Raw genomic sequence first — 56,508 nt, forward strand, 5'->3', positions numbered from 1 at the left:
CGGGGCCCTTGTCCCCGGCGATGCTCCGCGGCGCGATGACCGCGCTGTACCGGCGCATCCCGTTCGACCCGGCCCACCGCGCGCACTTCAACGAATCCTTCGCGGCGATGGCGCGCGCTGACGCGGCGGTGCTCGTGCATTGCGCCGCGGGCAAGGACCGCACCGGGATTTTCGCGTCGCTCGTGCTCGGTTTGCTCGGCGCGAACCGCGACGACATACACGACGACTATGCACGCAGCGCCGCCGAGCCGCGGCTCAAGGAACGGCTGAGAGAGCGCATCGGCAAGCTCGCCGAATTCAAGGGCCGGGAGATCGACCCCGACGCGATCGACGTCGTGATCGGCGTCGATCCCGCGTATCTCGACGCCGCGTGGGACGAGATCGAACGCCGCTGCGGCTCGCTCGACCGCTACCTCGCGCTCGTCGGCGTGGGGGCGGACACCGCGGAGGCGATCCGGCGCAGGTTCATCGGATGATTCACTGGCGATCCCGTCCGGCCCGCCTTCCGGTCGACATGGTGCGCTGCGGCAGTGACGCGGGCGGAAACGCCCACCGACTGACCCTTTGCGACTGGACAGCCTGACTCATGAACCCGAAGTCGAACCTGCTCGCGGACGTCGCCGTCGTCCATCTCGGCACCGGCATGGCGCCCGCGCTCGTGACCAAGTTCCTCGTCGAGCTCGGCGCGACCGCGACGCGCGTCGAGCCGCCCGAAGGCGATCCCTTCGGCGCGGTGTACCCCGCCTACGACGTCTGGTTGCGCGGAGCGCCGCGCGATGCCGAAGCGCGGCATTCGCCGGAGCGGCTTGCGATGCTGCTCGCCGAGGCCGACCTATGCGTGATCGGCGGCGAGGACTACCCGGGCGTCACGCGGCGACACGACCCAGCGGCCCTCGCCGCGCAGTATCCGCGTCTCGTCGTGCTCGATCTCGAGGCGGCGCCCGCGGCGAGCGAGTTTGCCGGACGGCCCGCCGCCGAAGTGCTCGTACAGGCACGCTCCGGTCTCGTGCACGAGCAATACCTCGACCGCCCGGTGCTGATGGCTTTTGCGCCGGCGAACTACGGGGCGGCGATGCGCGGCCTCGCGGGCGTGCTCGCGGCGCTGTACGAGCGCGAGGCCAGCGGGCGCGGGCAGGTCGTCGCCACGTCGCTCCTCGAAGGCGCGATGACCTGGGCGTGCGGCGGCTGGTGCGAAGTCGAAAAACCGACGCCCTACACCGAGTTCGCGGTGCCGAAGAGCCCGGTCCCGCTGATCTTCCGCTGCGCCGACGGCAAGTTCATCCACCTCGTGATCGGCGCTCATGGTTCGAAGTACCGGATGTACCAGGCGCTCGAAATCGACGACCCGAGCGTCGGACCCGACGACAGCGGCATCCCGAAGCCGACCGCCGACGTGCGCAACTTCTACGGCGACATCGACGTGCTCGCGGCCCACGTCGCGAAGAAGACCAGCGCCGAGCTGCTCGCGCGGATCTGGGAGCGCGGGCTGCCGGCCGAACCCGTGTGGCCGCCGGGGCGCTGCTGGGACGAGCCGCAGGTGCGGCACAACGGCGTCATCGTCGCCGACGCGGACGGCACGCGTCACGTCGGCAACCCCTTGCGCGTCGAAACGAGCCCGGCCCGCGGTCGCGCGTCGCCGAAGTCCGGCGCCCGCCCGCTCGAAGGCGTGCGCGTCGTCGATTTCGGCGCCTTCGTCGCGGGGCCGTTCGCATCTGCGGTGCTCGCGGACCTCGGCGCCGACGTCGTGAAGGTCGAGACGCTTGCCGGCGATCCGCACCGGACGGTGTTCCGCTTCTACACGTCGGTCAACCGCGGCAAGCGCTCGATCGCGATCGACCTCAAGACGCCCGAAGGCCGGCGGGTCGCGCACGAGCTGTGCGCCGGCGCCGATGTTGTCATGAGCAACTTCCGCCCCGGCGTCACGGCACGGCTCGGCCTCGATGTCGACAGCCTGCGCGCGCTCAATCCGCACATCGTCGTGCTCGAAAGCCCGGCGTACGGCGCCGACGGGCCGCTCGCCGAGCGCGCCGGCTTCGACATGGTGATGCAGGCGTACTGCGGCCACGAGTGGCGCGCGGGCGGCGAAGGCCGGGAGCCGATGTGGAACCGCACGTCGATGGTCGACTTCGCGGCCGGTTTCCTCGGCGCGGCGGGAATTCTCGCCGCGCTCTACCACCGGGCGCGGACCGGCGACAGCGCGTTCGTCGTGTCGCCGCTCGTCAATGCCGGGATCTCGCTGCTGGCGGAGCTGGTGCAGCGCGGCGACGGCCGTTTCGAAGGCGCGCCGCCGCTCAACCGATGGCAGACCGGATTTCATCCGGCGGAAGCGCTGTACCGCGCCGCCGACGGCTGGATCGCGATCGCGGTGCGCGGACGGGAGGCGGCAGTCGGGTTTGCCGGCGCACTGGGCCTGACCGGATGGCTCGACGAGGATCCGGCACGCTGGCGCGACGCAGAGGTGGATGCAATCGCGGCGGCTGTCGCGCGCTTGTCGATCGGCGATGCGCTGGCGCGGCTGGACGCGGCCGGCGTATGGGCCGAACGATGCCGGCAGGACATGGCGCGCGAGGTGCTGCACGACCCGGCACTGCACGCGGCGAACGTCGTGCAGATCTCCACGCATCCGACCTTCGGCGAAGTGCGCGAGCTCGGCCCGATGCTGCGGTTCTCCCGCTCGCAAGCCGGGCACCGCCGCCACGCACCGTTGATCGGTGAGGCGTCCGCCGAAGTGCTCGCCGAGTTGGGACGTTCCCCGCAGGACATCGCCGCGCTCGTCGAACTCGAGGTCGTGCGCGCACGAACCCAATAACCGCCGAAACGAGGAAGGAGACACGAATGAAGGCCGTCGTTTGCCACGGATTCGGGCCGCCCGAAACTCTCACTGTCGAGGATCTGCCGAGACCGCTGCCGGGACCCGGTCAGGTGCTGGTCGGGACGCACGCGATCGGCGTGAACTTCACCGACGTGCTGGCGATCGAGGGGCGGTCGCAGCTCAAGCGCCATTTCCCGATGATTCCGGGCGTCGAGGGTGCGGGAGTGGTGCTGCAGGTGGGCGCCGGCGTGACGCGGCTGCGGCCGGGCCAGCGCGTGCTCGGCACGAAGACGCATGGCACCTATGCGGAAGAAGTGCTGTTCGAAGACGACGAGCTGGCGCCGATTCCGGATGCGATGGACATGCTCGACGCGGGCGCGTTCTATGTCGCCGCGAACACCGTGCGCTATTCGCTGCAGGATCGCGCGCGGCTCGCGGCGGGCGAGATCCTGCTGGTGCTCGGTGCGGGGGGCGGCGCGGGCATCGCGGCGGTGCAGCTCGCCAAGGCGCTCGGTGCGCGCGTCGTCGCGGCCGCGTCCTCCGACGACAAGCTCGCGCTCGCGAAGGAGCACGGCGCGGACGCGCTGGTGCGCTACCCGCGCGGGCCGCTCGACGTGCCGGCACAAAAAGCCTTCGCCGCGGAACTGCTCGCGAACGCGAGGCGCGCGGACGCGACGCCGATGTCCGTCGGCGAGGTCAGCAGCGTGCATCCGGATGCCGGCTACCACGTCGTCTTCGACGGCGTCGGGGGCAGCTACGCCGAACCGGCGTTGCGCGCGCTTGGCTGGGAAGGGCGCTACGTGTCGGTCGGTTTCGCGGCCGGCGTGCCGAACCTGCCGCTCGGTCCGCTGCTGTTCAAGAACGCCGACATCATCGGCATCCAGTTTTCCGGCGACGAGGTGCGGCTGCCCGGGCGCATCCCCGACGCGATGAAGCGCCTGTTCGACTGGTACCTGGCCGGCTGTCTGCGGCCGACGATCAGCGAAGTCCTGCCGCTCGCGCAGGCCCCGGCGGCGCTGCGCTCGATGGCCGAGCGGCGGGCGACGGGACGGATCGTGCTGACCACCTCCGCGTACCGGGCGACACCGTCCGGCGCGACGACTTGAACCGATACCTTCCGCCGCCGGCCACGGTGCCGAACGGACGGCAGGACCTCATGGAGAGACGAGAGATGCCCGAACAAGAGTTCGAAAAAATGCCGCTGACGCCGTACGACGAATATCCGGTGCACTCCACGCCGTACCCGATGAGCTACGTGCCGTCGAGCGACTACTCGTGGGACGACGGCTACTACTTCGCCGTGTACAGCATCGAGCACGGGATCTTCATGCTCAACGGCATGCGGATCGCGCCGAACAGCAACGTGCTCGGGGCGCACAGCTCGATCAACGTGCGCGGCGTCCAGCGCACGCTGCGCCTGAGCCGCGTGTGGCGGGACGACTTCAGCACGGCGGTCGGGCCGCTGCGCTACGAGTTCCTCGAACCCTTGAAGAAGCTGCGGCTCGTGCTCGAGCCGAACGAGTCGGGCATGAGCTACGACATCGTCTGGACCGGCCTCGCGCGGCCGCATCTTTCGGCCCACCATCGCGCGGTCCGGAACGGCCGCTTCACGACCGACCAGAGCCGTTACAACCAGGTCGGCGTCGCGACCGGCTGGATCGAGATCGACGGCAAGCGCTACGACATGAACGAGTCGCCGTGGGGCGCGGTGCGGGATCGCTCGTGGGGCCTGTACGAGAGCCGCCCGCCGTTGTCCGGCGCGGCGCACTGGCTGCCCCCGGCACCGCCGCCGGAGATCCCGCGCGCGCTGCGCTTTTCGTGCTTCCTCGAAAGCGAGGGGTGCTCGTCGTATTTCCACTTCCACGAAGGCCCGAACGGCGAGAACGTCGTGCTCAACGACGCGTTCGGCACGCCTTTCGAAGGCTGGGTCAATTTCGGCTGGGACGGCGAGCAGCTGAAGCTCGTCGCGCATCGCCACGAACTGAAGTTCGCGCCGGGCACGCGCTCGCTCACCGGGGGCGAGCTCGTCCTGACCGACGAGAACGGCGGCGAATGGCGGCATACCTTCGACGTGCCGCTGCCACCGCACGTGCTCGGGCAGGTCGGCTATCACGTCGGCGCGTGGACGGACGGCGGCACGATCCACACCTACCATGGCCCGGCGAACCCGGCGATGGAGTGGGACGAGTTCGATTTCTCGGTGCAGCCGTGCGACCACACCTTCCCGGGCTCGGGAGAGACGCGGAAGGTGTTCGGCGTCGAGCACCTCGCCCGCTTCACGACCACGACCCCCGATGGCCGCGTGCTGAAGGGCCGCGCGCAGATCGAGGTGTTCCTCAACGGCAGCTATCCGCGCTACGGCTTCCAGGATCAGGCGCCGGCCGGGGGCCTCAGCGGGCGGGGTGTCGCGTGATGGCCGCCGCGCTGCGCGACCGGTGCAACCGGCAGGTGCGGCTGAAATCGCGTCCCGCCGGAATCCCGCAGGCGGAGCACTTCGAGATCGTCGACACGCCGGTGGTCGCACCGGGCGAGGGCCAGGTGCTGATCCGCAACGTCTTTCTGTCGGTCGAGCCCGCGATGCGTGGCTGGGTCAGTAGCGAGGCGAACTACTCGGAGCCCGTCCCGCTCGGCGGCGTGATGCGCAGTTTCGCGGTCGGGCGTGTCGTCGAATCGCGTCATCCGGACTTCGCGCCCGGTGACTGGGTCATCGGGCTCTTCGGCTGGCAGGACTACGCGGTCGTCGACGGCGCCGCGGTGCAGCGTCGCATCGCGGATACCACCATCCCGGTGTCGTCCGCGCTCGGCGTGCTCGGGCTGAACGGGCTCACGGCTTATCTCGCGTTGCTCGACATCGGACAGCCGAAGGCCGGCGAAACCGTCGTCGTCTCGACGGCGGCGGGTGCGGTCGGTTCGTGCGTCGGGCAGATCGCGAAGATCAAGGGCTGCCGGACCGTCGGCATCGCCGGCGGCGCGGAGAAGGTCCGGCTGTGCCGCGACGCATTCGGCTACGACGTGGCGATCGATTACCGCGCCGGCGACCTCGACGCGAAGCTCGCCGAAACGTGCCCGAACGGCGTCGACGTGTATTTCGACAATACCGGCGGCGAGATCAGCGACGCGGTGCTGAAGCGCCTCGCGGTCGGCGCGCGCGTCGTCGTCTGCGGCACCGCGTCGATCGCGAACTGGAATCCGGTGCCGCTCGGGCCGCGGGTCGAGCGCACGCTGCTCGTCAAACGCGCGCGGATGCAGGGCTTCGTGATCTTCGACCATGCCGACCGCTACGACGAGGCGCGGACGGCGCTGGCCGAATGGATCAAGCAGGGGCGCCTCCGCTATCGCGAGGACATTCTCGACGGCATCGAGCAGGCGCCGGATGCGATCGCCGGCCTGTACCGCGGCGACAACCTCGGCAAGCGCTTGATCAGGATCGCCGGGGACGACGCGGTCTGAGCGCGCTTCGCGCGGACCGCGAAACATCGACAGAAAAGGGGGAGCGGAATGGCAGGGATCGAGACACACGCGAGATGCCGGATTCAGGAAGGCCGGCTCGAAGCGTTCAAGCGGCATGCAAGTCGAATCGTCGACGCGGCGCGCGAGGCGGGCGACGTGCTGCGGTGCGACTGGTTCATCAGCGAGGAGCGCGGCGAGGCAGTCGCGATGACGGTGTATCGCGACGAAGACGCGCTCCTCGCACACCGGGAGCGGGCGGAGGAGGCCTGGCGGGGAGTGCGGTCGACGTCTTCGGCCGGCGTGTTCGAGGTGTTCGGCGAATTGTCGGGCCGGGCGCGCGCGGTGCTCGCGGACGAGAATCCGCGCATGTTCAGGTTCGTCCGCGGCCTGAAGGACGGTCAGCCGCAGCCGGTGGTCGGCGCGCGCAAGCCGGACGGGATCGAGATCTATACCCGCTTCGACATCCGCGACGGCGAGCTGGAGGCGTTCAAGGCGTGCGGGGCGGAGCTCCTCGCGGTCGTGCGCGACAGCGATCCCGGCACATTGCGCTACGACTGGTTCTGCGACGAGGCGCAGTTGCAGTGCGTTGTGATGGATACGTATGCCGATACGCAGGGCATGTTCGCGCATATGCGCAACGCCCACGACGCCCACGAAAAGGTGCTCGCGCACGCGTCGATGATCACCGAGTTCCTCGGCGAACTACCCGCCGACGCGGCCGCCGCAGTCGCAAAGTACGACCCCTTCGTGGTGAGTCGGCATGCCGGATTCCGGCTGGAGCCGGAAGCGGCCTGATCCGACGGCGGACGACTTCGTGAGCGTTCCAACGTCGAGCGACTTCGCACGCCGGCGGGCGTTCGGGGTCGCATTCGCGACAGGACGGCTCGCGCACGACCGGCCACCATGCCTCGAGGCGAGAAAGGACGCGACGGAAAAGCGCGTCCGTCTGTTGCCCCTTTTTCCCGTCAGCACCGGACATCGGCGCCTAGGAGTCTGCGCGGCAGAACTCCAGAGAGTGGGTTTTAGCAGAAGGATCGGCGAAGCGAGAGGTGCGGGAAGAGACTGCGGCCGTGGTTGAGTTGCTTTGCGACGGTGCTGCGCCCGTGCCGGACGGGAAGGGGGACAGGTTTGCGCCCCTTTCCCGTCATGCCGTCCTCAATGCGCTCATCCTGCGCAGGTTCAGCGCCATACAGACGAGCTTCCACTCCGCTCTGACGCGCTCCAGGCCCCGCAGGCTGAACTGCCGGAATCCCAACACGTTCTTGATCCAGCCGTTGGGCGGTTCGGCGATCCATTTCCGTTTTCGGTAGGCCGTCTTGCCCGCCTCGCTGTCGAGCTTTTCGGCCATCTGCGCGGTGTGCGGATTGCGTTCACGGTCGAAACCGAGTCGGCGCTTGCCTTCCCGGCCCAGCGCTACCACCAGTTCGGTCCCGCAGCCGTCGAGCTCCCGGAACGTCTGCCCCGAGCGGTAGCCGGTGTCGGCCAGCGCCTGGCGCGGGCGCTGCGCGAGGGTGTCGCGCACGAGCTGCAACATCCCCGGCAGTAGCCCGGCGTCGCTGGCGTTGTTGGTCAGTTCGGCCGCCACGATGATGTGGGCGGTCTCGTCGACCGCCGTCTGGGCGTTGTAGCTCGGATCGAACCCGCCGCCGGCGCGCTTCATGATGCGGCTGTCTGGATCCGTGAAGTTCTCCTGTGCCTTGTCCTCGGGCACCCCGAAGTCGCGCTTGTAGCGCCCACCCTTCGGTTTGCCGTCACCGCCGCGCGGACGGCGGTCGTCATCGTCGCTGCGCCCGCGCGCCTGATCGGCCTCGCGCTGGCGCTGCTCGAGCCGCGCCCGGGCTTCGGCAATCGCCGTCAGCCGCGCCTCGCGCCGCGCAATCTCGGCCGGCACATCCAGCTCGGGCTCGTTCCTCTCGGCGTCGTCGGCGGCCTTGGCCCGATTGAGCAGCGCCTCGATCTGCCGTTTCAATTCGGCCTCCGCCTTCACCATGTGGCCGTAACTCATCGCCTTGTGGCGACTGGCGTTCGCCTTGACCTTGGTGCCGTCGATGGCTACCGTCCCGAGCTTCACCAGCCCCATCTCGCGAGCCAGTCGCACCACCTGCACGAACAACTCGCTCAGCTCCTTCAAGTGGACAGCGCGAAAGTCGCTGAGCGTGCGGTGGGCCGGGAAGTTGCCCGCCGCCAGCACCCGCAACGCCACATCCTCGTGCAGCTTGCGCGCGATCTTGCGCGAGCTGAACACGCCCGTGGCGTACGCATACAGCAGCACCTTGACCATCATGGCCGGATGAAACGGCTGGTTGCGCGGTCCGCCCCCGGCATACCGGGCGTGGAACGCGCTCAGGTCCAATCCGTCGACCGCGTCGCTAATGAAGTACGCCAGGTGGCCTTCGGGTAGCCACTCCTGCAGCGCCTGGGGCAGCAGCATCTGCTGCTGAGGGCAATAGGGCAGATAGCTCGTCATCTCAACAGTCTACCGGCCCCGACACGCCAGGGAGGGCTTACCTCACCGACGCTTGGCTTCTGCCGCGCAGACTCCTAGCCTTCTCGCGCCGCCCGCTTGCCGTACGCTTCAATATCGTATTGATAGAAAAAATTATTGAAGAATCCATGAAACCGGGTAGTTCAAAGCGCGAGTGCGCCGACCTAGAATGCGTTCAAGAGTCTGCCGGGTAGTGAGGATGCAGACCGACATACAAATACAAGGTCCGTAGGACCACAGACCAAGCGGAGAGAGACAAATGGTCAAGTTGTTCATCGTGGGCGCAGTCTGCGCCGGGCTCGGCTTGCTCGAATTTATCGACGCGGGCGGAACGAGATCCTCGACGGCGTTCTCGGGCCCGCAGGGATGCCGGGCGGGCGGGGCGCACTGTGAGGGCTTGGTCATTGCCGGAGACGTGTCGGTTCACCGCGTCTTCGCGGCGGCTTCAGGACACTGAGCGCCGAACCTCCCAACGGATCGTTTCCGCCGGGCGGGATCGATCCGGGCAGGCGTCGCCTGTCAACCTTTCTTCCGGCGGTGCGCACCGTCGCGGCGTCGTGCCCGCGTAGGAACGCACCCGTGCGCAGTTTGGCGCACGCGGATTTCAAGGGTCGCCGGGGTTGAGGCTTTCGCGGGACCCCCTGCCGTCATCCAATGACCGCATAAAGGGCTGACCGCCTGCCGCTCTCGCGTGGGCGTCTCCGCGGTCGGCCGCAACCGCGTATCGAGGCGCGGCAATGGTTCCGGCTGGCTCTGCGCTGTGGAAGCCTCGTGCTGCAGAGACGTCGCCGCGTCCGGAAGACGTCCGACGTGTCGTCAGAACAGCGTCCGGTCGTTCGGAAGCGGTTCACCTTTCATCTGCAGCACGTCCCAGTGCTCGATCATCCGGTTGTGTTCGTCGATGCGGAAGATGTCGGTATTCGTCGCCTTTGCGCCCGCATTGCGGTCGATGCCGGCCATGAAGATGCTGTAGTGGATGCAGATCAGATCGCCTTCGGCGCCCATGCGGTGGATGTCGACAGGGTAGGGCCCGCCGGTGAGCTCGATGTATTTGGGGATCTCGGTCTCCACGATCTCGCGAATGCGCGCGTATCCGCCGGGCATGTCCGGGTTGTGCTGGACGTAGGACTCGTCGTAAAAGACGGGCACGAGATCCGCGTTGCCCTTGCCCCACATTTCGAGCAACACGTCGGTCATGATGCGCTTCATCTCGCGTCGTCGTTCGGGGGGCGTCGGCAGCGAAGGATCGCCGCCGCCTTCGAAGCGGTCCACGCCGCGCGCGTCGTCGCGCGGGATGTGTTGACGCGAGTTCCAATGCTCGACGATTCGCCCCGACGCGTCGAAACGGAAGATGTCGGTTCCCGCGACCGCCGACCCTTCCGTGTAGCGCACTTGCGCGAACACGAGGTCGCCATCGGCGACCACGCGGTACAAGCGATGTGGCGTCGGTCCGCGCCCTTGAATGCGTGAGCGCAGCGCGTCGAGCCCCGACTCCAGGACCGGTACATCGGCCAGTGGCGCGCAGTGCGGCATGTAATCGGGGGACACCAGATCGTCGAGCGGGCGCGCATCGCCGACGGCGAGCACATTGCGATAGAGGTTGAGTACGCGTGCCTTGTGTTCGGCCTCGGTCCGCATCTTCCGTCTCCTTTGCAATGGTTTTTAGCTGGGAATAGTCGTACGATACACTACGTTATGTTATCGTGCGATGGTCGTTTCGTTTGTACGAAGCGCACCACCCAGAGAGGAGACAACGTGAGCTACCCTTACGACGCATCGCTCTTCAGCGAGGAGCACGAAGCCTTTCGCAACACCTTCCGGCGCTTTCTGAAAGAGGAGGTCGAGCCGAACGTCGACCGCTGGACCGAAGCGCACCACATTCCGCCGGAGTTCTGGATCAGGGCCGCCAAGGCCGGCGTCCTCGGCATGGACATTCCCGAAGCGTACGGCGGCCCGGGCGGCGACTTCCTGTATCGGCTTGTGGTGGCGCAGGAGATCGGCTACAGCGTCGCCGGCGCGACGATCGGACCGGCGTTCATCGGTGACGGCTGCGGCGAGATTCTGTGCCGTGCCGGCACCGAAGAGCAGAGGCGCAAATGGATGCCGGGAGTCGTCAAGGGCGAAGTCCGCGTGGGCCTCGCGATCACCGAGCCGGATAGTGGCAGCGACGTGGCGGCGACCCGCACCACCGCGGTGCGCGATGGCGACGAGTACGTGATCAACGGCTCGAAGACATTCATCTCGAACTTCCTGGACGCCGCGATCTTCATGGTCGGCTGCAAGACGAACCCGGAACTCGGTGCGAAGGGCGTCTCGGTGATCATCGTCGAAGCGGATCGCCCGGGTTTCCGTCGCGGCCGTGCGCTGAAGAAGATGGGCTGCAACGCGTCGGACACGGGCGAGCTCTTCTTCGACAACGTACGCGTGCCGGTTACGAACCTGATGGGCAACGAAGGCGATGGCATGAAGATCATGCTCGGCGGCGTGAACATGGACCGCATCATGTGGCCGATCATCGGTCACGCGGCGGCGACCCGCGCCTATCACGAGACCGTCGAATTCGTGAAGAACCGTAAGGCCTTTGGCCAGCCGATCATCGATTTCCAGAACACGCGCTTCAAGCTCGCCGAAATCAAGACTGAGCTGACGATCGCGCAGGCCTTCCTCGACAAGATGATCCGCGACTACAAGGCGACCGGCGAGCTCGACGTGCTTCAGTGCGCGATGGCGAAGATGTGGTACACGGAGATGGAAGGCCGCATCATCGACCAGTGCGTGCAACTGCACGGCGGTTCGGGCTACATGGACGAGTACATCGTCTCGAGGCTCTACACGGCCGCGCGCCTGCACCGCATCTTCGCGGGCACCGCTGAGATCATGCGCGTGCTCGTCGGGCGTTCGATCTGAGCGATCCGCCAGGGTCCGTGCCCGTCGCCTTCGGATGAAGTCGACGGGCACGAAATCCGAACATGTTCCGGACGGGGCCGCTTCACGCCCCGTTTTCATTCGTCAGAGCACCTTTTCGAGCAGTTCATCCGAGCCAATGTCCTCCATCACGTCCCAATGCTCGACCGCTTTGCCGTCCGCATTGAGGCGGAACATGTCGAAGGTGTTGATGCGATTGACGAGGGGGTGCTTGGGCGTCGTGTCGTAGAGCCGATGGCACACGAGAAAGTCTCCGTCCGCCAGCGTGCGCTGCGGCTGCATCGTCATCTTGATGCCGTCTCCCTTCATCCTCGCCAACAGGTCGACCAGTCCGCTCAAGCCATCGCCGCCCTTCGGGCTGTGCTGCTTGTATTCGGGCGTGCGGCTCACGAAAAAGCTTTCGAGTTGCTGCTCGTTGAAGCCTTCGAGATCCAGCGTCTCGAAGCGTGTGCGATGCTTTTGCGCGTAATCGACACTGCGATCGACCTGCGCGCCGTCGAAAGTGCCGTTGGTGTTCTTGCGGTTCTTTTCGTCTACGACGTGGCTGCCCCAATGCTCGACGATCCGATCGTCCTGGAGCCGAAAGAGCTCGGCGCGGGCGACGTCGAGATTGCCCCCCAGCTTTTCCTCCACGAGCAGGAAAATGAAGTCGCCTTCGCCGAGGACATGGTGAATGACGATCTGATGCTCCGGATAGTCACGCAGCCGTCCCTTCACGTACTCGGCCAAGCCCGCCTTGTTGAAGCCCGTCGTGTACTGGTGCTCGACGTAGTCGTCGGCGAGATATTGCGCGATCGCGTCGTCGCAGCGGCGCGAGTAGAGGGAGGGATAGTAGGCTTCGACGATCTTTCGGTGAGCTTCATTCATTCTGGAGTTTCTCCTCGATGATCAAGGGGCGGTCCGCCGCGTCGCCGGCGCGGTGGGATTGCTTCGACTCCCCGCGGGGCGATGCGGATCGGGCGATGACGGCGCCCGAAGGGACGGGCGTCGCGTTGTCCAATGGCCGGATGTCCGCGCCCCGGCAACTCGATAGAAAGGTTCCGGAGGCGCGGCCGGCGTCTTCACTCCGCGAAGCGGTGAGTCCGCTCCAGCGCTCGTGCGAAATCCTCCATGAACTCCTGGACGACCGTGCGCGCCGACTTGATGCCGTCGATGAGACCGACACCCTGGCCGACGCCTTCGGTCAGAAGTTCGCGCGCCTTGTCGTTTCCGCCCTGCACGGACTTTTCGATCTGCTGGAACGCGCGGTCGGTCAGCAGGAACTGGTACGGCATCGGGAGCGGGCCCGGGCTTTCCGGCCCCTCCCACGCCGCATTCCATCCGGAGCGCAACTGGCGCGCCATCTTTCCGGTCATCGCCCGCGACCGGATCGTGTCGCGCGAGCGCGCCGCGACCAGTCGTTCCTGAACCGCCGGCGAGACGTCCGATTCGATCGTCGGCAGCCATACCGACCCAGTCCATACGCCGTCTGCCCCCATCGCCATCGCCGCGAGCATCTGGCTACCGGTCACGATTCCGCCCGCCGCAAGGACGGGCACTGGGCGCACCGCCTGGACGGCTCTGACGACTTCCGGCAGCAGCACCATCGTTGAGACCTCGCCGCAATGCGCGGCCGCTTCGGTGCCTTGGGCAACGATCACGTCCACGCCGGCCTCGAGCTGACGCAAGGCATGCTCCTTCGAGCCCACGAGTGCGCCCACCGCAACGCCCTTGGCATGCGACTTGTCGATCAGGAACTGTGGCGGACGCCCGAGCGCGTTGACGAACAAGCGGATCGGATGCCGCAAGCCCTCGTCCACGAGCCGCTCCGCGGTATCGAGGAAGTGGCTTATTTCCCGGTCCTCGTCCGCCCGCACCGGGGTCTTCGTATTGACGCCGTACTGCGTCAGAAGCCTGTCGACGAACTGCTTGTGCTCCTCGGGGATCTGCGCCGCCAGCGTGTTGCTGGTCTGGTGCACGTCACCCTTGTTGTCCATGTTCTCGGGAATCGCGAGGTCGAGCCCGTAGGGCTTGCCGTCGATGTGCGCATCGATCCAGTCGAGCTCGATCTTGAGCTGCTCCGGGGTCACGTTGCCGTTCGACGCTCCGAACACGCCGAAGCCGCCCGCCTTGCTGACCGCGACGACCACGTCCCGGCAATGGCTGAACGCGAACAGGGGAAAGTCAATCCCCAACATTTCACAGATTTGCGTACGCATTTGCTCCTGTTCCTCCTCGTTTCTCCGCGGTGGTTGATGAACTGCGGACCGATGGCTGCGCCGTCGTAACGGTAGGGAAGCGGGTACCGAAGCGATCGGCCCCGACCGGTCCTTCGACCTGCGGCCAGCGGTCCGCTAAGTCGTATGCAATCATAACGTAGGGTAGAAAAATTATGGTTTTTGTGACGCCGGAGTGTCGGCGGCGTCGGACACGCCGCGAACCGCTCCTGGTCCCCGCGACGTCCCCGTGGGTTCCGGGATGCCGATGAGAAAGAACCGGGCTTGCACCGCGATGAGGTGGGAGAACTCGCCGATTTGTTGACATAGGTCAACACGGAGCAGGGCACCACGGGTGAGTATTCATTAACCGTACGAATACATACGGTATGGAACTAATAACGACTAAGCGAATTGGCGGCAGCCCCGAGGCTTCCGCAGTTGCGTGATGGCGAGGGGAGTCGTCACCGCCGCACAGACGGCGCGAAAACAAGAACGTCACACATCCAAAGGAGACGAGACCGATGCAAAGCACAGATCACGCGAAGTTGAGCGACTTCCGATTCGTCGACCGCAGGCCGGAAGCGGGCGTGTTCCGGGTACACCGCAGCGCGTACAAGAGCCCGGAAGTATTCGAGCTGGAGAAGGAGCGGATTTTTTCGAAATGCTGGCTGTATGTCGGGCATGAAAGCGAGGTCGCGAAAAAGAACGACTACGTCGCGCGCCGCGTCGGCGGCCGTGAATTGGTCTTTCTGCGTGACCGCGAAGGCAAGATCCGCGCGCACTACAACAGCTGCACGCACCGCGGACCGATTGTCGTGCGCGAGCCGCGGGGCAACCGCAAGAGCTTCACCTGCGAGTATCACGGCTGGGTGTTCAACAACACCGGCAAGCTGATGTCGTTTTCGGCCGACAGCGGTTACCGCGAAAACCAGAACTGCGACGGACGACTGAACCTGACGCCGGTCGAGCGCCTCGAGGATTACCGCGGTTTCTACTTCGTCAATTTCAATCCGAAGGCGATCAGCCTGTACGACTATCTCGACGGCGCGCGCGACGCCTTCGACCAGTTGTGCGAACAGGCCGAAGACGGGCTCGAAGTGCTTCAGGGCGAACTCGCGTATTCGACCAAGGCCAATTACAAGTACCTGATGGAGAACAGCTACGACGGTTACCACGTCGGTCCGACGCACGCGACCTACGTCGAATACCTGCTCGAGCGCGTCGCCGACAACCCGGCCGCGGTACAGCAGGTGAAGGACACGATGGCCAAGTTCTCGACCAGCGGGCGTACCCGCATGCTCGGCAATGGCCACGCGCTGCTCGAGTCGAACGTGCCGACCGGGCGACCCGTCGCGCAATGGACTCCCGCGTTCGGCGCCGAGCTGAAGCCGTCGATCGATGCGAAGTACGCCTGGCTCCAGAAGCAGTACGGGCCCGAGCGCGCCGACTACATCGCGAACTTCCAGAAGAACCTGATCGTCTTCCCGAACCTCGTCATCAACGACATCCACGCGATCACGATCCGCGTCGTCGAGCCCGTCGCGCACGATTCGATGCGGGTGATCGCGTGGGCGCTCGCGCCGAAGAACGAAGACCCGGCGCTGCGCAAGCTTAGGCTCGACAACTTCATCTCCTTCCTCGGCCCGGCGGGCTTCGGCTCGCCCGACGACATCGAGATGCTCGAACTGTGCCAGCAGGGCATCGAAGGCACGTCGATGCAGTGGTCGGAATATTCGAAGGGCTTCGGCCCGCAGTGCGGCGATAGCCTGAAGGGCGAGGGCGGGCCCGACGACGAAGTGCAGATCCAGGCTTACTGGACCCAGTGGGATCGCGTGGTGAGGGGTCTCGACACCCTCGAAGTCAAGGATTGAGGAGACGGGACGATGAATTCATCCACCATTTCGCAACAGGACGCCGAACGTTTTCTCGTGCAGGAAGCGGAGATTCTCGACGACTGGCGCCTGCATGATTGGCCGAAGTTGTACACGAAAGACGCGGTGTACGAAGTGACGGGGCCGGGCGCGATCGACCCCGTCAACGCCAGGCCCGAGGACGGCCTGAACTTTCTGATCGCCGATCGCTTCGACCGCATCGAAGCGCGCGCGAACCGTCTGATGAAGGAAAAGACGCACTGCGAGTATCCGCATTCGAAGACGCGCCACCTCGTGACGAATTTTCGTGTCCAACCGACGGAGGACGGCGGCACGAACGTGCGCGCGAACTTCACCGTGTGGCGCACGAAGGAGAACAAGACGACCGCGTACATGGGGGAGTACCGCTACTCGCTCGTCCGGCAGGAAGGGGAGATCAAGGTCCGGGCGAAGCGCTGCATCCTCGACCTGAACACGCTCTTCGATCAGGGGCGCCTGACGATCATCCTTTGACCGGCGGGGCGGCGGGGCGGCGGGGCGGCGGTGTAGCGGGGGCGTCCCGGCCCCTGGCGCCGCGGCCATTTTCCGTCGCTCGCCCGTCGATCAGACGCCTGCGCGCGGGTCGGCTCGGGCGCAGGCGCGGGGAAGAAATGCGGCTGCAATGAGGATTTTCCGGCATCGCCGCGACGGCGGGGCCGCACCCATCATTTTCCGCATCGGTTGCGGCGCCGTCAGCTGGCCGCTTCGCTCGCGTCGAGGGCGTCGCGCAGGTCCGCGATCAGGTCCTGCGGATGTTCGATTCCGACGCTGAGGCGGATCAGACCCTCGCCGATTCCGCTCCGTACCCGCGCATCGGGCGCGATGCAGCTGTGCGTCGTGCTGGCCGGGTGGCACGCGAGGCTGTCTACGTCGCCCAGCGACACGGCCTGCGTGAAGAGCTTCAGCTTGTCCAGCACGGCCGCGGCGGCGTCGCGGGTCCCCCGCGCGAGTTCGAACGACACGATGCCTCCGTAGCTGCCTTCCATCTGCCGCCGCGCGAGCGCGTGTTGCGGATGGCTCGGGAGGCCCGGGTAGTGCGTTGCGGCGACCGCGGAGTGCGACGACAAAAAGGCCGCGACTTCGGCGGCTCCTTCGCAATGCGCCGCCATGCGCAAGGGCAAGGTCTTCACGCCGCGCAGGATCAGGAAGGCCTCCTGCGGGGCGAGGTTTCCGCCCACGTGACCCATGCCGGTCGCGCGTACCGGCGCGATCAGCCGCTGCGGGCCGGCAAGCACGCCGCCGGTGCTGTCGCCGTGGCCGCCGAGATATTTCGTCATCGAATGCATCACGAGATCGATGCCGTGTTCGAGCGGACGCGTCAGGCACGGCGAGCAGAAGGTGTTGTCGGCAACCGTCACGATGCCGCGCGCCCGCGCGATGGCGGCGACGGCCGCGAGGTCGTACAGGTGCAGCGTCGGGTTGGTCAGCGTCTCGATCCAGATCAGGCGCGTTGCGGGCGAGAGGCTCGCTTCCAGCCCGCGTTCCGCCGCGTCGACGATCCGTATGCCGAAGCGCCCGCCGAAAGCGTTGAAAAGGCTTTCCGTTCCACCGTAGAGCGGGCCGAGGAACACGATTTCGTCGCCCGGGGAGAGCAGCGACAGCACTGTCGAGGACGCCGCCGCGGTGCCGCTGCTGAACGCGACGGCCGCCTCGGCGCCTTCGAGGTCCGCGATCTTGTCTTCGAGCGCCTTGACCGTCGGGTTGGCAAAACGGCTGTAGCGGAAACCTTCGACCTCGCCGGCAAAGATCGCGGCGCCGTTGGCGAGTGTGCCGTAGGCAAAGGCGGAGGTCTGGTTGATCGGCGTCGAGATCGCGCCGTTTTCCGGGTCCGGCGTCTGGCCGGCATGGACTGCGCGGGTGCGTAAGTGATTCATGGCTGGATTCTCGCGACGGGAGAGGAGGCTTGCGATTGTCGCACCGCTTGTTCCGCACCGCGCTGCAGATCGGCATTTAACCGTGCGAGCCCGTACGGCGGACGCAGTCGGGAAGCCCACGCCGCCGGGGCGTCGACGGCGCCGGGAAAGCTTGCGACCGGACGAGGCGATTGACGGCCGCTGGATCGGGATCTAGAGTTGCGTAAGTTAACGGTTAATCAAGGTAATCAAAAACGCGCCATGCAAGGCTTCTTCAGATCCTACCTGTCGGTCTATCGGCCCCTGATCCACTCGTTGAACCGGCTGCTCCAACCCTACGAGCTGTCCTACTCGTTGTGGCAAGTCATGGTCTATCTGCACGAACACGCCCCTGTCTCGCTCGTCGGAATCTCGCAGCACTACGGCATCGAGAAGCCCGGCGTCACGCGGCGCGTGCAACGTCTCGAGGAGCTGGGTTACCTGAGCTGCGCTCCGGGAAACGACCGGCGCGAGAAGTCGGTTGCGCTGACCGAAGAAGGCTTGCGCATCTATTCCGAATGCCGCGGGAAGATCACCGCGCTCGAACGACAGGCGACGGCCGGCATCGACGCCACTGCACTGAAACAGACGGTCGCGGTCTTCGGGCAACTGCTCGGCAATCTCAAATAACAATCACAAACACACACTCTCCCCAACATGCAATCGTCACCTCTCTGGACCCGCGACTTCCTGATCGTCTCGGGCGTGAATTCCCTTCTTGCCCTCGTGTTCTACATGCTGATCGTGGTGGTCGGCGCCTATGCCGTCGAGGCCTACGGTTCGTCGTTGAGCGAGGCGGGGCTCGTCGCCGGCATCTTCGTCGTCGGCACCCTGCTGGGGCGGCTCGTCATCGGCCAGCTGGTCGACGTCATCGGCCGGAAACGGACCCTGATCCTCGGGGCCGCAGCCTTTGCGCTGACCACCTGCCTGTATTTCCTCAGCGATTCCGTCGGGACGTTGATCGTCGTGCGCTTCCTGCACGGGCTCGCGCTCGGCGTGGGGAGCACGGCTGCCGGCACCGCAGTCGCACATATCATTCCGCCCGACCGCAAGGCGGAAGGCGTCGGCCACTTCAGCCTCAGCACCACCGTGTCCTCAGCGATCGGCCCTTTCCTGGGCCTGTGGCTGCTGCAGCATGCGGGCTTCGACTGGATTTTCGCGTCCTGCATCGCGATTGCCGTGATCGGTCTGGTGGCGGCCACCTGGCTGAAGGTTCCCGAGCTCGACGCCGCGCACCGGAAAAACCGCGGCTTCGAATTTTCCTTCGGCCGGCTGCTCGAGTCGCGGGCGGTTCCGGTGGCCTTGGTGACCTTCCTCGCCGGGCTTTGCTACGCGAGCGTGCTGGCCTTCATCAACGCATATGCCGCGGAGCTCGGCCTCGTCACGGCGGCGAGCTTCTTCTTCATCGTGTATTCGGCGCTGGTGCTGTGCACGCGCCCGCTAACCGGCCGGCTGATCGACCGGAAGGGATCGGCCATCGTGGTCTATCCGTGCTGCGTGCTCCTCGCGCTCGGAATGATCCTGCTCGCGAACGCGCACACCGCGGTAACGCTGCTGACGGCCGCGGCATTGATCGGCTTGGGATTCGGCAACCTGCAGTCGGCGCTGTACGCGGTTTCCGTGAAGGTCGTCGCTCCCCAACGCATGGGCATGGCGACATCGACGTTTTTCATCTTCCTCGATGCCAGCCTGGGCTTCGGGCCTTATCTCCTCGGGCTGATGATCTCGGAGATGGGTTACCGCAATCTGTACTGGGGCATGGCCGCGCTGGCCGTCCTGTGCGCGGGAGCGTTCTACCTGCTCCACGGCCGGCACGTGGTGCGATTGCGCGCGCCGGCGGTCGGCCACTGAAGCGGTTTTCAGGGAGCGGGCGGCGAACCGGCGTGCCCGTCCGGTCGACAACTGCAACGCGAGGAGGAGGCGGCATGCCCGATCCGACATGCCATCGCGGATGGTTTGTGCCTTGTCCCGCGGCAGTCTCGTCTGGTGCTTGGTGCGCTTCGCGGGTGCTCGACGGCGAGAAGGCACGCGGCGATTCGATATTGCGCCTGCGTCGCGCGTCAGCCGCGCCGGGCCCCTTCGATCGCCGCGATGTCGATCTTTTTCATCTGCATCATCGCCTCGAACGCCCGTTTCGCCGCCGCGGGGTCCCGATCGGCGATCGCGGCGGTGAGGGCGCGGGGTGTGATCTGCCACGACAGGCCCCACTTGTCCTTGCACCAGCCGCATTCGCTTTCCTGCCCCCCGTTGGAGACGATCGCGTTCCACAGACGATCGGTTTCGGCCTGGTCGTCCGTCGCGACCTGGAACGAAAAAGCCTCGCTGTGTTTGAACGTCGGGCCACCGTTCAGGCCGAGACAAGGGATACCGATCACGGTGAACTCCACCGTCAGGACGTCACCCTGCTTGCCCGACGGGTAGTCTCCAGGGGCCCGATAGATCGCGCCCACGGCGCTATGCGGAAATGTCTTCGCATAGAACTGCGCGGCGTCCAGCGCGGTTCCGTCGTACCAGAGGCAGATCGTATTCTTGCTGATCACGTTCGTTCTCCCGCTTCGTAAGTCCATGCACCCGAGGTAGTGCCCCGATTCGCCAACGACCGGCGCTGTGCGAGCCGACCCGGTTGCACCGGCGCGTCGCCCGCATGCCGGCGAACGAACGGGCCGCGGCACTTGCGTTCGATCGGCGCCGCGGGATGGCGTTCGTCCCGACGCCGGTTTTCGCGCTCTCCGGTCACCCGTGTCGGTGGTTGGGGTCGGTGCGGCACTCGCCCGACCGACGCGGCGACGTGTCGGCCGACCGTCTGCTCAATCGAGCGAGCCGGCAAACCGTGACATCAGTTCAAGAACGACCGCGGGCCGCTCGCGGTGCGGCACGTGCCGGGTGTCGGGCAGGATTTCGACTTGCGAACGACCCTTGGACAGCGTCGCGATGATCTCCGCGTGACAGGTCGACCCGTACTCGTCCTCGTCGCCGTGGATCGCCAGTACGGGGCAGGTCACGCGCGGCAGCACGGTATCCAGCGACCACGACGCGAACCCCGGGTCGAGCCAGTTTTCCGTCCAGGCGTCGAGCACCCACGCGGCCTTGCCACCGTGATATTTCGCGAGGCGTGCGATCTGAGCCTCGTCGCGGAACTGCTCCCTGGCCTCGGCGATGCTGCGCAGCGTCAGTTCCTCCGGAAAAACTTGCGCAGATTCGGTAATCGGCGCCTTGCAGTCCGCGGCGAATTCGGCCGCGCAATGAATGGCCATCGCGCCGCCGACGCTGTGCCCGAAGGCGATGAACGGGCCGATGCCCAGCTGCTCGCGCACCGCCGGAAAATAGGTTTCCGCTTCGTCCGCGATGAAATCCAGCGGGGGGCGCGCGCTGCGGGGATCCGACTTCCCGAAACCGAGTCGGTCGTACGCAACGACTCGACGTCCCGTCGCGGCGCTGAGGTCGGCCGGAAAATCCCGCCAGAGCTCGACGCATCCGAGGGAATCGTGGAACAGCACGATCGGGGCGACCCCGGAACGCATGTTCGACGGGGCCCACGAGCGCGCGTGGATGCGTCCCTGCGGATGCTCCACCCAGGACTCTCGCGTGCGGATGGTGGGGGTATTGAGATCGGTCATTTTTGATTGTCTCCTGTGTTGGGTTCTTCGCCGGTCGATGGGGGAGCCTGCGCGTGCGGAGCCGGCCCGGCTGTCACGCTGCAGTCCTTCGACCTGTCGTTTAGCTGATTCTTGTTGACGTTGACGTTGACGTTGACGTTGACGTTGACGTTGACGTTGACGTTGACGTTGACGTTGACGTTCACGTCAACATGCAGAACCCCGGCGCCACCAGAAAGTGTCGCCGCATTCCCGCTCCGGTCCTGGCTATAGCCGAGCGAGGATGTTCGCCTGCAGCCGACTTTTCCTCTTGGCAGTGTTGGCGCACTTCCACTGCTCCACGCCGCCTTGCACCGAACCCGAGCGAGTGCCGGACCGGTGGTTTCGGGCGCAAACCCGGCGGGGTGCCGGCTCTCTTCGCGGTCCGCCGTCCGTTCTGCCAGCTGCCGGGCGCCACGCTGATCGCAGGTCCAGGCAATGGCGAAGTTCGATTCGAACCACCGCCCTCGATCCCGCCATGAAGGCCGAGGACTGGCAGTCAAGCTCGCCGAAATCTCGAATCGGCCGAATCGGCGGCTTGGCTGCGAGTTCGTTATCAATTCATTTAGCGCGCCGAGCGATACGTGGAGGCACCGAAATGAGCGTCCGCAATCTTCTGCTGTTGATCACTTGCTGGCAAAGGCGCGCGATCACCGGTGAAGGCTACGGCTGGCGGTCTCGCCGGGGCGCTGATCGGAGCGGTGCCGGGGTGGATTACTACGCGCGCGACGGCGACAACCACGTCCGAGATGTGGTTGAAACTGCAGTGCGGCGTGAGACGGGGAGCGTCGTGCGACCGCGTGCCGCCGGCTGGCCGCACGCGGAAGGAAGAGTCAGTCTTCGACGCGGAAGCCGACTTTCACCTTGACCTGGTAGTGCGCGACCTTGCCGTCGCGCAGGTGTCCGCGGATCTCCGTCGCTTCGAACCAGTCGAGATGCCGGATCGACCGGGCTGCGTCTTCGACCGCGTTGCGGATGGCGTCGTCGATGCCGTTGGGGGACGAGCCGACGAGTTCGACGAGCTTGTAGACGTGATTCTGGTCCGACATCGTTTTCTCCTTCTGGGTTAGGCCGGTTGGATTCCCCAGTATAGGAGGGCGTTTCGGGCTTGCCCGGGCGTCGGTCTCGCGAGTGGTGCGCGTAAGGGGGCGGCTCGCAGCCCGTCTACGCCTCCGATTCGCTTTTCGCGTGCGCCGTCGTGGCCGTGCGTTCGGACGCGGCACCGGCGCGCGTACGCAGGAAGGCCTCGAGTGCGTCGGCGCGGAGTGGCTTGCTGAAATGGTGGCCCTGGGCGAAATCGCAACCGATGCGCCGCAGGAAGTCGGCCTGCGCCTGCGTCTCGACGCCTTCGGCGATGACCGAAAGACCCAGACTCTTCGCGATTGCGACGACCGCGCGCGTCAGCGAACGATCATTCCGGTCGTCGGGAAGGCCGCTGACGAAGGAGCGGTCGATCTTGAGACGATGCACCGGGAAGCGCTTGAGGTAGGCGAGCGACGAGTAGCCGGTGCCGAAGTCGTCGATGCTGACATTGACGCCGGCGGCGACGAGCTCGGTAAGGACGAGAACACCGCGCTCGGGATGCTCCATCACCATGCCTTCGGTGACCTCGAATTCGAGGGCTTGCGGCGGCAGCCCGGTTTCGGACAGCACGGCCAGCAGGCGCGCCGCGAGGTCGCTGCGGCGGAACTGGCGCGGCGACAGGTTCACCGCGATCCGGCCGGAGAAGAGACCGGCTTCCTTCCACGCTCTCGTGCGTTGCGCGGCTTCGCGCAACACCCATTCCCCGATCGGCTCGATGAGGCCGGATTCTTCGGCCAGCGAGATGAACCGCGACGGCAGGATCGTGCCCTGTTCGGGGTGCTCCCAGCGGATCAAGGCTTCGATCCCCTCGATCTTGCCGCTCGCGAGGCTGACCGCCGGCTGGAATACGAGCTTCAGTTCATCGCGTTCGAGCGCGGCGCGCAGGCTGTTCGCCATGAACAGCCGCTCGCTCGCCTGGAGGTTGATCTCGGGTGCGAAGAAGCGATAAGCGTTGCGCCCCTCCTGTTTCGCGCGATACATCGCCATGTCGGCCTGCCGCAACAGCGTTTCGGCGTCGTCGCTGTCGGACGGGTAGCACGCGATGCCGATGCTCGCGGAGATGAACTGGGCCTGGCCGTGGAGGATGTATGGTCGTTCGAGCGCGTCGAGGATGTTGCGGGCGATGATCCCGGCTTCGTCCGGGCTGTGCAGATCGTCGAGCAGCACGGTGAATTCGTCGCCGCCGAGCCGGGCGATCGTATCGCTCGCGCGCACACAGCCAGCGAGCCGCTCCGCGACCCGCTGCAACAGCTCGTCGCCGGCCTGATGGCCGAGCGTGTCGTTGATCGGCTTGAAACGGTCGAGGTCGATGAAGAGCAGCGCCAGCACGTTGCCGTGCCGTTCGGCGCGCGTCAGCATGTCCGACAGGCGCTCGCGGAACAGCAAACGGTTCGGCAACTCGGTGAGCGCGTCGTAATGCGCGAGATGCTGCAATCTCGACTCGTACTGCTTCGCGGCCGAGATGTCCGAGAAGACCGACACGAAAATCGGTTCATCCTTCCCGGAGGGTGCCCGACTGACGCTGCTCCACGCCGGATACACTTCGCCGTTCTTGCGGCGGCCCCAGACTTCGCCCTGCCAGACGCCGGTGTCCATGATGGTCTTGCGCCGTTCTTCGCGATGGGCCGACTCGGCCTCGATCAGCAGCATCGACAGGGGTTGGCCGACCATGTCCTCGGCGCTGTATCCGGTGATCATCGAAAAAGCGCGGTTGACGGTGAGGATGCGCCCGTTGCGGGTGATGACGACGCCTTCGGCCGCGCTTTCGAGCGCCTTCGCCGCAAGTGCGAGCTTTTCCTCGGCGTGGTCGCGTTCGGCCGCGCGCTGCAACAGCAGCTGCTGGGCCCTGTCGAGCGCGCGCGCGACTTCATCGGGCTCCTCGATCGAGGACTCGTGGACGACGACCGGCTCACCTCGTCCGAGCGCGAGCGCCGGCGCGACGAGAGCCTGGACCGGGTCTGCAATCCGACGGCTGAGCGCGACCGCGAGCGCGAGGCTGCCGAGCAGCAACAGAAGGAGGCCCGCGGCGTAGTAACCGGCGGAGGTCCGCAGGCCGGCGGTCAGCCGCGTCTGGGGGATGCCGATCGCGACCGTCCAGCCGTAGCGCTCCGAGCGCGCATAGAAGCCGCTGACCGGAATGCCCTCGGTCGTCGTCCCTTCGATCCATCCCTCGGGGGCCCTCTGCATCGCCTCCCTCAACTCGGGCACCGCATCGCGCCCGGCGAATCGCTCGCCGTGAGGACTGCGGGCGATGAATTTCGCGTTGCGGTCGAAGATCCCCACGACCCAGTCCGGGGGGAGCTCCTGTTGACTTAGGTGTCTGCTGATGAGCGCCGGATCGACGCCGAGCGAGAGGGCGTAGCGCGGCACGCCGTCACGTACCACGGGCACCTCGATCGAGACGATGCGCTGTCCTTTGACCGGGCCGACGTACAGGTCCGAAAGGGCGGGCTCGCCCGATTGCAGGACTCGCTTCAGCAACTCCCGATCGCCGTGCTGCGGCAACGGCGTGCCCGACGGCCGGAGCAGGTTGACGAGTTGCTGCCCCGACGCGTCGCTCAGCACGATCGTAAATCCGGAGGTGTGTCGGAGCACCTGCGATGCCTGCCGATGAAAGGCGGCAAGGTTGCCGCGATCGATTTCCGCCGACAGGGCCAGCGCCTGCAGCACCGCCTGATCGGCGTCCGCCTTTTGTTCGATCGTTCGCAGCAGCCTGCGCGAAGCCACTTCGACCTCGAGCAGCGCTTCGGTCCGCTCGCGCTGGTACGACGCATAGGTGACCACGGCGACGAGCAGCCACGCCGGCAGGACGCAGGCGAGGACGAGCAGCATTACGGTGGAACGGATCGTGCGCCGGCGCAGGATCGGAAGACGCAAGCTCGCTTTTCTCCAAACGGCGACGCACCTGAAAGCGGGGCTTCGCTTGAGGGCAGGGCGTAGATAGGGAAGGAGCGGTGGTCCTGGCGGTCGCTGTACGAAACGACGCCGCGCGCTCGGGGAAAAACGCCTGGAACCCTTCCTGTTCTTTGGGGCAAAGTATGCCAGAACTCGGCGCTGGACCGGCTCCCCCGTTGGATTCAGGTTGTTACACAAACGCCACGCGCGGGAAGAGGGCGCGGGGCTCGAACAAGGGGACGTGGCAATGCGATGACGCTGCGCAAAACGGACACGGAAGGTCGCGCGAATGTCTCGTCGGACGACTGCTTAAACGATCTGCTCGGCAATGCGGTGAACTCCGGTCATTCGGCGGGTCGTCGCAGTCCTGCGTGCGTTCTTACCAACGGCGGAAAAAGATCGGGCAGTCGTCTGCGGCGCAGAGCATCCGAGCGAGCGTCTGCGGGCGTTCCTCCTCCCACGAACTCTCGGTCGGATAGCTGAGGATGGGGATGCGCCAGAGGTCGGCGGGTTCGAGCAGCGGCATATTGATCGCGACGTAGGTGTCGAGCTCCTCGTGCGTGCCCTCATGGACCAGTCGGTGGATCTCGTCGAGGACGTGCTGGTTCGGCGCCGCGGTCGACGCGTCGAGCGGCGGCAACGTGCTCCGGTTCTCGATGCAGAGGATGTAGTGCGCCTGATAGTACGAGTCCAGCACCGAAATCCAGCAGTCGAAGCCCTTCGTCGACGCCGTCGGTTCCTCCGCCCGCGCGACCGGGACCGCGAGGAGCAGCGCGAGAACGACTCGGACGAATAGCGCGGATTTCATGATCTTTCCTTGATGCGGCGACATGAGCGCGATGAGCGGTCGGAGGGCGATGGCGGTGTCGATCGGCCGCGGGTTACGCATACTAGCTAACAAAAGTGGATATCGCGATGTCCTCGAAGGGTGATGGGAGTTCGGTGTGCATCACTTGACGGGCCCGCGTTGCATCGCGGAAACAGAGCGTGACTGACTACAATGCGGAGGTCTGTCGACGGAGAGAACCGATGCCCGATCCGATTCCGCCCGCGGCCGAGCCGCCGCTTCCGACGGTAGAAGTCGAGACCGGCGCCGCGCCGGTTTGTGCCGTCATCTGGCTCCACGGCCTCGGCGCCGACGGCCATGATTTCGAGCCCGTCGTCGCCGAGTTCGATCCCGATGGCCTGCCTGCGACACGGTTCGTCTTCCCGCACGCGCCGATGCGTCCGGTGACGATCAACGGCGGTTATGTGATGCGGGCCTGGTACGACATCGTTTCGCTCGACTTTTCGCAGCGCCGCGAGGATCCTCGCGGGGTGATCGAGTCCGCGCGAATGGTCGAAAGGCTGATCGCGCGCGAGAACGCCCGCGGAATTCCGGACGAACACATCGTGCTCGCCGGCTTTTCGCAGGGCGGCGCGATCGCGCTGCATGCCGGTCTGCGGCACCCCCGTCGGCTCGCCGGCATCCTCGCGTTGTCGACGTATCTGCCGCTCGCCGAGACGTTGGCGTCCGAAGCGCACGCGGCCAATCGCGACGTCCCGATCTTCATGGCGCACGGGCATGGCGACACCGTAATTCCGTACGATTTCGGCGAGCGGTCGGGCAAACTGTTGCGCGCGCAGGGGTACGACGTCGCCTGGCATCCGTATTTCGCCGAGCACGGCCTCGTGATGGAAGAGGTGCGTGACATCGAAACCTGGCTCCGCGAGGTGCTGGGCGCGTCCGAAGGCTGAGCGGCGGCACGATGCCGTGGGCGTCGCCCCGAGTCGCCGGGAAGCGGAGTCCGGGTCCAATCCCGTTTAGAATCGCGGCTTTTCGGGACCGGACCGCTCTTCGCCCGCCCGATCTTCGACCCCGATACTGGAATCACCCATGCTGCGACTCACCGAGCTCAGGCTGCCGCTCGATCACCCGCCGGAAGCGCTCCGCGCGGCGATCGTCGGGCGCCTCGGCATTTCCGCCGCCGACCTCGTCGACTTCACTGTTTTCAGGCGGAGCTACGACGCCCGCAAAGTCGCGGCGATGACGCTGATCTACACGATCGACCTGAGCGTCCGTGACGAAGCCGCGTTGCTGCGCAAGTTCGCCGGGGATCGCCACGTCGCCCCCACGCCGGACACGAATTACCGCTTCGTCGGCCGTGCGCCGGAAGGTTTCGCGAACCGGCCGATCGTCGTCGGCTTCGGTCCGTGCGGCATCTTCGCCGCGCTCGTGCTCGCGCAGATGGGCTTCCGGCCGATCGTGCTCGAGCGCGGCAAGGCGGTGCGCGAGCGCACGAAGGACACCTGGGGCCTGTGGCGCAAGAACGAGCTGAACCCGGAGTCGAACGTGCAGTTCGGCGAGGGCGGCGCGGGGACGTTCTCCGACGGCAAGCTGTACAGCCAGATCAAGGACCCGAAGCACTACGGCCGCAAGGTGCTGACCGAGTTCGTCAAGGCCGGCGCTCCGGAGGAGATCCTGTACGTCGCGAAGCCGCACATCGGCACGTTCCGGCTCGTCTCGATGGTCGAGACGATGCGCGCCGAGATCATCGCGCTCGGCGGCGAGATCCGCTTCGAGCAGCGCGTGACCGATGTCCTGATCGAGAACGGCCACGTGCGCGGTCTCGTGCTCGCGTCCGGCGACGAGCTGCGCTGCGATCACGTCGTGCTCGCGCTCGGGCACAGCGCGCGCGACACCTTCGAGATGCTGCACGCGCGCGGCGTGTTCATGGAGCCGAAGCCTTTCTCGATCGGCTTCCGCATCGAGCACCCGCAGTCGCTGATCGACCGCGCCCGCTTCGGACCGAACGCCGGGCATCCGCTGCTCGGGGCCGCCGACTACAAGATCGTGCATCACGCGAAGAACGGCCGCTCGGTCTATAGCTTCTGCATGTGCCCCGGCGGCACGGTGGTCGCGGCGACGTCGGAACCGAACTGCGTCGTCACGAACGGCATGAGCCAGTATTCGCGCAACGAGCGCAACGCGAACGCGGGCATCGTCGTCGGCGTCACGCCGGAGGACTATCCGGGCGGACCGCTCGCCGGCATCGATTTCCAGCGGCGCTGGGAGTCGCGCGCGTTCGAGCTCGGCGGCGGCACTTACGAGGCGCCGGGCCAGCTCGTCGGCGACTTCGTCGCCGGCCGGCCGTCCACCGTGCTGGGCTCGGTCGAGCCGTCGTACAAGCCCGGCGTGCAGCTCGGCGACCTGTCGACCAGCCTGCCGGATTACGCGATCGCCGCGATCCGCGAAGCGCTGCCAGCGTTCGAGCGGCAGATCAAAGGCTTCTCGATGGCCGACGCGGTGCTCACCGGCGTCGAGACGCGCACCTCGTCCCCGCTGCGGATGACGCGCGGCGAGGACCTGCAGAGCGTGAACGTGAAGGGCTTGTATCCGGCCGGCGAAGGCGCCGGCTACGCGGGCGGCATCCTGTCGGCGGGCGTCGATGGAATCCGCGTCGCCGAAGCGGTCGCGACGGCACTGCTGGGCGAACCGGCCGATATTACGGAGGGAGGCAAATGGAAGACCGCCTGACGAGAATCGAGACAAAGGTCGCGTTCTCCGAAGATCTGCTGGACGAGCTGAACAAGACAATTTATCGCCAGCAGCAACAGATCGACAGGCTGCAGCTGCAGATTCTCGAACTCCGGCGCCATCTCGCCGCGGTCGCGCCCGGCGAAGGTCCGCGAAACCTGCGCGACGAGATTCCGCCGCATTACTGACACCGCTGGTGCCGACCCCGCGTTACCATCGACCACTCGATGCCCGATGCACCGGGTGTTCAAGAGCCGGTTTCGATTCCGCCATGGGGCCACCATGAGACCACAATCGGCGCGCGCGAGCGCGGCACCCCGCGGCACAAATCCTCCGTCCGCGCTCGACGATCCGTCGATGCTGGATGTCGACGAAGTTGCCCGGATCTGCGGGGCCGACCTCGACAACGGCTTGAGCACCAGCGAAGCGGCCCGCCGCCTCGCCCGGGACGGGCCGAACGAGCTGCGCGCGGCGCCGCCGATACCGTTCTGGCGGCGCATCCTGGCCCAGTTCCAGGACCCGTTGATCTACCTGCTGTTGGCGGCGATCGCGATTTCGCTCGTCGCCTGGCTGATCGAGGGCCGCATCGGCTGGCCGGTTGACGCGATCGTCATCGGGCTCATCGTGGTGATGAACGGCCTGCTCGGGTACGTGCAGGAAGCCAAGGCGCGCAACGCCGTCGCCGCGCTGTCGCGAATGACCGCGGTCACGTCGGCGGTGCTCCGCGATGGCCAGCTTCAGCGGATCCCGAGCGCGCAACTGGTGCGCGGCGACCTGCTCGTCCTCGGTGAAGGCGATGCCGTCGGTGCCGATGCGCGGCTGATTCAGGCGGCATCGCTGCGCGTGCAGGAGTCCTCGCTGACCGGCGAGAGCGAGGCCGTACTGAAGGACGCGGCGAAGCTGCCCGGCCCGACCCCGCTGGGCGACCGGCGCGATATGGTGTTCAAGGGCACGGCCATTGTGCAGGGCACCGGCCGTGCGGTGGTCACCGCGACCGCCATGGCGAGCCAGATGGGCGCGATTGCCGAGATGCTCGACGCCACCGAGGAAGAGTCGACGCCGCTGCAGAGGGAGATCGCCAGGATCGGACGCATGCTCGGCATCGGCGTTGTCGTCATTGCCCTGATCGTTGTCGCGACGGTATTCCTGATCTTCGAGGTACGCAGCGCCGCCGACGTCATCAACGTGCTGCTGCTCGGCGTCTCGCTGGCGGTGGCCGCCGTGCCCGAGGGGCTGCCCGCGATTCTGTCGGTGGTGCTCGCGCTCGGCGTGCAGCGGATGTCGAAGCGCAACGCGATCGTCAAGAACCTCTCGTCGGTCGAAACGCTGGGCTCGGCCTCGGTCATCTGTTCGGACAAGACCGGCACGCTGACGCGCTCGGAGATGACGATCGAGCGCCTGATGACCGCTTCGGGCGCTGCCCGCGTCACCGGCATCGGCTACGTCCCGCAGGGCAACGTCGAGGTCGACGGCGCGACGCTGCGCGACGAAGCGCACCGCGCCGAGGCGATTCTCGTGCTGAGCGGCGGCAGCCTGGCCGGCAACGCGCAATTGCGGCAGGCGGCCAACGGCGACTGGGCAATCGAGGGCGATCCGACTGAAGCGGCTTTCCTCGTCGCCGAACGCAAGCTCGGCGTGCACGAGCGGCGCGAACAGCGTTTCGAGCGCGCCGGCGAGATTCCGTTCACGTCCGAACGCAAGATGATGTCCACGATCGAAGTGGACCACGAGCACGGCGACGAACGGGTGCTGGTCGCCAAGGGCGCCCCCGACGTGCTGCTCGAGCGGTGCACGCGGGCGCGCGTCGGAATCGACGTGGTGCCGCTCGACGACGCACTGCGCGGGCGCATCCTGGCCGATGTCGACGCGCTGACCGACGCTGCGCTGCGCACGCTGGCGGTGGCTTACCGCCGGCTACGCGCTGACGAGGATACGGATCCGCGACACGCCACGGAGATCGAACGAGACCTCGTTTTCGCCGGCACCGTCGGCATCATCGATCCGCCGCGCGAGGAAGCGGCCCAGGCCATCGCCGAAGCGCATCGCGCCGGCATTCGGGTGATCATGATCACCGGCGATCATCCCCGCACGGCCGCCCGGATCGCCGCCGACCTCGGCATCGTCGAAGCCGGCGCCGCGGCATTGACCGGGATCGAGCTGGACAGGCTCGACGATGCCGCCCTTGCCGAAGCGGTGCGCCGCAGCTCGGTGTTCGCCCGAGTGGCGCCGGCCCACAAGCTGCGGATCGTCGACGCGCTCCAGGCCGACGGCAACGTCGTCGCGATGACCGGCGACGGCGTCAACGACGCGCCGGCGTTGAAGTCAGCCGATATCGGCGTGGCAATGGGCGTCGCCGGCACCGAGGTCACGAAGGAAGCCGCGCGGATGATCCTCGCCGACGACAATTTCGCGACGATCGTGCACGCGGTGCGCGAGGGACGCGCCATTTTCGACAACATCCGGAAGTTCCTGCGCTACCTGTTGTCGTCGAACATGGGCGAGGTGCTGACCGTGTTCCTCGGCGTCGTGCTGGCCGGCGTGATCGGCCTCAGCGGGTCGGATGCCGGCGGTGGCGTAGTGCTGCCGCTGCTGGCCACGCAAATCCTGTGGATCAACCTGATCACCGACTCCGGCCCCGCGCTCGCGATGGGCGTCGATCCGGAGACCGAAGACGTCATGGCGCGCAAGCCCCGTCGGGTGGACGAGCGCGTCATCGATGGCCGGATGTGGGCCGGGGTGCTGGGGGTGGGCGCGGTGATGGCGGCGGTCACGCTGCTGACCCTCGACCTGTACCTGCCGGGCGGGCTGATCGAAGGGACCCACGAGCTCGCCAATGCGCGCACCGCCGCGTTCACGACGCTGGTCTTCGCGCAGCTGTTCAATTGCTTCAACGCGCGCTCCGACTCGGTCAGCGCATTTCGGCACCTGTTCGTCAACCCGTGGCTTTGGGGCGCGATCGCGCTGTCGGTCGTGCTGCAGGTGGCCGTCGTCCACGTCGGCTTCCTGAGCCTCGCATTCGGCACGGCGCCGCTGGCGCTCGATCAGTGGCTGGTCTGCGTGGCGATGGCCAGTGCGGTGCTGTGGTTCGACGAACTGCGCAAGCTGGTGGCGCGGGCGTTCGGCCGGTAGCGGGAAGCGGGGAGTCAAGGGCGGAACGATGCAAACCAGCCGCGTTACTGCCGAACGCACCGGCACGCCGTTCCCGGTTTACGAGAACCTCGCCGACACCTTGCTCGCCGCACACGATGCCTCGACCGGCGCCTCGACCGGACGCGACTCGACGGTCGCCCACGTCCTCGCCACGTGCGCTGGCTACGCCTACGCTGATGCCGGGACCTTGGCGACGATGATGGCCCGGCTCGGGCTCGAAGCCAACGCCTGCGTCCAGCTTACGCAGGTCGTCGACGCGATGTACATCTATTCGACCGCCAATCTGGTGCAGAGCTGCTGCGGCCGCGTCGTGATCCTCAGCTATCGCGGCACCGAACTGGCCTCGATCGGCAACTGGCTCGGCGACCTCGATAGCGGATCGGAAACGCTGAACCTGCTCGCCGACGACGCGGTCGAGACCCCGCGGGTGCATGCCGGCTTTCACCGGAACTTCCGCGCGACTCGCTGGGCCGTCGACCAGGAATTGACAGCGGCGCTGCAGGGCCGATCGCTGGCCGAACCGGATCGGAAGCTCGAGCACCCGATGCAGGCGCTGTTCGTGACCGGTCACAGCCTGGGCGCGGCGATGGCCGTGCTGTTCGCGTTGAGCCTGTCGGAACGTGGGGCGAATCCGGCGCTCGACGGGTGGCTGCGCGCCGTCTACACGTTTGGCGGCCCGATGGCGATCGGCGAGCCGTTTCCGGCCAAGGCCGCGGCGCGGGTCGGCGCGAGGCTGTATCGCCACGTGATGCCGGATGACCCGGTACCGACCTTGCCTCCCGCGGCCTGGGGGCGATTCGCGCATTTCGGGCACGAATATCGGTATACCGAAGGCCAGTGGCAACGCTCCGAAAGCGCCGTCACGCAGCTGACCCGCGTCGGCGAGATTCCGAAATCGCTGCTTGCGGTGCTGGCCAACGAGCAACGGCGGGCGTCGCTGCGCTATACGGCCGCGGCGCATGGGCCGCACCACTACCTCGCGACGCTGCGCCCGGCTGGGCGCGTAACCGAATTCGGCGACTACGCGGCCGGGGGAGCCTGAACGCGCACGCCTACACCGACAGCACGCCCGGCCAGTGCCGCATCCACGCGCGGCGTCGGGCCTGTTGCCGCCACTGCGGATCTTCGCGATCGATGCGCTTCGATTCGGCGATCAGCGCATCGAGCCGCGACTCGACCGCTGCGGCGATCGACGCGTCCTCGGCGACCAGCAGCAACTCGCTTTCCCAATAGCCTGCGGTGATGTCCATGTTGGCGCTTCCGACCGCGCAGACGCGGCCGTCGGCGCTCATGAGCTTCGCATGTACGTGCGAACGGACAGGCCCGAGCCCCGGTTCCCATGCAGGCTGTTGCGCGACGGAGAACTGGTAGCCCTCGGCGCCGGCCGCGACCAGTGCATCGACGCGTGAATGCACGAACTCGGTGGCGGCGACCCGTGCGCTCGACCACGGACCTTCGAACGGCCCCTCGCCGTGGGTCGGCGTCAGGTTGCCGGTCAGCACGCGGACCCGGACACCTCGCCGCAACGCACGCAGCAGTGCGTGCTGGATCTCCAGGATCAGCGGAAATCCGTTCACCACGTAGACGTGCGACTGCGCCGTTTCGATCATCGCGAGGTAAGCATCGAGCGTGTACGCATCGCGCAGGCCGCGATGGGTGACGACGCGAGCCGCGGTCGAACCGGCTGGGCCGCAATCGGCCACCGGCCACGCACTGCCGCCCGCCTCGTGCCACGCTTCGAGAAACCCGTGCTCGAGCGATGTGACCGCCGGCCCCTCGACCCGCGCCCCGGCATCGAGCCAGGGCACCTGGCGCCACATCGATCGCACGCCGAGCGCGACTTCGTCGAATCCCGTGTAGTACTCATGCGAAACATTGCGCCCGCCGACCAGCGCGAGCCGGTTGTCGACGATGACGAGCTTGCGGTGATCGCGCTGCTTCAGGCCTTCCAGGGCCGGCACGCCGCTGATCGGCTTGGCGACCCGTAGTTCGATTCCGGGACAGGCGCCGAGACGTTCGAGCAGCGGGTTGCTCACGCCGAGCGAGCCATGAAGGCCGTGCAGCGAATCGACCAGCAGACGGACCGTCACACCGCGTGCGGCCGCCTGCACGAGCGCCGCCTCGACCCGTCGCCCGATGTCGTCGTCGGCCGCCATGTAGATCTGGAAGTGGATTCGCTCGACACTCTGCCCGATCGCCGCGAGGAGCCAGCGCCGCGCCTGGACGTTGTCGAGTTCGATCTCGATGCGGTTGCCGGCGATGACCGGCGCGCCGGTCACGAGGTCGAGCCGCTCGGCCAGTGAAACCGGCTTGGCCGGGAGCGCGACCGCGGGCAGCGATGCTCCGCGCAACGCGGCGATCTCGTCAACATGCAGTGCCGCGAAACCGATCGTCGATGGCGTCTGCGTCGCGCTGTGCACGATCGCCGAGACCGGAAAGCCGGCCGCGCGCATGCGCGCAGCCGTCCGTGCCAAGCGCACCGCGTCAGCCAGTTCCGGCACATCGAGCGCGGCACCTTCGTCGAGCACCGTGCTTGCGTCGACGACACGCAGAGGAAGGCCGGCCGCCTGCAGCCGGGCACGGATCGACCGACAGCTTTGCAGCGGCCGCAAACGAACGGCCAGCAGTTCGACACGGGTGCGCGCGCTGGTGGCCGCGAAGCCGGCCAGCGCCGACAACGCCTCGTCGACGAGCTCCGCGTCGAACAGCACCAGCGGCGCCGATCCAGGGCGCAGGACCGCCACGTGCAGTTCGACCGCGGCCAGCGGACGCGAGGCGTCGCTGCCCTCGATGCGGAATACGCCGTAGGCTTGTACCCAGCCGTCGTCGGACCATTGCACCTCGCCGTCGCGCGACTCCGCCGCGACCGCCACCCTGCCGCGCGACACGAAGGCCAGCGCCTGGTCGGGAATCGGCGTACGGCGACCGATCCCGACTGCATATTCGAAGCGCGCGCGCAGCGGCCCGCCGAGGTCGACGACATCCGCCGCATCCAGCGCCCGCTCGGTCAGCGGTCGTCCGATCGGCGCCGGTGGCGGCAACACCAGGCATGGCGTCGTGGACGCCGCCCCCAGCAGCAGCGCCGACCCCAGGCGCGGGAACACCAGCAGGTCGAAGGGACGTGCCCGTATCCGTTCGGCCAACCATTGCCTCGGCGAGAGATCATCCGAGGTGACCAGTTCGACCGACGTCCGGACTCCGGCAACATCCAGCGTCGTGGCCAGATCGTGCGGCCGGGCCGCACCGGACAGCAGCACCGTGACGTGCTGCGCCGGTTCGCCCTGGTCGCGCAGGAAGGCGGCCACCGCCACGCTGGCTCGCCGCCCGATCGCCACGCAAACCAGTTCTTTGGCGGCGCGCGGTGGTGCGCCGGATCCGCTTTGTGCGGAAACTGCGAGGTCGGGCACCCAGAGCACCGGACGCGAACGGCGCTTGCGTAGCTCGGCGATGATCGAAATGCCGGTCAGCAGTGAGGACGCAGCGAACGAGAACGAGCCTGCGACCAGCAGGTCGATGCCCGCCGAGGCCGCCAGTTCGTCGAGCGCCTCGATGTCGGCGTCGGGCGCGAGGCGGACCTCGACTGTCGCAGCCGCGCCCGCTGCCTCGGCGCGCAGCGCATCGAGCGCCGCATTCGCGGCGCCGCCCATGTCGGGAGGTGCCTCGTCGGCAAACCAGCCCAGCTTGCGTTCAGGCAGGCGGGCGAGGACGACGAGCCGCTCGGCGCCGGGCGCCACGCTGCGGATCGCCGCCAGCGCTCCGCGCGAGTCGGCGGCGAGATCCGTGATCAACAGGATGCGGCGATACTTCACACCCGCTTCAATCGTCGGACGAGGCACGCGGGGATCTCCGCGCGCCGCAGGAACCCGCGATCAGCACGTGCGCCCGTGGGTGGCAGGGACGTGGGCAATGCACGACATCGCGTAACGTCCGCCGGCTCAAGCCTGCGAGATCGCCGCCTGCAGCCGCGCTTCCTGCTCGGGCGACAGCGAGGTGCGCAGCAGCTTGCCGCGAAACTGCGACAGCTCGGCCAGCACCTTCTCGGGCTGGACTTTGCGGACAAGAAGGAACAGCGCCGACGAGTCCGGCTTGATTTCTTCGGACAGCGAGCGGATGAAATCGTCATCGATCCCATAATCGGCGAGCGACCCCGACAGCGCCCCCGCGCCGGCACCGGCCAGCCCTCCCACCACGAAGCCGGCCAGCGGATTCAGGAACAGCAATCCGACCAAGGTGCCCCACAACGAGCCCGACAGTCCGCCCGACAAGGCGCCCGCACGAACCAGCGGGATGCTCTGCTTGAGCTGCACTTCGCCTTCGGGCGGGCGGATCACGACGACCGCATCCTCGAGATCGACGAGGTATTCCTTCTGCAGCCTCCTCAGTTCGTTGAGGACCCGATCGGCCTCGTCGATCCGGTCGAATTTGATCGCTACGAGTTCGGACATATGACCTCCTGTGCGGTTGACAAAGTTCCCGATTCGTCAGCGCAATACGCGCCGGCGGCATCAAGGCGTGCGGAAGACTGCCTTGCGCCGGTATCGTGCCCGAGCCTGCCTTGCTCCGCGCGCAGGTTTCGAACGGCGCAAGCTTGCCGATCAGCGTGCGTCCGAGAGTTCAGCAGCAGCGTCCCGCATCATCATGGTAGTGCACGTCTTGAGGCTCGCTGAAGAATTCCTCGTACGTCATTACCGCCCGGTCGGAGTGCTTTTGCTGCATGGGCTCGACGCAGGTCTCACAGCGTGAGCCGCAGGCGAAGGCCGACACGAAAGCGTCCTGAAGCCGGATGCCGGACATCGTTGCGCTCGGTCCGACCTAGGGGCGCGGCGTTATCCGATTGTTGCGCACTGCGCGAACGCACCGCGCAGCTCGCTTTCCGGCAGCCCACGGCCGATCAGCACGATGCGCGAGCGGCGTTGTTCGCGTCCGTCCCAGTCCCGGCCGTAGTCGAATCCCGCGACTCGCTGCACGCCCTGGAACACGAGCCGCGCGGGCTGGTCCGGCACTGCGAGCACGCCCTTGTAGCGCAGCAGGTCGTCGCCGTGGCGGTCGAGCATGTCCTGCACGAACGCGCCGACGCGGTCGAGGTCGACTTCGCCGTCGTGTTCGAGCTGCAGCGAGCCGATCTCGTCGCCGTGATTCTTGCGCGCAAAGGTGCGCGGGCCGGCGGCGGGCCGAAAGCGCGGCGCGGCGTCGTCGGCGAGCAGGGTTTCGTTGAGGTTGAAGCCGCGGATGTCGAGGAGGAAGCCGATGTCGAGCGGGCCGGCGACGAGCTGGCGCACCGGCGCGCGCGGGTTGATGCGCGCGAGGCGCTCGACGAGTGCGTCGACCGCCTCGGTCGGGAGGTCGTCGGTCTTCGAGATCAGCAGCCGGTCGGCGAAGCCGATCTGCTTCTGCAGCACCGGGTGCTCGTCGAGGTGGCGCGGCGCATGGATCGCGTCGACGACGGTCAGCACGGCGTCGAGCAGATAGCTTTCGGCGAGCTCGGGCTCGGCGAAGAAGGTCTGGATCACCGGCCCGGGATCGGCGAGGCCGGTGGTCTCGATGACGACGCGGTCGAACGCGAGTTCGCCGGCGGCGCGCCGCGACCCGAGGTCGAGGAGGTTCTTCGCCAGGTCGCCGCGCACCGTGCAGCACAGGCAGCCGTTCGTCATCTCGACGACCTCCGCGCTCTGCTGCACGAGGAGTTCGCTGTCGATGTTCACCGGCCCGAACTCGTTCTCGATGACCGCGATGCGCTGGCCGTGCGGCGTCGCGAGGATGCGGTTCAGCAGCGTCGTCTTGCCGGCGCCGAGAAAACCGGTGAGCACCGTCACCGGGATCGGCGCGAACCCGGCGACGCCCGCTTCGTTGTCGGTGCTGTCGCCGGTCGTGCCCCGGCCGGCAACATCGAGGCCGGGGGCGTTGGGGGTGGGGGAGTTGGAGTCGGGAGTGGTCGTCATGCCGGTTTCCGTCCGGTTGTCGCGGCGCTCAGCAACAGCGGCCGGTGCCGCCGTTGTAGCGCGCCTCCTGCCGCTCGCGGAAGAACTCCTCGTAGCTCATCACCGGGCGGTCCGGGTGCGTGGCCTTCACGTGCGCGACGTAGGTGTCGTAGTCGGGCATGCCCACCATCAGGCGCGCTGCCTGCCCGAGATACTTGCCGAGCTTCGACAGGTCGTTGAACACGACGTCTCAGGCCCCGGCGCTTTCCGGTTCGACGCCGGATGCGCCGACTTCCCGCGTCGTCGGGCGCGAGCTGCGGTACGCCTGCCAGCAGGAGCTGATGCCGTAGGCGAGGATGCTGACGACGACGATCATGAAGAACGCCGACAGGCCCGCGTCGATCTGGTTGTTGAGGATGATCTGCTGCATCTGGTCGATGTTCTTCGCCGGCGCAAGCAGTTCGCCGCGTGCCAGCGCGTCCTGGTAGCGCGACGCCTGCGCGAGGAAGCCGACCTTCGGGTTCGCGTCGAACACCTTCTGCCAGCCCGCCGTCAGCGTGCAGGCGAGCAGCCACACCATCGGCAGGACGGTGACCCACGCGAAGCGCTCGCGCTTCATCTTGAACAGCACGACCGTGCAGAGGACCAGCGCGATGGCGGCGAGCATCTGGTTGGCGATGCCGAACAGCGGCCACAGCGTGTTGATGCCGCCCAGCGGATCGACGACGCCCTGGTACAGGAAATAGCCCCACGCGGCGACGCACAGCGCGGTCGCGACCGCGTTGCCGACCCACGAATCGGTGCGCTTCATCGACGGCACGAAGGTGCCGAGGAGATCCTGCAGCATGAAGCGTCCGGCGCGCGTGCCGGCGTCGACCGCGGTGAGGATGAAGAGGGCCTCGAACAGGATCGCGAAGTGGTACCAGAAGCCCATCATCGAGGAGCCGCCGAACATCTGCGAGAAGATCTGCGCCATGCCGACCGCGAGCGTCGGCGCACCGCCGGCGCGCGCGATGATCGTGTTCTCGCCGACCGCCGCGGCGGTGCTCGTGAGCATCTCCGGCGTGACGACGAAACCCCAGTTCGAGATCACCTGCGCCGCGCTCTCGGCCGTGGGCCCGAGCACCGCGAGCGGGCTGTTCATCGCGAAATAGACACCCGGGTCGATGATCGCCGCGGCGACGAGCGCCATGATCGCGACGAACGACTCCATCAGCATGCCGCCGTAGCCGATCAGCGGCATGTGCGACTCGTTCTCGATCATCTTCGGCGTCGTGCCCGACGAGATCAGCGCATGGAAGCCCGACACCGCGCCGCAGGCGATCGTGATGAAGAGGAACGGGAACAGGCTACCCGACCACACCGGGCCGGTGCCGTCGATGAAGCGCGTGACCGCCGGCATCTGCAGATCGGGCGCGACGAACAGGATGCCCACCGCGAGCGCGGCGATCGCGCCGATCTTCAGGAAGGTCGACAGGTAGTCGCGCGGCGCGAGCAGCAGCCACACCGGCAGCACCGACGCGATGAAGCCGTAGCCGATCAGCATCCAGGTGAGCTGCTTGCCGTCGAACGTGAAGAACGGCGCCCACGTCGGGCTCGCCGCGATCTGGCCGCCGCCGACGATCGCCGCCATCAGCAGCACGAAGCCGATTACCGAGATCTCGCCGATGCGGCCCGGGCGGATGTAACGCGCGTAAAGCCCCATGAAGACCGCGATGGGGATCGTCGCCGCGACGGTGAAGGTGCCCCACGGGCTGTCGGCGAGCGCCTTCACGACGATCAGTGCGAGCACCGCGAGGATGATCACCATGATCATGAAGGTGCCGAACAGCGCGATGACGCCCGGCACCTGGCCGAGCTCGGACTTCACGAGGTCGCCGAGCGAGCGGCCGTCGCGGCGCGTCGACACGAACAGCACCATGAAGTCCTGCACCGCGCCGGCGAGGACGACGCCGGCGAGGATCCACAGCATCCCCGGCAGGTAGCCCATCTGTGCGGCGAGCACCGGGCCGACGAGCGGGCCGGCGCCGGCGATCGCGGCGAAGTGGTGGCCGAACAGCACGTACTTGTTGGTCGGCACGTAGTCGAGACCGTCGTTGTGCCGGTACGCCGGCGTGACGCGGTTCGGGTCGAGCGACATCACGCGGTTCGCGATGAACCGGCTGTAGTAGCGGTACGCGATCAGGTAAACGGAAACCGCGGCGATGACGATCCACAAAGCGTTGATCGTTTCGCCGCGGTTCAGCGCGATGAACCCGAGCGCGAATGCGCCGAGGATCGCGAAGAGCGCCCAGGGCGCATGTCTCGTGAGTGTTGCCATCTATACTCCTCCTTGGTCCGGATAGGCCGTCGATGCAGGCTCTGGTCTTGGCCGGACAGGGTCCGGGCTCCGGCGCCCGTGCGCCGGAGAACACCCGCGAATGTCGCCCGGCAGCGCTTTCCGGACCATTCGCACTACTACCTTCGCCGTCTGCGTAGTACTACGCAGACCCGGGACGGGCCACTCCCGTCGGCCAGCTGAAAACATGGAGCGGGCATTGCGACTCAAGTACAAGGTCATCGTCCTGGCGGTGCTGCCGCTGATCGCGGCCGTGTCGGCGATCGCGATCCTCGTCGCGATGCAGGCGCGCGGGCTGGTCCATGCGCAGGAGCAGGTACTGAAGGACGCGATGCTCGCCGCGAAGCGGGCGGAACTGCAGCATTACGTGCAGCTCGCGCAGACCTCGATTGCCCATCTCTATTCGTCCGGTCGCGACGACGACGCGACGAAGGCCGAAGCCGCGCGCATCCTCAGCGAGATGAACTACGGTGACGACGGCTATTTTTTCGCGTACGACGTCAGCGGCCTCAACGTCGTCCATCCGCGCCAAAGCGAACTGGTCGGCCGCAATCTGTGGGAGCGTCGCGATTCCGAGGGCCTGCCGGTGATCCAGAGGCTGGTCGAACTCGCCGCGGCCGGCGGCGGCTTTCTCGACTACCGCTGGAACAAGCCGTCCACCGGACGCGAAACGCAGAAGCTCGGCTACGTCGTGCCGCTCGAGCGCTGGCGCTGGGTGCTCGGCACGGGCATCTATCTCGACGACGTCGAGGCGACGCGCGGAATGCTGCGGGGCCGGATGGGGGAGGCGATCAGTGCCACCGTCACCGGTTTCACCATCGTCGCGATCGTCGCGTCGGTGATCGTGTTCGCCGGCGGCATGGCGCTCAACATCAGTGCGCATCAGCTTGCCGACCGCCAGCTGAAGGCGCTCGCGCAGCGCATCGTGACCTCGCACGAGGAAGAGCGCACGCGGGTCGCGCGCGACCTGCACGACGGCCTGAGTCAGCTGCTGGTCTCGATCAAGTTCCACCTCGAACTCGCGCAGCAGCGCGTCGCCGACGGACGTGCGGATTCGAACGAGCAGATCGCGAAAGGGCTCGCCGGGCTCGGCACGGCGATCTCCGAAGTGCGCCGCATCTCGCACAACCTGCGCTCGTCGCTGCTCGACAACCTCGGCCTGCCGGCAGCATTGCGGCAGCTGCTCGACGAATTCCAGCTGCGCACCGGCATCGCCGTCGACGCGCGCATCGCCGCGGTGGATCTCCCGGCCGACGACGCCGGCGCGACGACGCTGTACCGGATCGCGCAGGAGGCGCTGACGAACGTCGAACGGCACGCCGGCGCGAGCCGGGTCCGCGTCGTCCTCGAAGTCGCGGACCGCACGATCCGGCTCGCGATCGCCGACGACGGACGCGGCTTCGACCCGGCGCGCATCGACCGCCCGGCGAGCGGCGGGATCGGCCTGCGCAACATGCGCGAGCGCATCGAACATCTGGGCGGTCAGCTCGCAGTCGCGTCGGCCCCCGGCGGTACGGAAATCTCGGCGACGCTGCCCTGCGCGGCGTCCGCAAAAGGAGCGGCTGCATGACGCAAGCGAAGGAAGGGGGCGCGTCGATCCGGCTGCTGCTCGTCGATGATCACCAACTCGTGCGCGACGGCCTCAAGGCGCGGCTCGGCGACCTCGACGACATCGTCGTTCTCGGCGAGGCGGCGAACGCGGAGGACGCGCTCGCGGCGGCCGAACGCCTGCAGCCCGACCTTGCGCTCGTCGACGTCGGGCTGCCGGGCATGAACGGCATCGAGCTGACTTCGGCTTTCGCGGCGAGCTTTCCGGCGCTGCGCGTGCTGATCCTCAGCATGTACGACAGCCGCGGCTACGTGCAATCGGCGATGCGGGCGGGCGCGCGCGGCTACGTGCTGAAGGACGCGCCGTCGGCCGAGATCATTGCCGCGATCCGCGCCGTCGCGGCCGGCGGCGTCTATCTCAGCAGCGCGCTGACGGCGGCGCTGTCCGGCCCGCCGGTCGAGTCGTCGCTGCTGACCGAGCGCGAGAAGGAGGTGCTGATCCTGATCGCCCAGGGCGCGAGCAACAAGCGCGTCGCGCAGAAGCTCGACGTCAGCGTGCGCACCGTCGAAACCCACCGCCTGAACCTGCGCCGCAAGCTCGGCATCGAGACTGCCGCGGGACTGGCGAACTACGCGATCAAGCGGGGCTGGATCGAGGAGTGAGGGCGGGCGGCGGCGGCCACAGGTTTGCGATCAGCCTTGCAGCGGTTCCAGTGCTGCCCACATCACCCACTGCCCGCATGCGTTGCGCGGGCCGCGCAGCGTGCCGTGCCACGGGCCTTCGTTGCACAGTCCCTTGTCGTCGTTCTCGTCGTATTCGACGGCACCCGGCTCGCTGCCGGGGCGGCGTTTGCCGCCCCACCGCTTGCAGGACAGGCAGCGTTTGCGGTCGTAAGGCTGGTTAGTCATCGGCGGCGGCGTTAGGCTTCGTTCGCCGCGTCGTGCTTCAGGAGCGCCGCGCGGAAGTTGCAGTCGCGCTGCCAGGCGCGCCGCTCGTCGTTCGCGAAGGCGTAGGCGCGCGCTTCCTCGTCGCTCAACGCCGTCAGGGTTTCGAGCGTGCGCTGCAGGAACTGATGCTGCGGCAGCATCGTGCCGAAGAACAGCACGAGGTCGCCGCGCTGGATCAGCAGCGTCGGAAAGTTCTCGACGTCGTAGTCCCCGATCCAGTCGGCGTCGTCCTCGATGTCGACCCAGTGGAAGCCTGCCTGCGGCCACCCGCGGGCGAGCGCGTCGAAGCCGGGACGGTATTCGCGGCACGTGCCGCACCAGTCAGCGCACAGGCAGACAACGAGGAGGTCGGGAAGCGGTCGAACGGTCATCGGGAAGGCGGAAAGCGGGTCATCGCGCGATGGGCGGACGGCCGGAGGCTAGCACATTCCGCGGAACCGCGGCCCGCTCCGCACCCGCCGCATGTAAGCTGAACCCCGGACAAATGGAGGAAACAATGAAAATCCAGATCCTCTCGGATCTCCACCTCAACGTGGCGGAGATGGAGCACCCCGTCACGGATGCCGACGTCGTGATCCTCGCCGGCGACATCGCGCGCCCCGAACGGGCCGTCCCGTGGGCGCGGCAGTTTCCGCAGCCGGTCGTCTACGTCCCCGGCAATCACGAGTATTACGGCGGCAGCCTGTCTGGCGTCCCGCTGGCGCTGCGCACCGCGGCAGCGGGCAGCAACGTGCATGTCCTCGATTGCGGTGTCGCCGAGTTCGGCGGCGTACGCATCCTCGGTTGCACGCTTTGGAGCGATTTTCGCCTGTTCGCGGAACCCGAACGGCAGCAGCAGTCGCGCGACGAGGCGACGCGGCTGATGTACGACTTCTCGCGCGTGCGAGTCGGTGACGAGGCGCCCGATCTCTTCACCCCGGCGCTGTCCGCGGACCTGTTCGACCGCGCGGTTTCATGGCTGCGGACGGCGCTGCAGGCTCCGTACGACGGCCCGACGATCGTCGTCACGCACCACGCGCCCAGCACCGGGAGCATTCATCCGAAATACGCCGACTCGCCGATCACGCCGGCCTTCGTCTCGGATCTCGACGAACTCGTCGAGGCTTCGGGTGCCGCGCTGTGGATCCACGGCCATGTCCACGATTCGTACGACTACCGCGTCGGGAACACGCGCGTCCTGTGCAACCCGCGCGGTTACGGCAAGGAGGGCGTGAACGAGAACCGGCGGTTCGACCCCGCGCTGACCGTGATGGTCGGGGAGTGAGCGCGACGAGCGCAGGGAGGGGCGCGCGTGGCGCCCCTCCGGTCATTGAGGTTGGGGGCAGGACTTGGCGGAGCGCGAGGCGTCGCGCAGCCATGCGATGAGGGCCGCACGCTCGGCGGGGTCCGGGATGCCGGCGTAACCCATCGTCGTGCCGGGGACGACTTGCGTCGGTGCGGCGAGAAAGCGGTCGAGCGTCGCCGCGTCCCACACGATGCCGCTCTTGCGCATCGCGTCCGAGTAGTCGAAGCCGGGCACGCTGCCCGCGCGCCGACCGAACAGCCCGCAGTGGCGCGGACCGACCCGGTCGTAGGCGAGCGCGTGACACGCGAGGCAGCGCGAGTAGATCTCCTCGCCGCGCGGCGCCGCGTCCGCAGCGGCGTGAGGCGCGACGCATGCCAACGCGACGGTGACCCCGATCCAGCCTCGCGTGGGGAACATCGCGGTGGCCCTTCAGGACACGAACGCCGACGGCACCGGATTTTCGCCGAGCGCCTGACGCAGGACGGCCCAGTGCATCGCCTCGTCGCCGAGAATGCTGGCCGCGGCTTTCGCGAGATCCGGATTGCCGAACAGCGGCACCGCGCCGAGGTAGGCGCTAACCGCGCCGCGTTCGAGCCCGGACGCGAAGCGCAGCACGTCCGCCTCGGCTTTCAGATCGCCGGTCGGGAAGCTGTATTTCTGCTTTTTCTCGACGGGCGTGCCGCCGAGTTTCGTGACCGTCTGCGCCAGCAGATCGACATGGGCCTTGTGGTGCCCCTGGAACTGCAACGCGAGCTCGCGGGTGGGCGCACGCAGCAGGCCGCTGTCGGCGCCGACCTGGTAGGCCGCGATCGCTTCGTGCTCCGCGGCGAGCGCGGTGTTCAGGATCCGGGCGTCGGCGGCCGGGTCGCCTTTGCGGGCGTCGGGCGCTGCCGCCAGCGACGGGCGGCCGGCGAGCATCGCGACGGCCGCAGCCGACAGCGTCGCGCTGCCATACAGAAAACGGCGGCGACTCGGGACGATCAGCAGGGAAGGGTGGGCAATTTTCATGATGTCCTCCATTTCGTGAGGTCGAGCTGCCCTCCCGGCGCGCGGGGCGCGACAGCGGGAAGGAAGCCGAAGGGTAGGGAAGGTTGCGGCGGCCAATCGGACTTTGCGGGCGCCGCCCTCGTCGCGCGCGTCAGCCGGGTGGTGGCGCCTCTTCGAGCGCGACCTGCAGGCGCCGATGCACCGCTTCGACCAGTCGGTCGCAGCGCGCGCCGTCGAACGAGAAGAACTCGTCGATCGTCGGGCCGATTTCGCGGCCGATCGATTCGCGCAGCAGGTGACGCGCGCGGAACAGCGCCGTCTTGACCGCCGCTTCGGTCATGTCGAGGCACGCCGCCGTCTCGGCGACGCTCATTTCCTCGACTGCGCGCAGCATGAAGACCGCGCGGCAGCCGTCCGGAAGGTGGTCGATCGAGCCTTCGATGACGCGTCGCAGTTCGCGGCGCATCGCCAGCGCTTCGGGCGTCTCGGCGGGCGGCACCGGTTTTTCGTCGTGCATCGCGGGATCTTCGGGCATCCCCGAGCGCGAGCGTTGCCGCAGACGTTCGAGCGATTTGTTGATGACGATGCGCGTGAGCCAGGTCGCGAGGCTCGATTCGCCCTTGAAGTCGCCGAGCGCGCGGTACGCGCTGACGTAGCCTTCCTGGACCACGTCCTCGGCGTCCGCGTCGTTGCGCAGGATCCCCCGCGCGGCGCGGAAAAGGCGGCGGTTGTTCGCGCGCATCATGCGTTCGAGCGCACCGGGTTCGGCGCGAAGCACTTTTGCGGCGAACTCGACGTCGCCGACGGCGGGAAGTGGGGGGGCAGCGACGTCGCTCATGATCGGCTCCAACGGTTCTTCTGCCCATTGGATGCGGGGCGCGGGGAAAAGGTTACGCAGGCCGAGACCGGCGCGACACTTTCATTGCGCGAGCGCGCCGGGCACGAGAGTGATTTCCTTGTCGATCATCGCCCGATTCCGCGGAGGGTCGTCGTTGGACCGGGCGGTCGCGTGAATATTCCCGCACGTGGCGGGGAAGCTCACTCCACCGGACGCATCGCGTCCGCGACGAGATTCTCGAGGACCCATGCGCCGAGCAGGCCCGAGTGAGCGCCCTTGATTTCGCCGCCGCGGCCGAACGCGTAGGCCACGGGTTTGTCGAGCAGGACGCGGCGGCTGACGGTGTCCAGCTCGCCGGCGGCAGACTCGACTTCGAGTTTGAGCCCCCGTGTGGCGACGAGCTCGCGCGCCTCGGCATAGGCGGCGGCGGGGACGACCGTCCTGACGGGGATGCCTTTTGCCGCGGTTCCGGCCGCGAAGCGCTCTATTTCGGTCAGCGACTTGCGACACGCGAGGCAGTCCGGCGACCACAGCACGACGATCGCGGGTCGGTCGCGCGCCACCCGCGCAGCGACTTCGGCAGCCGACAATTCGGCGAGCGGCGGCGCTGCCGCGGCCTGCACGAACGTTACGGCGCCGACGGCGCAACTGCCGAGGAGCCAGCGCCCGATTCCGTTTTGCATCCGGCGCCGATTACGTCGCGGGAACGATCCGGAACACCTCCGGATCGTCGCCGTGCCCGATCAGGATCCGCCGCACCCGGTCCTGCCAAAGGTCCGCGAAGCGCCGCTGCGCGTCCGCGTCCGCCGCGCCGGCAATGCATCGCGCGAGCAGCGGGGACATTTCCGGATCGGCCGGTACGCGCGAGAGGTCGGCTTCCGCGTCCACCGCGGCGCCCGTGTCGGCGCGCGTGAAGCGCAGCGAAAGCGGCAGCTCCGCTGCGAATTCCTGCAAGCCCCGCCGCACGTGGCGTCCACCGATTCCCTTGAAGCCGCCTTCCTGCGCAGCACCCGTCAGCAGCGTCACGACGCTCGCGATTACGCCGGTGACGCCGTCCTCGAAGCGGTTGCGGAATGCGACGCGCACGCCCCCGCGCTCGGGAAGCTCGCCCGGGTAGAGCGCAGCGAGCGCGAGCGCCGTGAGGCGATACGCGGACGCGACGGTGGGGCAGGAGTGCCCGGCGAGCTTGACGGCATCCTCGTAGCCGTATTCGAGGATGCCGTCGTCGGCCGCGCCGAGAAAGCGCGCGAGCGGGTCGCGGACCTTCAGCCGTGGCACGTCGCGGAAGAAATCGGGGAACCGCATGGAGTCTCCTGTTAATCGTTTGCGGACGGTCACGCGCGGTGAAGCAGCATCGTGACCAGAAGCGATGCGTCTTCCAGCGCCCGAACCGCGTGCGGCTCGGCGTCGGCGAGGTAGACGAGGGTTCCCGCTCGCATCGTCTGCGTGCGCCCGTACGCGTCGAACTCGACTACCCCTTCGAGGCACTGGATCGTGATCGTTCCGGCCGCCCGGTGTTCGTGCGCGGCTTTCCCGGCCGGCAGCACGAGGCGGAAGACTTCGAGATGTTCGGCCCGGACGAGCGTCGTGGACACGGTGTCCTTGACACGCTCGCCGAGCGGACGGATGTCGAGCAGTTCGCCCGACGCGGCGTGAGGGGCGGCCATGTCGTCTCCTATCCGATCGTGTAGCCGCCGTCGACGACGATGTCCTGGCCGAAGATGTTCTTCGCGCCGTCCGACGCGAGGAATACCGAAGTCTCGGCGATGTCGTCCGGCTGGCCGAATTGGCCGGTCATCAGGCGCGAATTGATCTGTCCGGCCACCGCGCCGAGCACGTCGTCGGGCAGTCCGACGGTCCCCCACAGCGGCGTCCCGATCGGTCCGGGCGCGATCGAGTTCACGCGGATGCCGCGCGGCGCGAGCTCGGCCGCGAGCGTCTGCGCGAACGACTTCAGCGCCGCCTTGCTCGCGCTGTAGATCCCGAGGCCCGGGAAGCCGACCTGCGTGAGGAAGGTCGTGATGAACTGCACCGAGCCGCCCTTGCGGATGTACGGCAGGAACAGGCGGACGGTCTCGACCGCGGCGAAGAGATTCACGGAAAACTGCGTCTCGAACGCCTCGCGCGTGCTCTCTTCGAAGGAGACGACGCGGGCGATGCCGGCGTTCGGAACGACGATATCGACGCCGCCGAAGGCTTTCATCGTTTCGTCGAGCAGCCGGTTCAGGTCGTCTGCCTTCGTGACGTCGCCGGCGACTCCGACGAAGCGGTCCGCGTGCTCGGCTTTCAGTGCGCCCAGCGCGTCCTCATTGCGTCCGAAGCCGACGACTTTCGCGCCCTCGGCGAGATAGCGCTCGACGATCGCGCGGCCGATGCCGCTCGTTGCACCCGTGACGACCGCGACGCGGTCTTCCAGACGTCCTTTCATGTTCGCATCCTCATTTGTCGCAAGCCGCGGACCCGGGCAAGGATCCCCGCTGCGGTGGGTGGGCTCATTGATATCGGTCAATCGCTTGGGCCCGCGGGTTCCCCAAGGAATGTTCGCGCCGGGCGCGAGGAATTCGCCGGAGTGCGCGTTCCGGAGAGGGATTTGCTTGCGACGGACCGTCGCAGCGGACGGTCCTCGAAGCGGGGCATGTCGGGCGCGGGGTGCCGGATGCCGAACGCGAGTGCCGGAGTGCCGACTACCGGCGACGTGCTGGAGTGCGGGAGTGCGGGAGTGCGGGAGCGGCGGAATGTTGTAGTGGCGGAGTGCCGGAGTGGCGGAGTGCCCGAGCGCGATGAAAACGGGAATGGGGCCTGAACCGCGACGTCATGTTCCTGAAACGGCCCGTGCCTAACATCCTCATTGCCCCCAACCCCCGTTGCGTTACCCCATCCATCTTCCGACAGAGGAGAACCCCGATGAGCAGTACGCTGCACCCCGACGGCAAGCTGAACCCGAGCCAGTGCGTCAGCAACGATTCAGGCAACACGTCGATCCTCGACCTCATCGAGCAGCGGCAGCTCACGCGGCGGGGCTTCCTGCGCGGTTCGCTCGGTGCGACCGCCGGCGTCACCGCCTCCGCGCTTTTCGGCTGCGCCGTCGTGGACGGCCTGACGAACTACGCTAACGCCGCCCCGGCTTCCGCCGGCGGAATCGGCTTCACCTCCGTGCCGCCGAACGTCGCCCCGATGAGCGATGCGGTGACGGTGCCGGATGGTTACTCCGCGCGCGTGCTCGTCGCGTGGGGCGATTCGCTCACGCATGCGCCGCACTGGGATCCGAGCCGGCCGATGGACGAAGCGACGCAGTTGCACTGCTACGGCGCCCACACGGACGGCATGCATTTCTTTCCGGCTCCGGGCCGCAACAACTCGCGCGGCTTGCTCGTCACGAACAGCGAGTACGTCGATCCGCCGCTGGTCAACGACATCGCACCGGCCAAGGACTACGCAGCCGCCGCGATCACCCTCGAGATGGTGCGGGCGCAGCAGGCGGGTCATGGCGTCAACGTCGTCGACGTGCAGATGGGGCGCGACGGAAACTGGGAAGTGCGGCGCCCGTCCGGCTTCAACCGGCGGATCACCGGCAACACGCCGTGCCGCGTTGCCGGTCCGGCCGCGGGCCACCCGCTGATGAAGACTGCGGCCGACCCGAGCGGCATGCAAGTCATCGGCACCCTGAACAACTGCGCCAACGGCCACACACCGTGGGGCACCTACCTCGCGTGCGAGGAGAACTTCAACGGCTATTTCGGGACCGACGCGCCGCTGACTCCGACGCCGCACGAAGCGCGCTACGGGCTCGTGGCCGGCGGTTTCGGTTATCGCTGGCACGTCGCCGACGAGCGTTTCAACCTCGCCGCGAACCGTAATGAGCCCAACCGCTTCGGCTGGGTCGTCGAGATCGACCCGTGGAATCCGACGAGCACGCCGGTCAAGCGGACCGCGCTCGGCCGCTTCAAGCATGAAAGCGCCGGCGTCGTCGTCGGCGCGGACAACACCGTTGCGGTGTATATGGGCGACGACGAGCGCAATGAATACGTCTACAAGTTCGTCTGTGCGAAGAAGCTCGACCCGAAGAACCCGGCCGCGAACCGCGATCTGCTCGACAGCGGCACGCTCTACGTCGCCCGCTTCGGCGCCGACGGCCGAGGTGCGTGGCTGCCGCTGGTGTGGAACCGCAACGGGCTGACGCCCGAGAACGGCTTCGCCGACCAGGGCGAGGTGCTGATCAAGGCGCGCCAGGCCGCCGACCGCCTCGGCGCGACGATGATGGACCGCCCCGAATGGGTCGCGATCCACCCGTCGACGCGCGAGGTGTACGTCACGCTGACGAACAACAACCGCCGCGGCAGCACGCCGACTTCGGCCAACGACGCCGGCGGCAAGACGGCAGCCGGTAGCGCGAGGCCCGTCGTCGACGGCGCGAACCCGCGTCCCGACAACGACTTCGGCCACATCCTGCGCTGGCGCGAGGACGGCGGTGACCTCGCCGCGACGTCGTTCGAATGGGACGTCTTCGTGCAGTGCGGCGACAAGGCGACCGCGAAGACGCTGCCGGCGAACTACAACCCGGCAGGCCACGACGGGTATCGCGGCAACATCGTCGGCGACGACTACGGCGCACCGGACGGATTGTGGTTCGATCGCGACGGGCGGCTGTGGATCCAGACGGACCAGGCCGGCGACGCGCAGGGCGACTGGGTGAATATCGGTGGCAACGTGATGATGTGCGCCGATCCGTCGACCGGGGAGACGCGGCGCTTCCTCACCGGACCGAGGCACTGTGAGGTCACCGGCGTCGTCACGACGCCCGACGGACGCACGATGTTCGTCGGCATCCAGCATCCCGGCGAGGACTGGACCGATACCTTCACCGACAACTCGACCTGGCCGGACAGCGGCGTCAACGGGCCGACGACGACCGACGGCCGGGTGTCCAAGCCGCGCTCGGGCGTCGTCGTCATCACGCAGAACAACGGCGGCGTGATCGGGACCTGACGACGGCGACGCCCGCGCGGGAAGTGTTGGTGCGCGGGCGTGTGGAACGAATCGAGTGGCCGATGGCGGGGCAGGCCACCCGCTTCAGCCGTTTGTTCGGCTTCCTCACGCACCTGAACTCCTCCCTCCCGCCAATGTCATGAAGCGGACGTGGGACGCCCGCGGCGTCCCGCCCGTTCCGGTTTTGACCGCAGCTGGAGGAAAGCCCGATGCTCCCGTTCCGTCGTCCGCTCGTCGCCGCGGCCCTGGTGTCCGCGCTGGGCCTCGCGTTGCATTCCCTGTCCGGGTTCGCCGAGCCGCTCGTGCGCAGCGAAGCGGGCCCGGTCAAGGTCGCCGTCATCGCGCAGGGCCTGGAAATCCCGTGGAGTCTCGCCTTTCTCCCGGACGGGCGGATGCTGGTCACGGAGCGTCCCGGGCGCATGCGGGTCGTGTCGCCGTCGGGCGAGCTGTCGGCGCCGCTGAAGAACGTGCCGAAGGTCCACGCGAAGGGGCAGGGCGGCCTGCTCGACGTCGTGCTGAGCCCGCGCTTCGCGGACGACCGGACGATCTTCTTTTCGTACGCCGAACCGACCGAACGCGGCGCGCATACCGCGGTTGCGCGCGCGACGCTCGATCTCGAGGGGCTGAGCCTTGGGGACGTGAAGGTGATTTTCGCGCAGCACGACGATCCGCCGGGCAACAATCATTGGGGGTCGAGACTGGTGTTCGACCGCGACGGCAACCTCTACGTCACGCTCGGAGACCGCTTCGATTACCGCGACAAGGCGCAGGACCTGGGCAGCCATCTCGGCAAGATCGTCCGCATCCGTCCCGACGGCAGCGTTCCGCCCGACAATCCCTATGTCGGAAAGGCTGGCGCGCTGCCGGAGATCTGGTCGTACGGGCATCGCAACGTCCAGGGCGCGGCGCTGCACCCGGAAACCGGTGTGCTGTGGGTGCACGAGCACGGCCCGCAGGGAGGCGACGAGGTCAATATCGTCAAGCCCGGCCGGAACTACGGCTGGCCTGTCATCACGCACGGCCGCGAATACGGAACGGGCTTGAAGATCGGCGAGGGCACCGAACGCAAGGACGTCGAACCTTCGATTCACTACTGGGTGCCGTCGATCGCGCCGTCCGGCATGGCGTTCTACACCGGCGACGCGATGCCGAAGTGGAAGGGCAGCCTGTTCGTTGGAGCGCTGAAGATCAGACTGCTCGCGCGTCTCGCGCTCGATGGCAACCGCGTCACGCACGAGGAGCGGCTCGACCTCGGCAAGCGCATTCGCGACGTGAGGCAGGGGCCCGACGGCAAGTTGTATCTGCTCGACGAAAGCGACGGACGCATCCTGAGGCTCGATCCGGCCTGAGCCGATCATCGGCGCGGCTTTAGAGTTGCAATTGCATCAATGTCAGTTTTAAATGTGCACTGACATCTTGATGGATACGCCGGACATGAGCGCGATTGTCCTTCCGAAACCCGATGCCGCACACGTTCTCGCAAAGGCGTTGCTCAATGCGGGGCGGGAACTCGGCCTCACCCAAGCCGCACTCGGCACCATCGTCGGCAAGGACCGGACCGCGATCAGCCGCGGCGGCATCGATCCCGACAGCAAGACTGGCGAGCTCGCGCTGCTGGTGATCCGCGCCTACCGCGCATTGTTCGCGCTGGTCGGCGGCGATGCGGCGCAGATGAAGCACTGGGTGCACACCGACAACCATCATGTCGGCGGCGTGCCGGCCGAGCAGATCCGCAGCGTGCAGGGCTTGTTGCGGGTCGTCGAATATCTCGACGCGATCCGCGCGAAAGTCTGAGTCGGCCGCCCGCAGGATGACGGTCGACATCTGGGCCGAGGCCGGCGACGGAGCGTCGGTCGTCCCGCTCGAAGGCGACCTCCTGCGGCTCGTCGAGAGCCAGGAGCAGGTCGCGACGAACCGGCTCGTCGATACGCTCGAAGAGCAGGCGTTCCTCGAATCGCTGCTCGAAGCGGCGAAGCCCGCATTGCCCAAAGCCGCGGTCGGCCTGCATTACCTGCTCGCGACGCCGTTCCGCTATCCGCCGCTGCGGCACGGCTCGCGCTTCGGCGGGCGTTTCGAGCCGAGCCTGTTCTATGGCGCGCTGACCACCCCCACCGTGCTCGCGGAGTCCGCTTATTACCGGCTGGTCTTCTGGCACGGCATGGCGGTCGCGCCGTCGTCGCCGCTGACGACGCAGCACACGCTGTTCGGTGCGCGTTGGCAGTGCTCGCGCGGCCTGCGGCTGCAAGCGGAGCCGTTCGATCGCTGGCGCGCGCTGCTCGTCGATCCGGCCGACTATCGCGCGACGCAGCAACTCGGCAGCGCGATGCGCGCAGCCGGAATCGAAGCCTTCGAATACCTGTCCGCGCGGGACCCGGAGCGCGGCTTGAACGTGGCCTTGTTCGCGCCCGCGTCGCTCGCGTCGCGCCGCCCGACCTTCACGCAGGCGTGGCTCGCGGAAACGGGCGCGGGCGGCGTGCGTTTCTACGGGCCCGAGGAGCGGGTGCTCCAGCTTTTCTCGCTGGAACAGTTCCTCGTCGATGGCCGGCTGCCGACGCCGGCGGTGTGATCCGGCTCTCAGGCAGCGACGTCGAGCGCGGCGACCTTTTCGCTGAAGGCAGGCGGTACCGGCGCCACCTTGTGCGCCGTGTAATCGAAAAACACGATGCCGGTCTTGCCGCGTGCCACTTCTCGTCCGCTTGCGCGCTCGCGCGCGCGCCATACCAGGTCGCAGCCGTACTTGTTGAAGTCGTTCGCCGCCATCTCGAATGTCAGCGTCTCACCGTGAAATGCTTCAGACAGGTATTGCACCGCAGCGTCCGAGACGATCACGCCGACGTTTTCGACGTTCGTCTGCTGGTAGCCGAGTGCATTGAAGAAACGCTGCCGCGCCTCGGACACGAGCGCGAGCAGTTGCGCATTGTCGAGATGGCCGCTCTCGTTGATGAAAGCGTAATACACCTGCAGGTCGGTCGAAAAACCGAACCGCTCGGGAACGTCGATCTTCAGGCGGGGCATGGGAAATCGCGGGTCTGGAAAGATGGGGAGCCGGAATGATAACCGGCGCGGGCTCGATTTTTTTGCATTGCAGCACGATCGCCGAGGCGACGGCCGTCGAATCGCGGGTGAAGGGATCGCGTCCGACGGCCGTGGGCGCGATGGAATCCTCCGTGCATCTCGGGTGCATCGCGGACCAGGCCTCCGCAGTCGAGGCGAGCCGAGAGTAACTGGTGCGACGCCGCGCGGATGTGTGTAACCGCCCGGTTTTTTCCGCATTCGCCTGTCTTCACCGTAATTCCCCTCAATTCCGCCCGAATACTGCCGTAAACGCGCGGGAGGCCATCGAAGCGGAGAATGCCGTGACCATCGAAGATCCATTCCGGCCGGGAAGTGCCCGCCGGCGGCCGGACGGCTTTCATCGCCCTCGTCGCGCCGGCGGCCCGCTCACCGACGCCGAGAAGCGCACGAACGCGATCATCCGTGAGTTGCTCTCGACGAAAACCCGCGATCCTGCGCAACGGGCGCAATTGGCCGCCGAACGCGCCGACGTCACCGGCTTGCTCACGCGGCTGCAGAAAGGTGAAACCTCCGCGTCGCTCGGCGGGCAGACCTTTTCGCTGCCGCAGCCGGCGTCCGAGGCAACCAACCTCGTCACCTTGCTGCTCGACGCGGGGCTCGGTCCGCATCTCGGTGAGGTCGGTGCCCTGATCCTCGAAGTCGTCGCGACGCTCTTCGACCACATCTTCGACGACGGCCGGATTCCCGTGCCGGTTAAGGAGCTCATCGGCCGTCTGCAGATTCCGGTGCTGCAACTCGCGATGGTCGATCACGATTTCTTCTCCGACCGCGCTCATCCCGCCCGGCGCCTGATCAACGCGCTGGCGCATGCCGGCATCACGTGGGACGGCGAAATGAGCGCGGATACGACGTTCTATCGCGCCGGTGACGCGACGGTGCGGCGCATCGTGGGCGAGTTCGCCGCGGATGCGGAGGTCTTCGCGCGGTGCCAGCGGGATTTCGACGCGTTTCTGGCGGAGCAGGACCGGCGTGCCGATGAGCGCGCGGCGACGCTTACGGAGCGCCTGAAGCAGCGCGAGCAGCAGGAACTCGCGCGGGAGGTGGCACGCAAGGCGATCGTCGCGCCGCTCGCGAAGGACGGGATTCCCGAGGTCGTCCGGACTTTCGCGGAAACGACGTGGCTGAGCGTGCTGACGCGCGCGCGGCTCGAAGGCGGCGAGGAGGGCGACGCGTGGCGCGAAGCGCTGGCGACCCTCGACGGTGTCGTCTGGAGCGTGCTGCCGAAGTACGACGCCGCGTCGCGTCAGGACATGGTGAAGCGGCTCCCCGCATTGCTGCGCACGGTAAAGGCGGGAATGGCGCGCGTCGCGGTCGGCGAGGCGGCGCAAAAGGAGTTCTTCGCCGAACTGGTCCGCCTGCACGCGACGGCACTCAAGGCGGGAATGACGCCGCCGGCCGCCTCGTCGAAGACGGCGCCGAAGGCAGATCGCGCGGCGGCGGGCATTGGCGGTGACGAGCCGACACCGCAATCGCTCGAGCTCGATCTGCTGAGCCGCGGAAGCTGGATCGAGCTGCGCGACGAATCGGGCGGCGCTCGCAGGTTGCGGCTGAGCTGGATCAGCCCGGCGTGCACGATGTACCTGTTCGCCAACCGACAGGGCCAGCGCGCGCTCGCGCTGACGCGCAACGAGCTGACCCGGCGCTTCGCCACCGGCGAGGCCGCGAGCATTTACGAGGAAGCGCTCCTCGATCGCGTCGTCGACGACGTCCTCGACGAATTCCAGCGTTAGTGAAGGGAAAGTCATGAACGAAAGCACGAATCTTCGCGATCGCGACGAGGTCGTCGGCAGCATCCGCGACTTCCTGCTCGCCGCCGAGTCGCTGCCGAGCCCGCGCGGCGCCGCGCTTCAGCTCCTGGAACTGTCGCGCGATCCGGAAACGAGCATCGACGCGATCGTCCGCGTCATCCGTTCCGATCCGGCGCTCTCGGGCTTCGTCATGCGTGCCGCGTCGGCTGCCCGCTTCGGTCGCACCGAACGAGCGCTCGATCTGCAGCGCGCCGTGATACGGCTGGGAATGAACATCGTGCGTGCGCACGCGCTTGCGTTGTCGCTCGCGAGCTACCGGCCGAACACCGGCTGCCGGCGTTTCGACTATTTCGCTTTCTGGACGGATGCGCTGCTGAACGCGGCGGTGATGGAGGCGCTCGCCGCTCATCGCGGCGATCTCCCGAAGGCGGAGGCGTTCACGCTGGGGCTGCTGAGCAATATCGGAAAGCTCGCATTCGCAACGGCGCGGCCGGACGACTACGACCGCGTGCTCGCGAGCAACACGACGCCGCACGCGGAACTCGATCGCGCGGAGCGGGAGGTGTTCGGATTCGACCACCGTGAATTGTCTGCGGTGCTGCTCGCCGACTGGGGGATTCCGACGGCTCTCGCGGACGTCGTCTATTGGCAGTGCGACCCCGAGGGCGGGGGCTTCGCTCCGGATTCGCGCGCGTACCGCCTCGCCTGTGGCCTGCAATTCGCGTCGCGGCTCGCGCAAACCTGCCTCGCAGCACAGCCCGATCCTGACAGCGTCGCGGCAGTGTACCTTCGGGGCGCGGTCCTCGACCTGTCACCCGATGAATCGCGGGCGCTCGCGACCGAAGCGCTCGGCGAACTGCCCGCGTGGACCGCTCTCGTAGGACT

The 56,508-nt window shown here is 67.3% G+C and carries 53 protein-coding genes (2 of these 53 running past the window's edge); 26 read left to right on the forward strand and 27 right to left on the reverse strand.

Translation table 11 applies throughout. From position 1 onward, the window contains the following. The 6 genes from ROZ37_RS07705 to ROZ37_RS07730 form a co-directional block, all read left to right on the forward strand. Positions 1-476, forward strand: the 3' portion of a protein-coding gene (locus ROZ37_RS07705; RefSeq protein WP_312658680.1) for a tyrosine-protein phosphatase. It extends 301 nt beyond the left edge of the window; 476 of the gene's 777 nt are visible here — the last part of the coding sequence; the start codon falls outside the window, past its left edge; its stop codon occupies positions 474-476. A gap of 110 nt (positions 477-586) precedes the next feature. Further along, entirely contained in the window at positions 587-2,809 is a 2,223-nt protein-coding gene (locus ROZ37_RS07710; protein WP_312658681.1) for a CoA transferase, read from the forward strand. Between the two features lie 26 nt (positions 2,810-2,835). Further along, positions 2,836-3,918: an NADPH:quinone oxidoreductase family protein gene (locus ROZ37_RS07715; RefSeq protein WP_312658682.1), complete on the forward strand. Its 1,083-nt coding sequence runs from the start codon at positions 2,836-2,838 to the stop codon at positions 3,916-3,918. Between the two features lie 65 nt (positions 3,919-3,983). After that, on the forward strand, positions 3,984-5,225 hold the full coding sequence (locus ROZ37_RS07720; protein WP_312658683.1) for a hypothetical protein: 1,242 nt from the start codon (positions 3,984-3,986) through the stop codon (positions 5,223-5,225). After that, a complete protein-coding gene (locus ROZ37_RS07725) occupies positions 5,225-6,262 on the forward strand; it encodes an NADP-dependent oxidoreductase (protein ID WP_312658684.1) in 1,038 nt (345 codons plus the stop codon). Before ROZ37_RS07720 ends, ROZ37_RS07725 begins: the two co-directional genes overlap by 1 nt. A 48-nt stretch (positions 6,263-6,310) precedes the next feature. Continuing rightward, entirely contained in the window at positions 6,311-7,057 is a 747-nt protein-coding gene (locus tag ROZ37_RS07730) for an antibiotic biosynthesis monooxygenase (protein WP_312658685.1), read from the forward strand. Between the two features lie 349 nt (positions 7,058-7,406). Here the strand turns inward: ROZ37_RS07730 and ROZ37_RS07735 are convergent, their stop codons facing one another. After that, positions 7,407-8,729 (reverse strand): IS1182 family transposase, encoded by a 1,323-nt coding sequence (locus ROZ37_RS07735; protein WP_312658687.1) that lies wholly within the window; start codon positions 8,727-8,729, stop codon positions 7,407-7,409. A gap of 277 nt (positions 8,730-9,006) precedes the next feature. Here ROZ37_RS07735 and ROZ37_RS07740 point away from each other — a divergent pair, with 277 nt between their 5' ends. Next, positions 9,007-9,204, forward strand: coding sequence for a hypothetical protein (locus tag ROZ37_RS07740; protein ID WP_312658688.1), 198 nt, complete (start codon positions 9,007-9,009; stop codon positions 9,202-9,204). A gap of 359 nt (positions 9,205-9,563) precedes the next feature. Here ROZ37_RS07740 and ROZ37_RS07745 read toward each other — a convergent pair whose 3' ends face one another. Further along, positions 9,564-10,385 carry a nuclear transport factor 2 family protein gene (locus ROZ37_RS07745; RefSeq protein WP_312658690.1) on the reverse strand — a complete coding sequence of 274 codons (822 nt, stop codon included), beginning with the start codon at positions 10,383-10,385 and terminating at the stop codon, positions 9,564-9,566. A gap of 117 nt (positions 10,386-10,502) precedes the next feature. Between ROZ37_RS07745 and ROZ37_RS07750 the strand changes: the two genes are divergently transcribed. Then, the gene (locus ROZ37_RS07750) at positions 10,503-11,654 is read left to right on the forward strand and encodes an acyl-CoA dehydrogenase family protein (RefSeq protein WP_312658692.1); all 1,152 of its coding nucleotides are present in this window, start codon (positions 10,503-10,505) and stop codon (positions 11,652-11,654) included. 102 nt (positions 11,655-11,756) lie between these two features. On the opposite strand, the gene ROZ37_RS07755 is transcribed toward ROZ37_RS07750, so the two are convergent. Further along, positions 11,757-12,539 carry a nuclear transport factor 2 family protein gene (locus ROZ37_RS07755; protein WP_312658694.1) on the reverse strand — a complete coding sequence of 261 codons (783 nt, stop codon included), beginning with the start codon at positions 12,537-12,539 and terminating at the stop codon, positions 11,757-11,759. A 194-nt stretch (positions 12,540-12,733) separates the two neighbouring features. Further along, on the reverse strand, positions 12,734-13,870 hold the full coding sequence (locus ROZ37_RS07760; protein ID WP_312658696.1) for a nitronate monooxygenase family protein: 1,137 nt from the start codon (positions 13,868-13,870) through the stop codon (positions 12,734-12,736). A 521-nt stretch (positions 13,871-14,391) separates the two neighbouring features. Between ROZ37_RS07760 and ROZ37_RS07765 the strand changes: the two genes are divergently transcribed. Together ROZ37_RS07765 and ROZ37_RS07770 are read left to right on the forward strand one after the other, a co-directional pair. Further along, positions 14,392-15,741 carry an aromatic ring-hydroxylating dioxygenase subunit alpha gene (locus ROZ37_RS07765; protein ID WP_312658699.1) on the forward strand — a complete coding sequence of 450 codons (1,350 nt, stop codon included), beginning with the start codon at positions 14,392-14,394 and terminating at the stop codon, positions 15,739-15,741. 12 nt (positions 15,742-15,753) lie between these two features. Beyond that, positions 15,754-16,254, forward strand: coding sequence for an aromatic-ring-hydroxylating dioxygenase subunit beta (locus ROZ37_RS07770; RefSeq protein WP_312658700.1), 501 nt, complete (start codon positions 15,754-15,756; stop codon positions 16,252-16,254). 218 nt (positions 16,255-16,472) lie between these two features. Here the strand turns inward: ROZ37_RS07770 and ROZ37_RS07775 are convergent, their stop codons facing one another. Continuing rightward, positions 16,473-17,654 carry a PLP-dependent aspartate aminotransferase family protein gene (locus ROZ37_RS07775; RefSeq protein ID WP_312658701.1) on the reverse strand — a complete coding sequence of 394 codons (1,182 nt, stop codon included), beginning with the start codon at positions 17,652-17,654 and terminating at the stop codon, positions 16,473-16,475. A 240-nt stretch (positions 17,655-17,894) separates the two neighbouring features. Here ROZ37_RS07775 and ROZ37_RS07780 point away from each other — a divergent pair, with 240 nt between their 5' ends. Together ROZ37_RS07780 and ROZ37_RS07785 are read left to right on the forward strand one after the other, a co-directional pair. Beyond that, complete coding sequence (locus ROZ37_RS07780; protein WP_312658702.1) at positions 17,895-18,302, forward strand: MarR family transcriptional regulator; 408 nt, start codon at positions 17,895-17,897, stop codon at positions 18,300-18,302. A 27-nt stretch (positions 18,303-18,329) separates the two neighbouring features. Beyond that, the gene (locus tag ROZ37_RS07785; RefSeq protein WP_312658703.1) at positions 18,330-19,523 is read left to right on the forward strand and encodes an MFS transporter; all 1,194 of its coding nucleotides are present in this window, start codon (positions 18,330-18,332) and stop codon (positions 19,521-19,523) included. A gap of 209 nt (positions 19,524-19,732) precedes the next feature. Here the strand turns inward: ROZ37_RS07785 and ROZ37_RS07790 are convergent, their stop codons facing one another. The 6 genes from ROZ37_RS07790 to ROZ37_RS07815 form a co-directional block, all read right to left on the reverse strand. Beyond that, on the reverse strand, positions 19,733-20,212 hold the full coding sequence (locus ROZ37_RS07790) for a VOC family protein (RefSeq protein ID WP_312658704.1): 480 nt from the start codon (positions 20,210-20,212) through the stop codon (positions 19,733-19,735). 267 nt (positions 20,213-20,479) lie between these two features. After that, a complete protein-coding gene (locus ROZ37_RS07795) occupies positions 20,480-21,289 on the reverse strand; it encodes an alpha/beta hydrolase (RefSeq protein WP_312658706.1) in 810 nt (269 codons plus the stop codon). Beyond that, positions 21,286-21,474 (reverse strand): hypothetical protein, encoded by a 189-nt coding sequence (locus ROZ37_RS07800; RefSeq protein WP_312658707.1) that lies wholly within the window; start codon positions 21,472-21,474, stop codon positions 21,286-21,288. Before ROZ37_RS07800 ends, ROZ37_RS07795 begins: the two co-directional genes overlap by 4 nt. A gap of 666 nt (positions 21,475-22,140) precedes the next feature. Beyond that, positions 22,141-22,356: a dodecin gene (locus tag ROZ37_RS07805; protein WP_312658708.1), complete on the reverse strand. Its 216-nt coding sequence runs from the start codon at positions 22,354-22,356 to the stop codon at positions 22,141-22,143. Positions 22,357-22,471: 115 nt separating this feature from the next. Continuing rightward, entirely contained in the window at positions 22,472-25,267 is a 2,796-nt protein-coding gene (locus tag ROZ37_RS07810) for an EAL domain-containing protein (RefSeq protein ID WP_312658709.1), read from the reverse strand. A gap of 397 nt (positions 25,268-25,664) precedes the next feature. Beyond that, on the reverse strand, positions 25,665-26,093 hold the full coding sequence (locus tag ROZ37_RS07815; RefSeq protein ID WP_312658711.1) for a hypothetical protein: 429 nt from the start codon (positions 26,091-26,093) through the stop codon (positions 25,665-25,667). 221 nt (positions 26,094-26,314) lie between these two features. Between ROZ37_RS07815 and ROZ37_RS07820 the strand changes: the two genes are divergently transcribed. From ROZ37_RS07820 to ROZ37_RS07840, 5 genes are all read left to right on the forward strand, one after another. After that, positions 26,315-27,022 (forward strand): alpha/beta hydrolase-fold protein, encoded by a 708-nt coding sequence (locus ROZ37_RS07820; protein WP_312658713.1) that lies wholly within the window; start codon positions 26,315-26,317, stop codon positions 27,020-27,022. Between the two features lie 139 nt (positions 27,023-27,161). Beyond that, complete coding sequence (locus ROZ37_RS07825) at positions 27,162-28,802, forward strand: NAD(P)/FAD-dependent oxidoreductase (protein ID WP_312658715.1); 1,641 nt, start codon at positions 27,162-27,164, stop codon at positions 28,800-28,802. Further along, positions 28,787-28,990: a SlyX family protein gene (locus ROZ37_RS07830; protein WP_312658716.1), complete on the forward strand. Its 204-nt coding sequence runs from the start codon at positions 28,787-28,789 to the stop codon at positions 28,988-28,990. Before ROZ37_RS07825 ends, ROZ37_RS07830 begins: the two co-directional genes overlap by 16 nt. Positions 28,991-29,036: 46 nt before the next feature. After that, positions 29,037-31,931 (forward strand): cation-translocating P-type ATPase, encoded by a 2,895-nt coding sequence (locus tag ROZ37_RS07835; RefSeq protein ID WP_312658717.1) that lies wholly within the window; start codon positions 29,037-29,039, stop codon positions 31,929-31,931. A 28-nt stretch (positions 31,932-31,959) separates the two neighbouring features. Continuing rightward, on the forward strand, positions 31,960-32,994 hold the full coding sequence (locus ROZ37_RS07840; protein WP_312658718.1) for a lipase family protein: 1,035 nt from the start codon (positions 31,960-31,962) through the stop codon (positions 32,992-32,994). Positions 32,995-33,004: 10 nt separating this feature from the next. Here ROZ37_RS07840 and ROZ37_RS07845 read toward each other — a convergent pair whose 3' ends face one another. The 6 genes from ROZ37_RS07845 to ROZ37_RS07870 all read right to left on the reverse strand — a co-directional run bounded on the left by ROZ37_RS07845 (position 33,005) and on the right by ROZ37_RS07870 (position 40,190). After that, on the reverse strand, positions 33,005-35,788 hold the full coding sequence (locus ROZ37_RS07845; RefSeq protein ID WP_312658719.1) for a phospholipase D-like domain-containing protein: 2,784 nt from the start codon (positions 35,786-35,788) through the stop codon (positions 33,005-33,007). Positions 35,789-35,887: 99 nt separating this feature from the next. Beyond that, complete coding sequence (locus ROZ37_RS07850; protein ID WP_312658720.1) at positions 35,888-36,397, reverse strand: DUF1269 domain-containing protein; 510 nt, start codon at positions 36,395-36,397, stop codon at positions 35,888-35,890. Positions 36,398-36,566: 169 nt separating this feature from the next. After that, positions 36,567-36,746, reverse strand: coding sequence for a CstA-like transporter-associated (seleno)protein (locus ROZ37_RS07855; protein ID WP_312658721.1), 180 nt, complete (start codon positions 36,744-36,746; stop codon positions 36,567-36,569). A gap of 32 nt (positions 36,747-36,778) precedes the next feature. Further along, positions 36,779-37,891 (reverse strand): GTP-binding protein, encoded by a 1,113-nt coding sequence (locus ROZ37_RS07860; protein ID WP_312658722.1) that lies wholly within the window; start codon positions 37,889-37,891, stop codon positions 36,779-36,781. A gap of 28 nt (positions 37,892-37,919) precedes the next feature. Continuing rightward, complete coding sequence (locus tag ROZ37_RS07865) at positions 37,920-38,114, reverse strand: YbdD/YjiX family protein (RefSeq protein WP_312658723.1); 195 nt, start codon at positions 38,112-38,114, stop codon at positions 37,920-37,922. A 6-nt stretch (positions 38,115-38,120) separates the two neighbouring features. After that, positions 38,121-40,190 (reverse strand): carbon starvation CstA family protein, encoded by a 2,070-nt coding sequence (locus ROZ37_RS07870; protein ID WP_312658724.1) that lies wholly within the window; start codon positions 40,188-40,190, stop codon positions 38,121-38,123. 217 nt (positions 40,191-40,407) lie between these two features. Here ROZ37_RS07870 and ROZ37_RS07875 point away from each other — a divergent pair, with 217 nt between their 5' ends. Both ROZ37_RS07875 and ROZ37_RS07880 read left to right on the forward strand, forming a co-directional pair. Next, entirely contained in the window at positions 40,408-41,778 is a 1,371-nt protein-coding gene (locus ROZ37_RS07875; protein WP_312658725.1) for a cache domain-containing protein, read from the forward strand. Further along, on the forward strand, positions 41,775-42,419 hold the full coding sequence (locus ROZ37_RS07880; protein WP_312658726.1) for a response regulator transcription factor: 645 nt from the start codon (positions 41,775-41,777) through the stop codon (positions 42,417-42,419). The genes ROZ37_RS07875 and ROZ37_RS07880 overlap by 4 nt, the downstream gene beginning before the upstream one ends. Before the next feature lie 30 nt (positions 42,420-42,449). Here ROZ37_RS07880 and ROZ37_RS07885 read toward each other — a convergent pair whose 3' ends face one another. Continuing rightward, positions 42,450-42,665, reverse strand: a complete 216-nt coding sequence (locus tag ROZ37_RS07885; RefSeq protein ID WP_312658727.1) for a hypothetical protein — start codon at positions 42,663-42,665, stop codon at positions 42,450-42,452. 11 nt (positions 42,666-42,676) lie between these two features. After that, positions 42,677-43,075: a thioredoxin family protein gene (locus tag ROZ37_RS07890; protein WP_312658728.1), complete on the reverse strand. Its 399-nt coding sequence runs from the start codon at positions 43,073-43,075 to the stop codon at positions 42,677-42,679. A gap of 125 nt (positions 43,076-43,200) precedes the next feature. Between ROZ37_RS07890 and ROZ37_RS07895 the strand changes: the two genes are divergently transcribed. Further along, positions 43,201-43,968, forward strand: coding sequence for a metallophosphoesterase family protein (locus tag ROZ37_RS07895; protein WP_312658730.1), 768 nt, complete (start codon positions 43,201-43,203; stop codon positions 43,966-43,968). A gap of 42 nt (positions 43,969-44,010) precedes the next feature. Here the strand turns inward: ROZ37_RS07895 and ROZ37_RS07900 are convergent, their stop codons facing one another. The 7 genes from ROZ37_RS07900 to ROZ37_RS07930 form a co-directional block, all read right to left on the reverse strand. Continuing rightward, positions 44,011-44,406: a c-type cytochrome gene (locus tag ROZ37_RS07900; protein ID WP_312658731.1), complete on the reverse strand. Its 396-nt coding sequence runs from the start codon at positions 44,404-44,406 to the stop codon at positions 44,011-44,013. Between the two features lie 12 nt (positions 44,407-44,418). Next, positions 44,419-44,997, reverse strand: coding sequence for a ferritin-like domain-containing protein (locus ROZ37_RS07905; protein WP_312658732.1), 579 nt, complete (start codon positions 44,995-44,997; stop codon positions 44,419-44,421). Positions 44,998-45,127: 130 nt separating this feature from the next. Next, complete coding sequence (locus tag ROZ37_RS07910) at positions 45,128-45,814, reverse strand: RNA polymerase sigma factor (RefSeq protein ID WP_312658733.1); 687 nt, start codon at positions 45,812-45,814, stop codon at positions 45,128-45,130. A 200-nt stretch (positions 45,815-46,014) separates the two neighbouring features. Next, positions 46,015-46,497, reverse strand: coding sequence for a hypothetical protein (locus tag ROZ37_RS07915; protein WP_312658734.1), 483 nt, complete (start codon positions 46,495-46,497; stop codon positions 46,015-46,017). Positions 46,498-46,507: 10 nt separating this feature from the next. After that, entirely contained in the window at positions 46,508-47,119 is a 612-nt protein-coding gene (locus tag ROZ37_RS07920) for a hypothetical protein (protein ID WP_312658735.1), read from the reverse strand. Positions 47,120-47,148: 29 nt separating this feature from the next. Then, positions 47,149-47,481 (reverse strand): cupin domain-containing protein, encoded by a 333-nt coding sequence (locus ROZ37_RS07925; protein WP_312658736.1) that lies wholly within the window; start codon positions 47,479-47,481, stop codon positions 47,149-47,151. 8 nt (positions 47,482-47,489) lie between these two features. Beyond that, positions 47,490-48,242 carry an SDR family oxidoreductase gene (locus tag ROZ37_RS07930; protein WP_312658738.1) on the reverse strand — a complete coding sequence of 251 codons (753 nt, stop codon included), beginning with the start codon at positions 48,240-48,242 and terminating at the stop codon, positions 47,490-47,492. A 476-nt stretch (positions 48,243-48,718) separates the two neighbouring features. Between ROZ37_RS07930 and ROZ37_RS07935 the strand changes: the two genes are divergently transcribed. The 4 genes from ROZ37_RS07935 (at position 48,719) to ROZ37_RS07950 (ending at position 53,366) form a co-directional block, all read left to right on the forward strand. Beyond that, complete coding sequence (locus tag ROZ37_RS07935) at positions 48,719-50,800, forward strand: PhoX family phosphatase (protein ID WP_312658739.1); 2,082 nt, start codon at positions 48,719-48,721, stop codon at positions 50,798-50,800. 209 nt (positions 50,801-51,009) lie between these two features. Next, positions 51,010-52,149 carry a PQQ-dependent sugar dehydrogenase gene (locus ROZ37_RS07940; protein ID WP_312658741.1) on the forward strand — a complete coding sequence of 380 codons (1,140 nt, stop codon included), beginning with the start codon at positions 51,010-51,012 and terminating at the stop codon, positions 52,147-52,149. 85 nt (positions 52,150-52,234) lie between these two features. After that, positions 52,235-52,594 carry an MbcA/ParS/Xre antitoxin family protein gene (locus ROZ37_RS07945; RefSeq protein WP_312658742.1) on the forward strand — a complete coding sequence of 120 codons (360 nt, stop codon included), beginning with the start codon at positions 52,235-52,237 and terminating at the stop codon, positions 52,592-52,594. A gap of 16 nt (positions 52,595-52,610) precedes the next feature. Continuing rightward, entirely contained in the window at positions 52,611-53,366 is a 756-nt protein-coding gene (locus ROZ37_RS07950) for an RES family NAD+ phosphorylase (RefSeq protein WP_312658743.1), read from the forward strand. Positions 53,367-53,374: 8 nt separating this feature from the next. On the opposite strand, the gene ROZ37_RS07955 is transcribed toward ROZ37_RS07950, so the two are convergent. Then, positions 53,375-53,815, reverse strand: coding sequence for a thioesterase family protein (locus ROZ37_RS07955; protein ID WP_312658744.1), 441 nt, complete (start codon positions 53,813-53,815; stop codon positions 53,375-53,377). A 230-nt stretch (positions 53,816-54,045) separates the two neighbouring features. On the opposite strand from ROZ37_RS07955, the gene ROZ37_RS07960 reads away from it, so the two are divergent. Continuing rightward, positions 54,046-55,605 carry a DUF1631 family protein gene (locus tag ROZ37_RS07960; protein ID WP_409449944.1) on the forward strand — a complete coding sequence of 520 codons (1,560 nt, stop codon included), beginning with the start codon at positions 54,046-54,048 and terminating at the stop codon, positions 55,603-55,605. Positions 55,606-55,618: 13 nt separating this feature from the next. After that, a protein-coding gene (locus ROZ37_RS07965; RefSeq protein ID WP_312658747.1) for an HDOD domain-containing protein crosses the window boundary here: on the forward strand, positions 55,619-56,508 show its 5' portion. Its footprint extends 46 nt past the window's final position; 890 of the gene's 936 nt are visible here — the first part of the coding sequence; the start codon lies at positions 55,619-55,621; its stop codon lies beyond the right edge, outside the window.

This window comes from Aromatoleum sp. (assembly GCF_032027225.1).
GTDB lineage: Bacteria > Pseudomonadota > Gammaproteobacteria > Burkholderiales > Rhodocyclaceae > Aromatoleum.

Excerpts from the sequence above, each read along its gene's own strand:
- ROZ37_RS07900 (WP_312658731.1), bottom strand. The coding sequence starts at position 44,406 with ATGTTCCCCACGCGAGGCTGGATCGGGGTCACCGTCGCGTTGGCATGC.
- ROZ37_RS07805 (WP_312658708.1), bottom strand. The coding sequence starts at position 22,356 with ATGTCGGACCAGAATCACGTCTACAAGCTCGTCGAACTCGTCGGCTCG.
- ROZ37_RS07765 (WP_312658699.1), top strand. The coding sequence starts at position 14,392 with ATGCAAAGCACAGATCACGCGAAGTTGAGCGACTTCCGATTCGTCGAC.
- ROZ37_RS07895 (WP_312658730.1), top strand. The coding sequence starts at position 43,201 with ATGAAAATCCAGATCCTCTCGGATCTCCACCTCAACGTGGCGGAGATG.
- ROZ37_RS07825 (WP_312658715.1), top strand. The coding sequence starts at position 27,162 with ATGCTGCGACTCACCGAGCTCAGGCTGCCGCTCGATCACCCGCCGGAA.
- ROZ37_RS07860 (WP_312658722.1), bottom strand. The coding sequence starts at position 37,891 with ATGACGACCACTCCCGACTCCAACTCCCCCACCCCCAACGCCCCCGGC.
- ROZ37_RS07740 (WP_312658688.1), top strand. The coding sequence starts at position 9,007 with ATGGTCAAGTTGTTCATCGTGGGCGCAGTCTGCGCCGGGCTCGGCTTG.
- ROZ37_RS07835 (WP_312658717.1), top strand. The coding sequence starts at position 29,037 with ATGCACCGGGTGTTCAAGAGCCGGTTTCGATTCCGCCATGGGGCCACC.
- ROZ37_RS07745 (WP_312658690.1), bottom strand. The coding sequence starts at position 10,385 with ATGCGGACCGAGGCCGAACACAAGGCACGCGTACTCAACCTCTATCGC.
- ROZ37_RS07735 (WP_312658687.1), bottom strand. The coding sequence starts at position 8,729 with ATGACGAGCTATCTGCCCTATTGCCCTCAGCAGCAGATGCTGCTGCCC.
- ROZ37_RS07890 (WP_312658728.1), bottom strand. The coding sequence starts at position 43,075 with ATGACCGTTCGACCGCTTCCCGACCTCCTCGTTGTCTGCCTGTGCGCT.
- ROZ37_RS07775 (WP_312658701.1), bottom strand. The coding sequence starts at position 17,654 with ATGAATCACTTACGCACCCGCGCAGTCCATGCCGGCCAGACGCCGGAC.
- ROZ37_RS07730 (WP_312658685.1), top strand. The coding sequence starts at position 6,311 with ATGGCAGGGATCGAGACACACGCGAGATGCCGGATTCAGGAAGGCCGG.
- ROZ37_RS07955 (WP_312658744.1), bottom strand. The coding sequence starts at position 53,815 with ATGCCCCGCCTGAAGATCGACGTTCCCGAGCGGTTCGGTTTTTCGACC.
- ROZ37_RS07920 (WP_312658735.1), bottom strand. The coding sequence starts at position 47,119 with ATGCGGTTCCCCGATTTCTTCCGCGACGTGCCACGGCTGAAGGTCCGC.
- ROZ37_RS07830 (WP_312658716.1), top strand. The coding sequence starts at position 28,787 with ATGGAAGACCGCCTGACGAGAATCGAGACAAAGGTCGCGTTCTCCGAA.
- ROZ37_RS07870 (WP_312658724.1), bottom strand. The coding sequence starts at position 40,190 with ATGGCAACACTCACGAGACATGCGCCCTGGGCGCTCTTCGCGATCCTC.
- ROZ37_RS07930 (WP_312658738.1), bottom strand. The coding sequence starts at position 48,242 with ATGAAAGGACGTCTGGAAGACCGCGTCGCGGTCGTCACGGGTGCAACG.
- ROZ37_RS07925 (WP_312658736.1), bottom strand. The coding sequence starts at position 47,481 with ATGGCCGCCCCTCACGCCGCGTCGGGCGAACTGCTCGACATCCGTCCG.
- ROZ37_RS07820 (WP_312658713.1), top strand. The coding sequence starts at position 26,315 with ATGCCCGATCCGATTCCGCCCGCGGCCGAGCCGCCGCTTCCGACGGTA.
- ROZ37_RS07940 (WP_312658741.1), top strand. The coding sequence starts at position 51,010 with ATGCTCCCGTTCCGTCGTCCGCTCGTCGCCGCGGCCCTGGTGTCCGCG.
- ROZ37_RS07950 (WP_312658743.1), top strand. The coding sequence starts at position 52,611 with ATGACGGTCGACATCTGGGCCGAGGCCGGCGACGGAGCGTCGGTCGTC.
- ROZ37_RS07850 (WP_312658720.1), bottom strand. The coding sequence starts at position 36,397 with ATGTCCGAACTCGTAGCGATCAAATTCGACCGGATCGACGAGGCCGAT.
- ROZ37_RS07935 (WP_312658739.1), top strand. The coding sequence starts at position 48,719 with ATGAGCAGTACGCTGCACCCCGACGGCAAGCTGAACCCGAGCCAGTGC.
- ROZ37_RS07770 (WP_312658700.1), top strand. The coding sequence starts at position 15,754 with ATGAATTCATCCACCATTTCGCAACAGGACGCCGAACGTTTTCTCGTG.
- ROZ37_RS07755 (WP_312658694.1), bottom strand. The coding sequence starts at position 12,539 with ATGAATGAAGCTCACCGAAAGATCGTCGAAGCCTACTATCCCTCCCTC.
- ROZ37_RS07885 (WP_312658727.1), bottom strand. The coding sequence starts at position 42,665 with ATGACTAACCAGCCTTACGACCGCAAACGCTGCCTGTCCTGCAAGCGG.
- ROZ37_RS07905 (WP_312658732.1), bottom strand. The coding sequence starts at position 44,997 with ATGAAAATTGCCCACCCTTCCCTGCTGATCGTCCCGAGTCGCCGCCGT.
- ROZ37_RS07785 (WP_312658703.1), top strand. The coding sequence starts at position 18,330 with ATGCAATCGTCACCTCTCTGGACCCGCGACTTCCTGATCGTCTCGGGC.
- ROZ37_RS07855 (WP_312658721.1), bottom strand. The coding sequence starts at position 36,746 with ATGTCCGGCATCCGGCTTCAGGACGCTTTCGTGTCGGCCTTCGCCTGC.
- ROZ37_RS07720 (WP_312658683.1), top strand. The coding sequence starts at position 3,984 with ATGCCCGAACAAGAGTTCGAAAAAATGCCGCTGACGCCGTACGACGAA.
- ROZ37_RS07945 (WP_312658742.1), top strand. The coding sequence starts at position 52,235 with ATGAGCGCGATTGTCCTTCCGAAACCCGATGCCGCACACGTTCTCGCA.
- ROZ37_RS07910 (WP_312658733.1), bottom strand. The coding sequence starts at position 45,814 with ATGAGCGACGTCGCTGCCCCCCCACTTCCCGCCGTCGGCGACGTCGAG.
- ROZ37_RS07715 (WP_312658682.1), top strand. The coding sequence starts at position 2,836 with ATGAAGGCCGTCGTTTGCCACGGATTCGGGCCGCCCGAAACTCTCACT.
- ROZ37_RS07915 (WP_312658734.1), bottom strand. The coding sequence starts at position 46,497 with ATGCAAAACGGAATCGGGCGCTGGCTCCTCGGCAGTTGCGCCGTCGGC.
- ROZ37_RS07815 (WP_312658711.1), bottom strand. The coding sequence starts at position 26,093 with ATGAAATCCGCGCTATTCGTCCGAGTCGTTCTCGCGCTGCTCCTCGCG.
- ROZ37_RS07880 (WP_312658726.1), top strand. The coding sequence starts at position 41,775 with ATGACGCAAGCGAAGGAAGGGGGCGCGTCGATCCGGCTGCTGCTCGTC.
- ROZ37_RS07780 (WP_312658702.1), top strand. The coding sequence starts at position 17,895 with ATGCAAGGCTTCTTCAGATCCTACCTGTCGGTCTATCGGCCCCTGATC.
- ROZ37_RS07795 (WP_312658706.1), bottom strand. The coding sequence starts at position 21,289 with ATGACCGATCTCAATACCCCCACCATCCGCACGCGAGAGTCCTGGGTG.
- ROZ37_RS07840 (WP_312658718.1), top strand. The coding sequence starts at position 31,960 with ATGCAAACCAGCCGCGTTACTGCCGAACGCACCGGCACGCCGTTCCCG.
- ROZ37_RS07710 (WP_312658681.1), top strand. The coding sequence starts at position 587 with ATGAACCCGAAGTCGAACCTGCTCGCGGACGTCGCCGTCGTCCATCTC.
- ROZ37_RS07725 (WP_312658684.1), top strand. The coding sequence starts at position 5,225 with ATGGCCGCCGCGCTGCGCGACCGGTGCAACCGGCAGGTGCGGCTGAAA.
- ROZ37_RS07760 (WP_312658696.1), bottom strand. The coding sequence starts at position 13,870 with ATGCGTACGCAAATCTGTGAAATGTTGGGGATTGACTTTCCCCTGTTC.